At 64.7% G+C, this 55685-nt stretch carries 56 protein-coding genes, 1 tRNA gene and 1 pseudogene (1 of these 58 running past the window's edge); 35 read left to right on the top strand and 23 right to left on the bottom strand.

Annotated features, from left to right (window positions below):
- Positions 1-284 carry the start of an adenylate/guanylate cyclase domain-containing protein gene (locus tag CI41S_RS10595; RefSeq protein ID WP_139858915.1) on the bottom strand. Its footprint begins 1519 nt before the window's first position, so 284 of the gene's 1803 nt are visible here — the first part of the coding sequence; the start codon lies at positions 282-284; its stop codon lies beyond the left edge, outside the window.
- 254 nt (positions 285-538) lie between these two features.
- On the opposite strand from CI41S_RS10595, the gene CI41S_RS10590 reads away from it, so the two are divergent.
- On the top strand, positions 539-1174 hold the full coding sequence (locus tag CI41S_RS10590) for a LysE family translocator (protein ID WP_139858914.1): 636 nt from the start codon (positions 539-541) through the stop codon (positions 1172-1174).
- 145 nt (positions 1175-1319) lie between these two features.
- Here CI41S_RS10590 and CI41S_RS10585 read toward each other — a convergent pair whose 3' ends face one another.
- From CI41S_RS10585 to CI41S_RS10570, 4 genes are read right to left on the bottom strand one after another with little or no spacing between them, the layout of a single operon-like run.
- On the bottom strand, positions 1320-2549 hold the full coding sequence (locus tag CI41S_RS10585) for an ABC transporter substrate-binding protein (RefSeq protein ID WP_139858913.1): 1230 nt from the start codon (positions 2547-2549) through the stop codon (positions 1320-1322).
- Positions 2542-3774 carry a CaiB/BaiF CoA transferase family protein gene (locus CI41S_RS10580; RefSeq protein WP_139858912.1) on the bottom strand — a complete coding sequence of 411 codons (1233 nt, stop codon included), beginning with the start codon at positions 3772-3774 and terminating at the stop codon, positions 2542-2544. The genes CI41S_RS10585 and CI41S_RS10580 overlap by 8 nt, the downstream gene beginning before the upstream one ends.
- 1 nt (position 3775) lies before the next feature.
- Positions 3776-4927, bottom strand: coding sequence for an acyl-CoA dehydrogenase family protein (locus tag CI41S_RS10575; protein WP_139858910.1), 1152 nt, complete (start codon positions 4925-4927; stop codon positions 3776-3778).
- Positions 4920-5654, bottom strand: a complete 735-nt coding sequence (locus CI41S_RS10570) for a FadR/GntR family transcriptional regulator (protein WP_139858908.1) — start codon at positions 5652-5654, stop codon at positions 4920-4922. Before CI41S_RS10570 ends, CI41S_RS10575 begins: the two co-directional genes overlap by 8 nt.
- A gap of 191 nt (positions 5655-5845) precedes the next feature.
- Between CI41S_RS10570 and CI41S_RS10565 the strand changes: the two genes are divergently transcribed.
- The 3 genes from CI41S_RS10565 to CI41S_RS10555 all read left to right on the top strand — a co-directional run bounded on the left by CI41S_RS10565 (position 5846) and on the right by CI41S_RS10555 (position 8493).
- Positions 5846-6865 carry a GlxA family transcriptional regulator gene (locus CI41S_RS10565; protein ID WP_139480836.1) on the top strand — a complete coding sequence of 340 codons (1020 nt, stop codon included), beginning with the start codon at positions 5846-5848 and terminating at the stop codon, positions 6863-6865.
- A gap of 102 nt (positions 6866-6967) precedes the next feature.
- The gene (locus tag CI41S_RS10560) at positions 6968-7495 is read left to right on the top strand and encodes a tautomerase family protein (protein WP_139480834.1); all 528 of its coding nucleotides are present in this window, start codon (positions 6968-6970) and stop codon (positions 7493-7495) included.
- 14 nt (positions 7496-7509) lie between these two features.
- The gene (locus CI41S_RS10555; protein WP_139858906.1) at positions 7510-8493 is read left to right on the top strand and encodes a carbon-nitrogen hydrolase family protein; all 984 of its coding nucleotides are present in this window, start codon (positions 7510-7512) and stop codon (positions 8491-8493) included.
- Positions 8494-9353: 860 nt separating this feature from the next.
- Here CI41S_RS10555 and CI41S_RS10550 read toward each other — a convergent pair.
- Positions 9354-9596 (bottom strand): hypothetical protein, encoded by a 243-nt coding sequence (locus CI41S_RS10550; RefSeq protein ID WP_139480829.1) that lies wholly within the window; start codon positions 9594-9596, stop codon positions 9354-9356.
- A gap of 142 nt (positions 9597-9738) precedes the next feature.
- Positions 9739-10491 (bottom strand): sulfite exporter TauE/SafE family protein, encoded by a 753-nt coding sequence (locus CI41S_RS10545; protein WP_139858904.1) that lies wholly within the window; start codon positions 10489-10491, stop codon positions 9739-9741.
- Positions 10492-10588: 97 nt separating this feature from the next.
- Between CI41S_RS10545 and CI41S_RS10540 the strand changes: the two genes are divergently transcribed.
- Positions 10589-11482 carry a LysR family transcriptional regulator gene (locus CI41S_RS10540; RefSeq protein WP_139480825.1) on the top strand — a complete coding sequence of 298 codons (894 nt, stop codon included), beginning with the start codon at positions 10589-10591 and terminating at the stop codon, positions 11480-11482.
- Between the two features lie 18 nt (positions 11483-11500).
- On the opposite strand, the gene CI41S_RS10535 is transcribed toward CI41S_RS10540, so the two are convergent.
- A complete protein-coding gene (locus tag CI41S_RS10535; protein WP_139858902.1) occupies positions 11501-12346 on the bottom strand; it encodes a class I SAM-dependent methyltransferase in 846 nt (281 codons plus the stop codon).
- 312 nt (positions 12347-12658) lie between these two features.
- Between CI41S_RS10535 and CI41S_RS10530 the strand changes: the two genes are divergently transcribed.
- Positions 12659-13963 carry an adenylate/guanylate cyclase domain-containing protein gene (locus tag CI41S_RS10530; RefSeq protein ID WP_139480822.1) on the top strand — a complete coding sequence of 435 codons (1305 nt, stop codon included), beginning with the start codon at positions 12659-12661 and terminating at the stop codon, positions 13961-13963.
- Between the two features lie 380 nt (positions 13964-14343).
- On the opposite strand, the gene CI41S_RS10520 is transcribed toward CI41S_RS10530, so the two are convergent.
- The 3 genes from CI41S_RS10520 to CI41S_RS10510 all read right to left on the bottom strand — a co-directional run bounded on the left by CI41S_RS10520 (position 14344) and on the right by CI41S_RS10510 (position 17645).
- Positions 14344-15312: a Bug family tripartite tricarboxylate transporter substrate binding protein gene (locus CI41S_RS10520; protein WP_139858900.1), complete on the bottom strand. Its 969-nt coding sequence runs from the start codon at positions 15310-15312 to the stop codon at positions 14344-14346.
- A gap of 71 nt (positions 15313-15383) precedes the next feature.
- Positions 15384-16163 carry a histidinol-phosphatase gene (gene hisN / locus CI41S_RS10515; RefSeq protein WP_139858897.1) on the bottom strand — a complete coding sequence of 260 codons (780 nt, stop codon included), beginning with the start codon at positions 16161-16163 and terminating at the stop codon, positions 15384-15386.
- Positions 16164-16757: 594 nt separating this feature from the next.
- Positions 16758-17645, bottom strand: coding sequence for an N-formylglutamate amidohydrolase (locus CI41S_RS10510; protein WP_139858895.1), 888 nt, complete (start codon positions 17643-17645; stop codon positions 16758-16760).
- 306 nt (positions 17646-17951) lie between these two features.
- Here CI41S_RS10510 and cpdR point away from each other — a divergent pair, with 306 nt between their 5' ends.
- The 5 genes from cpdR (at position 17952) to CI41S_RS10480 (ending at position 21323) form a co-directional block, all read left to right on the top strand.
- Complete coding sequence (gene cpdR, locus CI41S_RS10505) at positions 17952-18311, top strand: cell cycle two-component system response regulator CpdR (protein WP_066502958.1); 360 nt, start codon at positions 17952-17954, stop codon at positions 18309-18311.
- 80 nt (positions 18312-18391) lie between these two features.
- Positions 18392-18466: transfer RNA gene (locus CI41S_RS10500), tRNA-Val, on the top strand.
- Positions 18467-19362: 896 nt separating this feature from the next.
- Positions 19363-19656, top strand: coding sequence for a hypothetical protein (locus CI41S_RS10490; RefSeq protein WP_139858893.1), 294 nt, complete (start codon positions 19363-19365; stop codon positions 19654-19656).
- A 25-nt stretch (positions 19657-19681) separates the two neighbouring features.
- Positions 19682-19915: a hypothetical protein gene (locus CI41S_RS10485; protein WP_139858891.1), complete on the top strand. Its 234-nt coding sequence runs from the start codon at positions 19682-19684 to the stop codon at positions 19913-19915.
- Positions 19916-20879: 964 nt separating this feature from the next.
- Positions 20880-21323 carry a hypothetical protein gene (locus CI41S_RS10480; protein ID WP_139480809.1) on the top strand — a complete coding sequence of 148 codons (444 nt, stop codon included), beginning with the start codon at positions 20880-20882 and terminating at the stop codon, positions 21321-21323.
- A gap of 120 nt (positions 21324-21443) precedes the next feature.
- On the opposite strand, the gene CI41S_RS10475 is transcribed toward CI41S_RS10480, so the two are convergent.
- Positions 21444-21878 carry a hypothetical protein gene (locus tag CI41S_RS10475; RefSeq protein WP_139858889.1) on the bottom strand — a complete coding sequence of 145 codons (435 nt, stop codon included), beginning with the start codon at positions 21876-21878 and terminating at the stop codon, positions 21444-21446.
- Between the two features lie 340 nt (positions 21879-22218).
- Between CI41S_RS10475 and CI41S_RS10470 the strand changes: the two genes are divergently transcribed.
- Both CI41S_RS10470 and CI41S_RS10465 read left to right on the top strand, forming a co-directional pair.
- Positions 22219-23961 (top strand): peptidoglycan-binding protein, encoded by a 1743-nt coding sequence (locus tag CI41S_RS10470; RefSeq protein WP_244626468.1) that lies wholly within the window; start codon positions 22219-22221, stop codon positions 23959-23961.
- Positions 23962-24217: 256 nt separating this feature from the next.
- Positions 24218-24553 (top strand): GYD domain-containing protein, encoded by a 336-nt coding sequence (locus CI41S_RS10465; RefSeq protein ID WP_139858887.1) that lies wholly within the window; start codon positions 24218-24220, stop codon positions 24551-24553.
- Between the two features lie 58 nt (positions 24554-24611).
- On the opposite strand, the gene CI41S_RS10460 is transcribed toward CI41S_RS10465, so the two are convergent.
- Positions 24612-25229 carry a GNAT family N-acetyltransferase gene (locus CI41S_RS10460; RefSeq protein WP_139858885.1) on the bottom strand — a complete coding sequence of 206 codons (618 nt, stop codon included), beginning with the start codon at positions 25227-25229 and terminating at the stop codon, positions 24612-24614.
- A gap of 68 nt (positions 25230-25297) precedes the next feature.
- Between CI41S_RS10460 and CI41S_RS10455 the strand changes: the two genes are divergently transcribed.
- From CI41S_RS10455 to CI41S_RS10445, 3 genes are all read left to right on the top strand, one after another.
- Positions 25298-26227: a LysR substrate-binding domain-containing protein gene (locus tag CI41S_RS10455; protein WP_139858883.1), complete on the top strand. Its 930-nt coding sequence runs from the start codon at positions 25298-25300 to the stop codon at positions 26225-26227.
- A gap of 177 nt (positions 26228-26404) precedes the next feature.
- Complete coding sequence (locus tag CI41S_RS10450) at positions 26405-27469, top strand: ketopantoate reductase family protein (protein WP_139858881.1); 1065 nt, start codon at positions 26405-26407, stop codon at positions 27467-27469.
- Between the two features lie 140 nt (positions 27470-27609).
- Positions 27610-27804, top strand: a complete 195-nt coding sequence (locus CI41S_RS10445) for a hypothetical protein (protein WP_139480799.1) — start codon at positions 27610-27612, stop codon at positions 27802-27804.
- An 8-nt stretch (positions 27805-27812) separates the two neighbouring features.
- Here the strand turns inward: CI41S_RS10445 and rnk are convergent, their stop codons facing one another.
- Entirely contained in the window at positions 27813-28235 is a 423-nt protein-coding gene (gene rnk, locus CI41S_RS10440; RefSeq protein ID WP_139480798.1) for a nucleoside diphosphate kinase regulator, read from the bottom strand.
- A 1095-nt stretch (positions 28236-29330) separates the two neighbouring features.
- On the opposite strand from rnk, the gene CI41S_RS10435 reads away from it, so the two are divergent.
- The 3 genes from CI41S_RS10435 to CI41S_RS10425 all read left to right on the top strand — a co-directional run bounded on the left by CI41S_RS10435 (position 29331) and on the right by CI41S_RS10425 (position 32365).
- Positions 29331-30395, top strand: coding sequence for an amidohydrolase family protein (locus CI41S_RS10435; RefSeq protein WP_139480796.1), 1065 nt, complete (start codon positions 29331-29333; stop codon positions 30393-30395).
- Between the two features lie 211 nt (positions 30396-30606).
- Entirely contained in the window at positions 30607-31719 is a 1113-nt protein-coding gene (locus CI41S_RS10430) for an amidohydrolase family protein (RefSeq protein ID WP_139858879.1), read from the top strand.
- A gap of 232 nt (positions 31720-31951) precedes the next feature.
- Positions 31952-32365: a Rieske (2Fe-2S) protein gene (locus CI41S_RS10425; protein ID WP_139480792.1), complete on the top strand. Its 414-nt coding sequence runs from the start codon at positions 31952-31954 to the stop codon at positions 32363-32365.
- A 137-nt stretch (positions 32366-32502) separates the two neighbouring features.
- Here CI41S_RS10425 and ocd read toward each other — a convergent pair whose 3' ends face one another.
- From ocd to CI41S_RS10405, 4 genes are all read right to left on the bottom strand, one after another.
- The gene (ocd, locus tag CI41S_RS10420) at positions 32503-33573 is read right to left on the bottom strand and encodes an ornithine cyclodeaminase (protein WP_139480791.1); all 1071 of its coding nucleotides are present in this window, start codon (positions 33571-33573) and stop codon (positions 32503-32505) included.
- A gap of 122 nt (positions 33574-33695) precedes the next feature.
- Positions 33696-34727: an SAM-dependent methyltransferase gene (locus CI41S_RS10415; RefSeq protein WP_139858877.1), complete on the bottom strand. Its 1032-nt coding sequence runs from the start codon at positions 34725-34727 to the stop codon at positions 33696-33698.
- Between the two features lie 230 nt (positions 34728-34957).
- Positions 34958-35332 carry a hypothetical protein gene (locus CI41S_RS10410; RefSeq protein ID WP_229175982.1) on the bottom strand — a complete coding sequence of 125 codons (375 nt, stop codon included), beginning with the start codon at positions 35330-35332 and terminating at the stop codon, positions 34958-34960.
- 154 nt (positions 35333-35486) lie between these two features.
- Positions 35487-36062, bottom strand: a complete 576-nt coding sequence (locus CI41S_RS10405; RefSeq protein WP_139858875.1) for a TetR/AcrR family transcriptional regulator — start codon at positions 36060-36062, stop codon at positions 35487-35489.
- A gap of 125 nt (positions 36063-36187) precedes the next feature.
- Here CI41S_RS10405 and CI41S_RS10400 point away from each other — a divergent pair, with 125 nt between their 5' ends.
- Positions 36188-37165 (top strand): zinc-dependent alcohol dehydrogenase family protein, encoded by a 978-nt coding sequence (locus CI41S_RS10400; protein WP_139858873.1) that lies wholly within the window; start codon positions 36188-36190, stop codon positions 37163-37165.
- Positions 37166-37176: 11 nt separating this feature from the next.
- Here CI41S_RS10400 and CI41S_RS10395 read toward each other — a convergent pair whose 3' ends face one another.
- Positions 37177-38307 (bottom strand): M15 family metallopeptidase domain-containing protein, encoded by a 1131-nt coding sequence (locus CI41S_RS10395; protein WP_139858871.1) that lies wholly within the window; start codon positions 38305-38307, stop codon positions 37177-37179.
- Between the two features lie 322 nt (positions 38308-38629).
- Between CI41S_RS10395 and CI41S_RS44205 the strand changes: the two are divergent.
- A pseudogene (locus tag CI41S_RS44205) lies at positions 38630-38737 on the top strand (molybdenum storage protein subunit alpha); the annotation flags it as partial.
- Between the two features lie 66 nt (positions 38738-38803).
- On the opposite strand, the gene CI41S_RS10385 reads toward CI41S_RS44205, so the two are convergent.
- Entirely contained in the window at positions 38804-39199 is a 396-nt protein-coding gene (locus CI41S_RS10385; RefSeq protein ID WP_229175986.1) for a hypothetical protein, read from the bottom strand.
- Positions 39200-39412: 213 nt separating this feature from the next.
- The gene (locus tag CI41S_RS10380) at positions 39413-40021 is read right to left on the bottom strand and encodes a TetR/AcrR family transcriptional regulator (RefSeq protein WP_139480784.1); all 609 of its coding nucleotides are present in this window, start codon (positions 40019-40021) and stop codon (positions 39413-39415) included.
- 112 nt (positions 40022-40133) lie between these two features.
- On the opposite strand from CI41S_RS10380, the gene CI41S_RS10375 reads away from it, so the two are divergent.
- From CI41S_RS10375 to CI41S_RS44200, 9 genes are all read left to right on the top strand, one after another.
- Complete coding sequence (locus CI41S_RS10375; protein ID WP_139858869.1) at positions 40134-40829, top strand: PspA/IM30 family protein; 696 nt, start codon at positions 40134-40136, stop codon at positions 40827-40829.
- A gap of 91 nt (positions 40830-40920) precedes the next feature.
- Complete coding sequence (locus tag CI41S_RS10370) at positions 40921-41196, top strand: YiaA/YiaB family inner membrane protein (protein WP_139858867.1); 276 nt, start codon at positions 40921-40923, stop codon at positions 41194-41196.
- Positions 41197-41525: 329 nt separating this feature from the next.
- Positions 41526-42593, top strand: a complete 1068-nt coding sequence (locus CI41S_RS10365; protein ID WP_172627983.1) for a hypothetical protein — start codon at positions 41526-41528, stop codon at positions 42591-42593.
- Positions 42590-43465, top strand: a complete 876-nt coding sequence (locus CI41S_RS10360; protein WP_139858865.1) for a HesA/MoeB/ThiF family protein — start codon at positions 42590-42592, stop codon at positions 43463-43465. Before CI41S_RS10365 ends, CI41S_RS10360 begins: the two co-directional genes overlap by 4 nt.
- The gene (locus tag CI41S_RS10355) at positions 43462-44661 is read left to right on the top strand and encodes a hypothetical protein (protein ID WP_139858863.1); all 1200 of its coding nucleotides are present in this window, start codon (positions 43462-43464) and stop codon (positions 44659-44661) included. Before CI41S_RS10360 ends, CI41S_RS10355 begins: the two co-directional genes overlap by 4 nt.
- Positions 44658-45779, top strand: coding sequence for a GNAT family N-acetyltransferase (locus tag CI41S_RS10350; protein WP_139858861.1), 1122 nt, complete (start codon positions 44658-44660; stop codon positions 45777-45779). The genes CI41S_RS10355 and CI41S_RS10350 overlap by 4 nt, the downstream gene beginning before the upstream one ends.
- On the top strand, positions 45776-46771 hold the full coding sequence (locus CI41S_RS10345; protein ID WP_139858860.1) for a hypothetical protein: 996 nt from the start codon (positions 45776-45778) through the stop codon (positions 46769-46771). The genes CI41S_RS10350 and CI41S_RS10345 overlap by 4 nt, the downstream gene beginning before the upstream one ends.
- Before the next feature lie 172 nt (positions 46772-46943).
- Complete coding sequence (locus CI41S_RS10340; protein WP_139480772.1) at positions 46944-47150, top strand: hypothetical protein; 207 nt, start codon at positions 46944-46946, stop codon at positions 47148-47150.
- A 631-nt stretch (positions 47151-47781) separates the two neighbouring features.
- On the top strand, positions 47782-47946 hold the full coding sequence (locus tag CI41S_RS44200) for a hypothetical protein (RefSeq protein ID WP_244626467.1): 165 nt from the start codon (positions 47782-47784) through the stop codon (positions 47944-47946).
- Between the two features lie 92 nt (positions 47947-48038).
- Here CI41S_RS44200 and CI41S_RS10330 read toward each other — a convergent pair whose 3' ends face one another.
- Entirely contained in the window at positions 48039-48890 is an 852-nt protein-coding gene (locus CI41S_RS10330; RefSeq protein WP_139858859.1) for an SDR family NAD(P)-dependent oxidoreductase, read from the bottom strand.
- Positions 48891-49092: 202 nt separating this feature from the next.
- Between CI41S_RS10330 and CI41S_RS10325 the strand changes: the two genes are divergently transcribed.
- On the top strand, positions 49093-50589 hold the full coding sequence (locus CI41S_RS10325; RefSeq protein WP_139858858.1) for an aldehyde dehydrogenase family protein: 1497 nt from the start codon (positions 49093-49095) through the stop codon (positions 50587-50589).
- A 298-nt stretch (positions 50590-50887) separates the two neighbouring features.
- Here CI41S_RS10325 and CI41S_RS10320 read toward each other — a convergent pair whose 3' ends face one another.
- Positions 50888-51271, bottom strand: a complete 384-nt coding sequence (locus CI41S_RS10320) for a winged helix-turn-helix domain-containing protein (RefSeq protein ID WP_139858857.1) — start codon at positions 51269-51271, stop codon at positions 50888-50890.
- A gap of 109 nt (positions 51272-51380) precedes the next feature.
- Here CI41S_RS10320 and CI41S_RS10315 point away from each other — a divergent pair, with 109 nt between their 5' ends.
- From CI41S_RS10315 to CI41S_RS10300, 4 genes are all read left to right on the top strand, one after another.
- On the top strand, positions 51381-52508 hold the full coding sequence (locus CI41S_RS10315) for an alkene reductase (RefSeq protein ID WP_139858856.1): 1128 nt from the start codon (positions 51381-51383) through the stop codon (positions 52506-52508).
- A gap of 231 nt (positions 52509-52739) precedes the next feature.
- Positions 52740-53258: a GFA family protein gene (locus CI41S_RS10310; protein WP_244626466.1), complete on the top strand. Its 519-nt coding sequence runs from the start codon at positions 52740-52742 to the stop codon at positions 53256-53258.
- A 145-nt stretch (positions 53259-53403) separates the two neighbouring features.
- A complete protein-coding gene (locus tag CI41S_RS10305) occupies positions 53404-55068 on the top strand; it encodes a thiamine pyrophosphate-binding protein (RefSeq protein ID WP_139858855.1) in 1665 nt (554 codons plus the stop codon).
- 235 nt (positions 55069-55303) lie between these two features.
- The coding region (locus CI41S_RS10300; protein ID WP_139858854.1) for a transposase at positions 55304-55685 on the top strand (382 nt) is incomplete at its 3' end.

Below are 55685 nucleotides of genomic sequence, written 5' to 3'. Positions count from 1 at the left end.
ATGCGGAAATGCATGGCCCGGTCGGCTGGCAAATGTTCGTTGCGTTCAGCCATCATGGTCTGCATGGCGACCGCGGCCTCGATCGCGCCGATGATGCTGGGAAACTCCAGCAGGAAGCCGTCGCCGGTGTTTTTGACGATTCGGCCGCCGTGGTTGAGGATAATCGGGTAGATCGCGCTGCGATGGGCCTTGAACGCGGCATGCGTGCCCGCCTCGTCCATCCCCATCATGCGGGAATAGCCGGCGATGTCAGCGCAAAGGATGGCAGCGAGCCGTCGTTCCATGTTTCTTGTGCCTTGGAATTGGCCACCCTAGCCGACGTGACCGAATCCGATACTTACAGGACAGGTTGGGTCCGGCGGAAGCTCGGTTTGTAGGCACCTATAATGCATTGTAGCAAGAATTGGCATGCGGCGAACGGACCGAACAATCCGTTTGTCTACTGAATTCGTATGTCGTTGGGATGGCACGCTAGTCTGCTCAATCGTCCTTTCGGCTTTATTACACGCGGTTACTCACATAGGTTAGTGTCCCTGACATGCTTGGAATTCACGAACTCTGGCTCTTTGTCCTGTCCGGCCTGCTGCTCAACATCACGCCGGGGCCGGACACCGCCTATATCATTGGGCGCACGATTCAGCTCGGCTGGCGCGGCGGGGCCGCCGCAGCGCTCGGAATCAGCGGCGGCTGCCTGGTTCATGTGCTGGGCGCGGCGATCGGGCTCTCGGCGCTGCTGATGGCGTCGTCGACCGCCTTCCTCGCCGTCAAGCTGGTCGGCGCGGCCTATCTGGTCTTGACCGGCCTGCAGATGCTGCTGTCGCGCGCCAAGCCGGTCACGGCAGCTGCCGAGGAGGGCGGCGAGACCACGGTCGCGCGGGTGTTCTGGCAGGGCGCGCTGACCAACATTCTCAATCCCAAGGTGGCGCTGTTCTTCCTGGCCTTCCTGCCGCAATTCGTGGCGGCCGATTCGCCGCACAAGACGCTGGCTTTCCTGACGCTCGGGCTGATCTTCATCACAACAGGCACGCTGTGGTGTTTCGGCATCGCCGCCTTCGCGGCGCGCGCCGCTAGCCGCATCCGGCAATCCACCGGCGTGATCACCTGGATCAATCGCTCGCTCGGCGGCCTGTTCGTCTATCTCGGCGTCCGCGTCGCGATGCTGGAGGCGCGCTAGGGCGGGAACGGCGCTGCGGATTGTTTGCACTCAGCAGCCGAATAACGCGGTGCCGTTACCCGCGCATGCGCATCCGCGGGTGATCCAGTATTCCAGAAACGGCGGTGCTCGGACCGAGAGGCGGTCCTAACAAGCGAGATCCGGGCTATTTGGTCTGCCGAACGAGCGGACATTCGCTTTCGCTCAATGGACGAAAGGCGTCTTTGCCAGGAATTGTGGCGGCGACCCTCATGAGATCCCACTCGCCCTTGGACTCGGAAGGGTCCTTGGTTGCCAATAGATACATGTCCCGGATTACGCGCCCGTCGTCACGGATGCTGCCGTTTTTTGTCATGAAGTCGTTGATGGGCATCTCTTTCATCTTTGCCATGACGGCCTTGGCCTCCTTGGTGCCCGCGGCCTTAACCGCTTTCAGGTAGTGCATGGCAGCGCTATAGGTGCCGGCCTGCACCTGCGTCGGCGGTTGTTTGTACTCCTGCCAGAAGCGCTTCGAGAAGGCGCGCGTCTCATCGTTCTGGTCCCAGTAGAAGGCTTCGATGAACTGAAGCCCCTTGGTTGCCTTGAGGCCGAGCGAGTGAATTTCGGTGACCTGCATCAAAAGACCGACCATTTTTTGGCCGCCCTCCTGAATGCCGAATTCGGCTCCTTGTTTGAGGGCGGTGATGGTGTCGTTGCCGGCATTCGCCACGCCAATAATCTGCGCCTTGGAATTCTGGGCCTGCAACAGGAATGAGCTAAAATCCGACGTATTGAGCGGATGTCTCACGGCGCCCAGCACCGTTCCGCCGAGCGCTTTGACGAAAGTCGCGGCGCTCGCTTCCAGCGCATGTCCGAAGGCGTAATCGGCAGTCACGAAATACCAGCTCTTCCCGCCTTGAGCGGCGACCGCGGTGGCCGCGCCTTTGCCGAGCGCATATGTGTCGTAAACCCAGTGGGCTCCAGTGGGCGAGCAGGATTTCCCGGTCAGTTCGGCGGTCGCGGCGGTTGTGGCGAGCGTGATCCTGTTCTTGTCGGCAGCGAGTTTCTGGACTGCGAGCGCCGCGGCCGAGCTACCCATCCCGAGGATCGCATCGACGCCTTCCACGTCGAACCATTTGCGCGCCATGCTCATGCCGACGTCGACCTTGTTCTGGAGATCGGCGGACGTCATTTCGATGGGCTCGCCGAGCAGTGAGCCGCCAAAATCTTTGATGGCCATTCGTACGGCAAGGACGTTGCCTTGCCCGGAATTCTCGGCATAAGGGCCACTCATGTCGTCGAGCACGGCCAGCTTGACGGGGCCGCTCACATCCTCCGCGATCGCGGCCCCGCCGAAAGGCGGCGTTGATGCAAGAACCGCTAACGCGGCGATGACGAACGCAACTCTCCTAGTCATGGTCTTCCTTCCCGACAAAACGATCCTTTGCGGATCTGACGACTTTTTTCTTCAACAGTTCGGTGATGGTCCGGGCGTCCAACCCGGCTTCGGCCAAAACCTCGACCGTATGTTCACCTAGCCTCGGCGCGTGCCGGGAGACTTCGGGCTGCGAAGTCGACCATTCGGTCGGAATGGCCATGTCCTTGATCGGGCCTTCCGACGGGTGCGCGAACGTCCGAAAGAAATCTATGGCGTGAAGATGCTCATCGCCGAGGATCTCGTCGATCGAGTTCATCCGCGCCACGGGAATGTCGGCTTCCGTGAGTGTTTCTATCCAGTTCGCAGTGGTGCGCGTGGCCAGGACATCAGCGAGATATCCGTAGACTTCGTTGATGTGTGTCAGGCGTTCGTTCTGGGAGGAGAACCGCGCGTCCTTCTCGAACATTTCAGGCTGCCCGATCGCCGCGAAGAAACTGCGCCAGTGCTTGTCGGTGTACACAAGCGTACAAACGTATCCATCGAGCGTTCGATGAGGACGCCGGTTATGCGCGAGGCTCCGCTGATACCCGGATTCGCCGATCGGCGGCTCGAAGAGCGAGCCAGCAAGATGTTCGCCAAGGACGATGGTCAACAGGTTCTCGAACATCGGCACATCGACGCGCTGTCCCTCATTGCTAATGTCGCGATGGCGTATCGCGGCCATTGTGGCAAAGGCAACCTGTAGGCCGACGATACGGTCGGCGAGGATGACGGGTGCATAGCGCGGCTCCGCCGCTCCTGCCTGGAGAGACAGCCAGGGAATCCCTGACATTCCCTGGATCAGATCATCATAGGCGGGACGTGCTCCATAGGGACCGCGCTGGCTAAATCCGAATGCGCCGACATAGACGAGCCTCGGGTTTGCGGCGCGAAGATCCTCATATCCCAGACCAAGGCGAGCCATCGCCTGTGGACGGATATTGTAGAGCAGGACATCCGCTTGCTTCGCGAGCCGAAGCAGCAGATCCCGCCCTTCGGCAGCCTTGAGGTCTATCACGACGGAGCGCTTGCTGCGATTGGTCGACATGAACAGGTGGCCCATGCCGGGACTCTTCATGGGGCCGGACAATCGCATCACGTCGCCGTCAGGCGACTCGACCTTGATGACCTCAGCGCCGTAGTCCCCCATCAACTGACAGGCGTAGGGGCCCATCACCACCGTCGTCAGGTCGAGAACGCGAATGCCTTGCAGAGGTCCGGCCACGCTATGCGGCCTTTTCCTTGAGCATCTCGCGCGCGATAATCAGTTGCTGGATTTGGCTTGTGCCTTCGTAGATGCGCAGCAAGCGCGCGTCTCGGAACAGCCGTTCAATCGGATATTCCTTGATATAGCCGTAACCGCCATGAATTTGCATGACGCGGTCGGCAATGCGGCCAAGGGCTTCCGTCGTGAAATATTTGCAGCAGGCGGTCTCCTTGGTGACGCCCCGTCCATCGTCGCGCATGCGTGCGACGCGTTCGACCATCGCGCGGGACGCAAGCGCCTCCGCTTCGCAATCTGCGAGCATGCCCTGGATGAGCTGGAAATTGGCGATCGGCTCGCCGAACTGGACGCGCTGCGAGGCGTAACGCACGCCCTCGTCGATGATGCGCTCGCTCAAGCCTGTCGCAACGGCCGACATGTGAAGTCGCGCATGGTCGAGCGACTTCATTGCGGTCTTGAAACCGACGCCTTCTCGCCCACCCAAGAGTGAGGTAGCCGGTACCCGGCAATCTTCGAAGATGACGTCGGCCGTGTGCGCGCCGCGAAATCCCATCTTCTTGTTGCGCGGCCCGATCGTGATCCCGGGCGTGCCTCGCTCGACAAGAAATGCGGAAATGCCTGATGTCTTCTGCTCCTTCGGACCGGTCCGCGCGAAGACGGTGAAGATTCCGGCATGGGGCGAATTGGTCGTGAACCGCTTCGTGCCGTTGATGACGTATCCGTCGCCATCCCGCGTTGCTCTTGTCGTCAGCGAGGCGGCATCAGAGCCTGCCCCAGGCTCGGTGAGGCAGAAGGAAGCGACGAGATCGCCGGCCGCGATACGCGGAAGATATTCTCTGCGCTGCTCCTCGGTTCCATCGATGATGATGCCCAGGGTGCCGACGCCGTTGCTGGTACCGAAATAGGAGCGAAACACGGGCGAAGCGTAGCCGATCTCGCAGACGACGCTGACCTCCTCGAACATCGACAGGCCGAGCCCTCCGTAATTTTCGGGAATCGTCATGCCGAAGTAGCCGAATTGCCTGAGGCGATCGACGATGTGACCAGGGATCTCGTCGTGTTCCTCGACCCATTCCTCTGCAGGGATCAGTTCTTCGCGCACCAGGCGCCTGGTTTGATCCACCATTGATCGAAGAGTTTCCGCGTCAGCCATTTAGCTTTCCTCTTGTCCTGGCCGCTTGCGCCGCCGCATCCAGATAGTGTTGATGCAGAATCTTCAGGTGCGACTCCATCTCGCCGGCGGCGCGCTCGGCGTTCCGGGCTCGCATATGCTTCATGAAGCGCCTGCGGGATCGAATGACATCGACGCCCATGACCGATCCGAACTCAGCGATGAAGTCGCTCAGGATGCTCATCAACGATCGCATCATCATGATGAGGATCGGATTGCCGGTCAGCTCCGCGACCAGGATGTGAAAGTGGACGTTGATCTGCGTCTTCAGCGTTGAGTGTCCAGCAAGCGTTTGACGCTCGGCTTCATCGATATTGGCATCGAGGGCGGCCAGTCCCGCTTCGTCAGCCGCGTCGCAGGCAGCTCGGATCACTGCCGTTTCGATCGCCAGGCGGGCTTCCGTCAATTGCTCCAAATCCACCCCGCCAACGGCCACCATGCCTTGCATGATTTTGGTCAAGGGTTGGGGACCGCCGTTTGCGACGAACGCGCCTCCTGCGGCGCCTTTGCGCAACTCGATCTGGCCGAGAGACTCGAGCGAACGCAGGGCCTCTCTCACGACGTGCCGACTGACAGCGAAGGTCGAGGCGAGGTCCCTTTCGTTGGGCAGTTTCTCGCCAGGCAATAGCCTGCCCGACTGAATTTGCTCGCCGATTTGGCGCGAGACCTCTTCGAAAAGGCGCATCGATTTGACGATTGTGAAGTTCATAAAGGTCCTATACCCCAATGGTTGGACCAATGCAAGCGATCAGCTTACCCCGGAAGCGGCGCCGTGAAAGGCGCCCGCCGTTGCGCAGCTATTTCTCCGTCGTCGTGGCCGCAGGGACGGCGGGGCGACCGCTTGCCCGGTCGCGCCGGCGATGGCAGAATCGAACCATATTGTGCAGGATCGGACACAACATGCCACTCATCCGAATTTGGGTCTACGACGGCATCCTTGCTTCGGGCGTAGCGGGCATCGTCGACGTGTTCACCGCCGCCAACGCGGTGGCGGCGAGGCGGCCGTTGCGCGACAACGTCAGGCCGCCAGTGCTGCGGTGGCGCATCGAGTCGCTGAATGGTCGGTCGGTTCAAACGGCGTCCGGCCAGATCGTCGACGTCGATGGCCGGATCAACGCACGGTCTGAGGCGGATGCGGTGATCATTCCCGGGCCGTTCGTCGGCGATATCGAGCGCTTCTTCACGCGGCTCGATACGGTCGAGCCCTTGCTCGCGGCGCTGCGGCGGCAGCATGAGCGCGGCACCCTGCTCGCGTCCTATTGCACGGGGAGCTTCATCCTCGCCGAGGCCGGCCTGCTCGACGGCCGGGTCGCAACCACCCATTGGGCGAAGGGGCGGACATTCGCGATGCGCTACCCGGCGGTGGATCTGCGCGTCGCCGAGATCCTCACCGAGCAGAACCGGATCGTCTGCTCGGGCGCGGTGACCACTTCGCTCAATCTTGCGCTGCGGCTGGTCGAGACCTTCGCCGACTCCGAACTGGCTGCGGAGACCGGCAAGCTGCTGCTGATCGACAGCAACCGCGTGTCGCAGGCGTCCTATGCCAGCCGGACCCACGACATCAGGCACTCCGACGCGCTGGTCGCGCGGGCGCAGAGCCTGATGGAAAAGTCGCTGCAACGGGGCTTCAGTCTCGCCAGACTTGCGCGCGATCTCTCCGTCAGTGAGCGTACCTTGAATCGCCGTTTCAAGCTGGCGGTCGGCGAAGCACCCCTGCAATATCTGCAGGCGCTGCGCGTCGATGTGGCCAAGCGCCTGATCGAATCCAGGCGGCTGAAGCTCGACGCCGTCAGCGCGCGCGTCGGCTACAGCGATCTGTCGACCTTTCGCCGCCTGTTCAAGCGTGAAACCGGACTTTCACCGCGCGAATATCAGCGCCGGTTTGCGCGTGCTACCGCGCACGCGGCACCGGCCGCCTGAAGATGCTCTGTCCGAATTTGCCCTGAGAATGGCGATCCTGCCACTGCTGTCGCGAGCGCCTCGCGCATAGACCTCGTGCAGGCAACAGCAGGAGGTCTCCCAATGCCGATGATCGACGTGACAATTCCCGAAGGCGCCCTCAACCCGGACGCGGAAGCGCGGCTGATCAGGGAGCTCGGCGACATCCTGATCGGTCACGAAGGATTCGACCCGGCGAACAAGGTCGCGCAGAGTGTGACCGTCGTATTCCTGCATCGACCGGCCGCGGTCTATGTGGCGGGCGCGCCGTCGCCGTCGCCGCGCTACCGCATCGTCCCTTCGGTGCCCGAGGGGCAGTACACCGAAGCCTCGCGGGCGGCCTTGGTCAAGGACGTGACCGACGCGGTGGTGCGCGCCGCCGGCGGCTCGTTCGAAGAGGTGGCGCCGCAGGTTTGGGTATTCCCGACCGAGGTCCCCGATGGCCAGTGGGGCAGCCGCGGCGTCATTCGTCCGCTGCCGGACATCCAGGCCTTCATCGCCGGCGAGCACGAGCGCAAGGTCGGCGAAGCGCGTCTTGCCCGGCGGCGGCGCGTCAAAGCGGTCGAACTGCTTGCGGGCGCGCTCGATGCGGCCCGCAAGGGCGTCGAGTGACGCGGCGGCAGGCCATGACAATCGATGCGAATTTCAGGCTCGCGGCGATCCAGGCCGCTGCGGTACCGTTCGATCGCGCGGCTTCGCTGGAGAAGGCCTGCCGCCTGATCGGCGAGGCCGGCGCCATGGGAGCGACGATCGCCGCATTCGGCGAGGCCTGGTTGCCCGGCTATCCGTTCTTCTGCCACGCGCCGACTGGCGCAAACACTTTTCGGGCGATGGCGGACTATCTCGACCACGCCGTCGACATTCCGTCGCCCGCGACCGATCGCCTGTGCGAGGCCGCCGCGGACGCGGGCATCGATGTCGTCATCGGCATCGCCGAACGGGACGCCGTGACGAAGGGCACGGTCTACTGCACGCTGCTGTTCGTCGGCCGTGAGGGCCGGATCATCGGCCGTCATCGCAAGCTCAAGCCGACCTTCAACGAGCGTTCGGTATGGGCTGACGGCGACGCGGTGGGCCTGCGCGTGCATGACAGGCCCTATGGCAGGATCAGCGGGCTCAATTGCTGGGAGCACAACACGATGCTGCCGGGCTATGCGCTGGCCGCGCAGGGCACGCAGATTCACGTCGCGGCGTGGCCCGGACGAGAGCCGGCCGTGGCGCCGCCGTCACCCACGCCGCTCTGGCCCCGTCAGCTTCTGCTGTCGCGCGCGTTCGCATCCCAGGCCGGCTGCTACGTCATTGCCGTCGGCGGCATGCGGTCGCACGCGGCGACGCCCGAACGCTATCGCGAGCTGTCGACGATCGAGTACGGCGGCGACAGCGTGATCATTGATCCGCGCGGCGAGATCATCGCCGGGCCTGCCCAGGGCGAGACCATCCTGATCGCCGAGGGATCGCGCGAAGTCGTGCTCGCCGCCAAGGCGCTGTGCGATATCGGTGGCCACTACTCGCGCCCCAACCTGCTGCGGCTGATCGTCGACCGCGATCCGCAGGATCGCGTCATCGACTGCGGCTTCGCCGCGCGTGTCGGCCCCGACATGTGGGAGTAAGCGTCGCCCGCATGGGTGAAGCGATATGCGGGTTTCACGAAGTCCCGCGTGCCGCGTCGCTCATGCGGGCGACTTGCTGCTTGCTACCGCCGATAATAACGGTACGGCGGTTCGAAGACGTAGGTCGAGCCGTAACGGTATGGCAGAGGATCATAGCCGATCAGATATGCCGTTCTCAGCCGGTAGTGCCTGTAGCTGATGATGCGGGCGTGTCTGTGCCATGTGCTGCCGCACACGCAGCGCTGACGCGAGCTGAAATCGGACGCCTGGCTGCCCGGCGGCTTCCACTGAGATGCGGATGCTGCGCCCGGCGGGATGCAGAGGGCGAGAAATGCGAGAACTGCCAGCGGCCGAGTCATGTGTTCAAACCTCTCGCAAAGCTGCAGACCCCAATAACTGTCCGGAAACAGGCGGGTTCCAAAGGCATGTGAGGGGGAGGGGCCTGGCGCTCCAAGGCTGACACCATCCGGCGCCATGGCCGCTTTGCGGCACCCCTTTGAAGGACAGGAAACCGCAGATCCCGCGGTCGGGGGTACCCCTACGGCGATTTATGTTGGCGAGGCCCAGATTCAAGGCGCGCAGCAGCGTTGCTGCCTTGCGCGTCCGACTATTTCCCGAAGCCTGTGAACGACTATATGGGGTTCGTGCGGCGGCGCTTTGCGCTGTCGCGGCCCTCCTTGAGGGCGTTTCCTCCCTAGACTTGGGCCGCTTGTTCGTTCGAGCGGCCCTTTTTCTTTGACCAAGCAGAGGTGCAAGCGTAGCCCGCATGAGCGCAGCGACATGCGGGTTTCACAAAGCCCCGCATATCGCTGCGCTCATGCGGGCTACTGGATTTGATCAAGGAGAGGCGTGCGGGACGATCAGTCGGGCTTCTTGTCGCGCGTCAGATTCATCCGCTCGACGCGTTCATCGATCAATCGATTAAGTTTCTGGTCGCGCAGCGTATCCTTCCTGAACAACCCGCCGTGCAGACGATAGGCAAGGAGGAGCAGGACAATCACGACGCCCACGAGATAATAGGACCAGTCCATGGCCAGAACCGCCCAGCGGCCTGCATGCCCGCAATGCGCGATACTTAAGGCCAGCTCGGCCGTCTTGTCCAACCCTATTCTCGGCGGTCGCGCCTGCTGGACGTGTTTCGCCGTAGCGTAGCCCGCATGAGCGAAGCGATGTGCGGGGATTAACGAAGTCCCGCATGTCGCTCCGCTCATGGGGGCTACTTGTTGTCACCGCTATTGCGCGCGCTCAGCCGTGCAGCTTGAGCAGCGCGCTGGCGGCGAGATAGAGGCCGAGCAGGATCATCGAAATCAAGAACCAGCGCCGGAACACATCCGGCTGCATCCGGGTGCGCACCGCCTGGCCGATCAACATGCCGGCGAACGAGGCCGCCATCGCGACCGCGCCCGGCAGCGCGGTGGCGGCCGTCAAGAGGCCGGATGCGGTGAGGTTGAAGGCCAGCGCCACCGTCGCGGTGGTGAAAAACACGCCGAGCGCCTGCACCAGCTCGTCGCGCTCCATGCCGATCGCCTGCATGAACGGCATCGACGGGATTACCTGAACGCCGGTCGCGGCCGAGATCACGCCGGTGATCAGGCCGACGATGCCGCCGACCCATTTCTCGTGGCGCCGTGCGACCTTGAAGCTGAACCGGCTGAGGCCCACGATGGCATAGATCACCAGCAAGAGCCCGAGCACGACGGTGCCGTAGGCCGCGTAAGGTCCGGTCAGCAGCCCCGCATTGAGCCAGATGCCGGCCACGGTGCCGAGCATCAGCGGCCACAGCCGGCGCAGGATGTCGCGCAGATAGGGGCCGACGAAGGTCTGCCAGATGTTGGTGACGATCGCCGGCACGATCACGATCGCGATCGCGCGGCCCGGCGACATCGTGGTGGCGAGCAGCCCCATCGCCACGGTCGGCAGGCCGAGGCCGAGCGTACCCTTGACGAAACCGGCGAGCAGGAAGGCGAAGGCGATCAAGATCAGCAGATGGTCGACCATGGCTGCACATTGACCGATCGCGGCAATCGGCACAATCTGGAGCTTACGGAGTTAGCCTTCGGCCATTGCGATGGCTGCGGGCGAGGGGGGAACCATCATGCGGTTTGACCTGGTCGATTTGCAGCTGTTCATCGCGGTGGCCGATGCACGCAGCATCACCCATGGCGCGGCGCGCGCCAATCTGGCGCTGGCCTCGGCCAGCGAGCGGATCAAGGGCCTCGAGGACGCGCTCGGCGTGGCGCTGCTCAAGCGCGGGCGCCGCGGCGTCGAGCTGACCGCGGCCGGCGAGAGCCTGCTCGGCCACGCCCGCATCGTGCTGCACAATGTCGAGGCGCTGCAGGGCGATCTCGCCGCCTATGCCTCCGGCGTCCGCGCCAACGTGCTGCTGCTCGCCAACACCTCGGGGCTGTCGGAGCATCTGCCGCGGGCGCTGGCCAATTTTCTGCACGAGCATCCCGACATCAGCGTCGACGTCGAGGAGCGCGAGAGCACCGACATCGCGGACGCCATCGCCAGCGGCGCCGCCGATCTCGGCTTCGCGGCGGAGCACGTGCTGCCCGACAGCGTCGAGCGCTTCCTGTTCAGCGAGGACAAGCTGATGCTGGTGGCATCGCGGCGCAGCGATCTCGGCGGCCGCCGCCAGATCGATTTTCAGGAGGTGGTCGGCCGCGATTTCGTCGGGCTGACCGCAACCTCGGCGCTGCAGGTCCATATCTCCCGGCATGCCGCCAAGCTCGGGGCCCGCCTGCGCTTCCGCGCCCGGCTGCGCGGCTTCGACGCGATCTGCCAGATGGTCGCCGCCGATGTCGGCATCGCCGTGATTCCGGAAACCGCGGCACGGCGCTGCGCGGCTTCGATGCCGATCGTGACGATCCGGATCCGCGACGCCTGGGCCAACCGCCGGCTGACGATTTGCGCCCGCAGCTTCAAGGCACTGCCGCGGCCGGCCAAGCAGCTCGTCGAGCATCTGCGGGCTGAAGCGCAGCGGTGACAGGCTGCCTCGGTCTCGCTACGCCAACGCCGACACGAGCCACAGACCAACATGCAGGCCGCGGCCATCCGCTCCGATGCCCGCGGCGAGCGCGTTGCGTACTGCTTCGATAGCGCGATGTCGCTGCTCATCGGAGGCATTTTCGAGCAGCGCAGGCAGGGGGCCCGCCTGCGTGATAAAGGCCATGCTTTGCGTAACGTCCTTGCCGTGGATCGGTACGTCGGTGGGCTTGATTGCAATCTCACGAAACCCTGCCGTGGTGAGGATGCCGCGAACGCGCTCCTCGTGCGCGAAGGAAAACATCCCCGGCGCCAATGGATCCGCGGGCGGCTGCGGCGGCAGATGCGGTCGTGCCGCCTCGATCGGTACGCAGAACCACGGGCTCTCGGGCATCGTCCGAAAGCAGACAAACACCAGCCGCCCGTCCGCTTTCATGCCGCTGCGGATATTGGCGAAGGCCTTGGCCGGGTCGCCGAAGAACATCAGGCCAAAACGCGAATAGACCAGATCCGCCCAGCGCGGTTCGAAAGGATAGGACGTTGCGTCGGCCAGCGCGCAGGTCACGTTGCCGAAGTCCGCCTCGGCGGCACGGTGCTTGGCGAGATCCAGCATCGGTGCCGAAATATCGACACCCAACGCAGCGCCTGACGGGCCAACGGCCTTGGCGAACGCCAACAGCGTGTCACCGGTGCCGCATCCGATGTCGACCACATGCTCGCCCCGCTTTGCCGACGCAGCATCCAGGCTGACGTTCGTGACCGACGTGAAGACGTCACTGATCACGGCCTGCTGCGAAACCCATGCGTGTCCCATGGTGCTGTTCCAAAACTCTGCTCCACGGGGATTGGGTGTAATCTCTGGCATTTGGCGAATATCCTGGTTCTGAAAAGGGCTGAGGAAATTATCGTCACGGGCCGCACAGTATTTCCAAAGCGGGCTGAAATGACCGCGAAAACCGCTTTTGCCGATCCGCGGAGATCATGACCCGCAAGTCCCGGAAGTGCTACGGGCCGCGCGGTGACATCATGCCGCGGCCGGCCAAGCAGGTCGTGGAGCATTTGCGCGCCGAGGCGCAGCGCTGAGCGCCGCGCCCAGAGACATTGAGTCGCTCCCTGCAATCGGCGCGGTTGCTATAAGCTCGGGCGGCCGGAAAGTCCCGGCAGGTGGGGGTGGTCAATGCAGCCAGACACCCGGTACGCCAAGAGCGGCGACGTTCACATCGCCTATCAAGTGTTCGGCGAGGGTCCGCTGAACGTTGTCTTCGCGCCGCCGGGCTTTACGAATGTCGAGCACTGGTGGGACGAACCGGAGGTGAGTCGCTGGCTGCTGCGCCTCGCGCGCTACGCCCGGGTGGTGATGTTCGACAAGCGCGGCACGGGCCTGTCGGATCGAGTTGCTGACTTCCCGGGCCTGGACCAGCGAATGGACGACCTGCGGGCGGTGATGGACGCCACCGGCATGGAGCAGGCGGCGCTTCTGGGTTTCTCCGAAGGCGGCACGATGTCGGCGCTGTTCGCCGCGACCTATCCCGATCGCTGCCGCGCGCTGGTGCTCTGCAACGCCTATCCGGCAACGACATTCACTCTGACGACGCTGGAGGAAAGTCTCGGGTATATCCAGCTTGGCTGGGGCAGCGGCGGCAGCGTGGTAAAATTTGCGCGCTCCCGCGTAAACGATACCGCGTTCAAGCGCTGGTGGAGCAAGAACGAGCGAGTGTCGATGAGCCCTGCCGGCGCCGCCGCGTACGCGCGCATGAACCATCTGATCGACATCAGCGACATCGTCTCGACGATCCGGGTCCCGACCCTCGTCATTCACCGGACCGACGACAAGACCGTCAGCCTGGAGGGCGGCCGGTTTTTCGCCGCGCATATTCCGGGCGCCCGCTATCTCGAGTTGCCTGGGGTCGACCACCTTCCATTCATCGGCGAAAATGCCGGCGAGATCGCCGATGCGATCGAGGAATTTCTGACCGGCTCACGAGCGCCGGTCGCGGTCGACCGCGTGCTTGCCACGGTGCTCTTCACCGACATCGTCGCCTCGACCGAAAAAGCCGCCGCGCTCGGCGATCACCGCTGGCGTGACCTCCTTGACACGCATCACGCCGCGATCCGGCGCATCCTCTCGCGCTTCCGCGGCCGCGAAATCAAGACGACCGGCGACGGCGTTCTGGCAACCTTTGACGGTCCGGCGCGCGGTGTGCGCTGCGCGTGCGCCATCGCCGACGAAACCAGGTCGTTGGGTATCGAAGTCCGCGCCGGCCTTCACACCGGCGAGTGCGAAATGATCGGCGATGATATCGGCGGCATTGCCGTCCACATCGGAGCGCGCGTGGCGGCGCTCGCCGGCGCCGGCGAGGTGCTGGTGTCGGGCACGGTCAAGGACCTGGTGGCGGGGTCGGGTTTGCGTTTTGGTGACCGCGGCAATCAATCGCTCAAGGGTGTCCCTGGAGACTGGCGCGTCTTTGCCGTCGAACGGTGATGCGCCGTTGTCATCTGATCAAGATCGGATTGATGCCGTCGGCCCCTCACGCATTCGCGCGCCGGAGCGCAGAGGTGCGGGACGTCAATGTAAGGAGGCCACCGGCGCGCGGGTTCCCTCTCCCCTTGCGGGAGAGGGTTAGGGAGAGGGGTGCCGCTGGCTCCGCTGCTTGTTGAACGCGAAGGACACTCAGCGGTGAGCGCGACGCTTGATTGATGTAGCATCGACCTGTTTCAGGCATCTTCGCTCGGGGCTACCCCTCTCCCCACCCTCTCCCGCAAGGGGAGAGGGAGCCTGACCGGCGTGCTCACCTCACGGCGCGCGATGACGGCAACGACCGCTTCGCGGGCTGCGGCGGACCTTGATGAAATCCGCTCTGACTACTTCGCCGTCACCACACCGGCGTCCTTAATCACCTTCGCCCACTTCTTGATGTCGGCGGCGATGAAGTCGCGAAAATGCTCCGGCGTGTCGGGGGCCATCGTCAGGCCCTGCTCGGCGAGCTTTTCCTTCACTGCAGCGTCCGCCATCGCCTCGGTGGCGATCCTGTTCAGTTTTGCGATGATCGCCGGCGGCGTCGCGGCCGGCGCGACCATGCCGTACCAGTTCTCGATAATCAGATCGGGCATGCCGACCTCCGCCGTGGTCGGCACGTCGGGCGCGGTCGGGGCGCGCACCCGGCCGCCGAGCGCGATCGGGCGCAGCGCGCCGGCCTTGATCTGCGGCAGGATCACCGGCAGGTCGAGGAAGGTCATCTGCACCTGCTGGCCCAGCAGATCGTTCATCGCCGGCGCGGCGCCGCGATAGGGCACGTGCACGATGTCGATCTTCGCCGTCAGGCGGAACAATTCGCCGGCGAGATGCGGCAGGCCGCCGGGACCGGTGGAGGCGAAGTTGAGCTTGCCCGGCTGCGCCTTGGCCAACGCGACCAGCTCGCTCATGTTCTTCGCCGGCACATTGCCGGCGACGACCAGCATCTCCGGGACGGTGGCCACCAGCGTCACCGGCGCGAGGTCTTTCAAGGTGTCGTAGGCGACCTTCTCCATGCTCGGGCTGATTGCGAGCGCGCCGACGCTGGTGATCGCGATGGTGTAGCCATCGGGCGCGGCCTTGGCGACCGCGTCGGTGCCGAGCACGCCGCCCTGGCCGCCGCGGTTGTCTACGATGATGGTTTGCTTGAAGAGTTCCGACATCTTCTGCCCGACCACCCGCGCAATGATGTCGTTCGGCCCGCCGGCCGGGAACGGCACGATCAGGCGGATCGGCTTGGCAGGGTAGTCCTGGGCTGATGCGGTGATGGGCGCGAGAAGCAGGAGCAGTCCTGCCAGCAGTCTGCCGCAACTCGTCATGTGCGCCCGTCCCTGACTTTTGTGGTTGCCGCCAGAATGAGCGCGGATCGATTGCGCGGCAACCGGCAAAATCAGGCGTTGAGCAGCTTCATCGCCGCTTCGTGGACCCTCGGATCGCCGGCCGCGATGATGCGGCCGCCGCGCTGCGCCGGCTTGCCGTCCCAGGTGGTGACGATGCCGCCGGCGCCGGTGATGATCGGGATCAGGCCGGCAATATCGTAGGGTTTCAACTCGGTCTCGACCACGAGGTCGAGATGGCCGGCCGCGAGCATGCAATAGGAGTAGCAGTCGCCGCCATAGCGGGTCAGCTTTGCGACATGCTCGATGCGGGTGAAGCAGGCGCGGTCGGCCACATTCATCAACAGCGGGCTCGTGGTGTAGGCGGTCGCTTCCTTCAGCGTGGCGCAGCGCCGCACCTGCAGCCGCCGCTCGCCCGACGGGCCGGAATAATGCGCCGAGCCGTTGTCGCCGGAGAAGCGCTCGCCGATGTAGGGCTGGTGCATCATGCCGAATACCGGCGTACCTTTGTGCAGCAGTGCGATCAGCGTGCCCCAGATCGGAAAGCCGGCGATGAAGGACTTTGTGCCGTCGATTGGATCGAGCACCCAGACATAATCGGCGTCCTCGCGCTCGTTGCCGAATTCCTCGCCGACGATGCCGTGCTGGGGGAAGCTCGACTTGATCAGCCGCCGCATCACCGCCTCGGCGGCGCGGTCGGCCTCGGTGACCGGATCGAAATCGCTGGAACTCTTGTTTTCGATCGAAAGCGAGGTCCGGAAGAACGGCAGGATGGTTTCGCCGGATGCGGTCGCGAGGCGGCCGATGAAGGCTTTGAAGTCGATGACCGTCACGGCGGATCCTTCACGACAGGTCTTTGGCAATGCGCGACGCGCAGTGGAAACAGCACTCTTGCCTAGCTCAATCCGGCGTGCTGCGCACGATTAACGGAGCGTTATCCCATTCTGATGACGGTTCCGGACTTTCGAATCGGGTTCGTTTCGAACGTTCGCAACCGTCCCGGTACCGTTCACGAAGTTGCGAATTCTGGTATACAAGCTATGCGCCAAGCGCTGATCATTTGTGTACGATCAAATATCTAATTGAAAAATAATGGGAAAATTGCATTTAACCGGCCTGTTGCAGAATCGTCAGCCGGGCCAACATTGCAGAGGAAATGTTTCGAAAGTTCTTGCGTTTTGTGCAGCGCGGTCGCATATTGTTGCGGTGCGGTAGCGCCTCGCGCTATCGCTGCCCTCCTTGGGCGTTTCCTCCCTAGACTTGGGCCGCTTGTTCATTCAAGCGGCCCTTTTTTCTTGTCCGCGCCACTGCGCGTGTGAATGCAGATTTCATTTTCGCCATCGGCGAAGCCGCCAAATGGATTCCCGGTTCACGACTTCGTCGTGCCCTCAGGTGCGCAATTGCGCACCGGGGGGCGATCGAGGAGCTTACTCCGCTGCGGCCTGGAACGGGCCGAGATCGCCGAACGGTATTTTGGCGAGCGCATCGGCCAGCGTCGCGAAGTCGGCGGCCATCTGGGCGAAGCGCGGCCCGCGCTCGCGGCGGCGCTCATCCATATAGACCGCGCGGTTGAGCTCGATCTGCACGGTGTGCAGGCCGCTCGCCGGGTTGCCGTAATGCTCGGTGATGAAGCCGCCGGCATAGGGCTTGTTGCGGCCGATCGAATAGCCGAGCGAGCTCAAGACCTCCTCGACGAGGTCGGGGAGCAGCGCCGCGCAGCTCGTGCCGTAGCGGTCGCCGATCACGATGTCGGGCCGGCGCGGCTCGTCGCGCGACACGCCGACCGACGGCATCGAGTGGCAGTCGACCACGACCACGGCGCCGAACGCCTGGTGCGCCTTGTTGATCAGCCGGCGCAGCGCGCGGTGATACGGCTTGTAGAGCACCTCGATCCGCCGCAGCGCCTCGTCGACCTCGAGCCGCTCGCGATAGATCTCCTGGCCGTCGCCGACCACGCGCGGGATGGTGCCGAGGCCGCCGGCCACCCGCATCGAGCGGGTGTTGGCGAAGCTCGGCAGCCGTCCGGTGAACATCCGCGGGTCGAGCTCGTAGGGCTCGCGGTTGACGTCGACATAGGAGCGCGGAAAGTTGACCCGCACCGTCGGAAAGCCGCGATCGCTGAGATCAGCGATCAACTCGTCCATGAAGGAATCTTCGGAGCGGCGCAGCGCGGCGAGATCGATCCGCGACGCATCGAGGAATTCGGCCGGATAGGCCGAGCCCGAATGCGGGGAATTGAAGATGATCGGGGCGCGCCAGACCTGCGGCTCGACGATCTCGAACGGGGGCGACAACTCGCCAGCAAATTCGGTCATTCCCTTGGCGCCGTCCCTTGCGTCCGCCTGTCCGGAAAGAATTTGATTCGGCCGGAAAAGCGGAGATTTATGGGCAGGCATTGTCGGTAATCGCGGCCATTCTGCCAAGTGAAAAGAGCGTGGCCAGCTGCTGGAACGCGTCTTAAGAGCGGAAAATGCGCCAGGCGGTTGATTCGATGCACCGTTCGGTCCACAACTAGCTTCCGCTCCGCGGCCATCGCCCGGCGCAAATTTCACCCGAAATTTACCGTCTGTCGGGCTTAGTGTTCGGACAGATTCTCAAAGCCGGATTCGACGATTCCTGCCATGCCGAAAATCCTTCTCGCCGAAGACGACAACGATATGCGCCGCTTCCTGGTCAAGGCGCTGGAAAACGCCGGATTCAAGGTGTCGCCGCACGACAACGGCATGTCGGCCTATCAGCGGCTGCGCGAGGAGCCGTTCGAGATGCTGCTCACCGACATCGTGATGCCCGAGATGGACGGCATCGAGCTGGCGCGCCGTGCTTCGGAACTCGACCCCGACATCAAGATCATGTTCATCACCGGCTTTGCCGCGGTGGCGCTGAATTCCGACTCGGAAGCGCCGAAGAACGCCAAGGTGCTGGCCAAGCCGGTGCACCTGCGGGAGCTGGTCAGCGAAGTGAATAAGCTGCTGGCGGCCTGATTCGGCCCCGATTTAACGACTTTGCGTCCTTGCCTGCCCCGTCCGGGTCCGTTATAGGGACCCGATCCAAACATCGCTTTGGGTGCGTAGCTCAGCGGGAGAGCACTACCTTGACATGGTAGGGGTCACAGGTTCGATCCCTGTCGCACCCACCATCCTTCGCTCGCGCAGCGTGCGAAGGATGCCGCGCCGAAGCCCAACGGGCGCAGGCGGGCTTGCGGCCGCGAGCTTTGGCTCGGCAAGCCAGGCCGACTGATCCCCGTGGCGCAGCCGACTTCTCAGATTCTCCGGCCGTCTGATCTTCAGGCGATTTTTCGTCTGCCGTCTGCCGGGACGATCGAGGTCGGGCGGCGCAAAATTCCACTGAACCTGATTGCATCGAAAGAAACGGCCCCAGCACCCTTGGAGGTTGATGCCGGGGCCGAGAATTCCTGCGCCGCAAAATGGCGGCCCCGAGGGCTGTAAGAATTCGAGATGAAAATAACCTGCCCGGTTGTCGGATCATCCGAGCGGATGCATGTTCCCGAAATAACCGGTGTGAATCTCTCCCGGTTAATTTTGCTGCTTTCCGAGCCGTATCCCGCTTCCGCATCGCCGCCAAGTCGCAAGCTGACCGAAGCCTCCGTGCGTACAAGGTTCTGAGCAATCTCGCGCTGCGTGACTGGCGGGCGACGCGAGAGCCGGCGCTCCCGTTTATTTGGGCGATTGTAAAGCTGGTGAAGTGGCCCACCTCCTCATCCGGAGTATCGCCTCGGCCTGCTTCACCTGGCGAAGCAGTCCATCACGATGCACTCCAGGCGGGGTGCCGCGAGCCTCTCTTCGGAGGCGCTCGATGTCTTCCACGAGGTTCCGGTCGACGGAATCTATCCGTTCACGCTTCATAGCTCTGTTCCTCTTGTCAGAGCCCTGCCGTGGTGAATCTCAACGGTTCGAAGCCCCCTGACGTTCCTGCGGACGATCAATTGACGCCGCCCGCGGAACAACGATCCGCCCGAGAAATTTGCGGAACGAAATCGCTCGTCAGTCTTTCTCTGGCCTTCGGGAGGTGCCCATGAAATCTCACGCCATAGAAGGCGCATGTGCGTTCGCTTGGCGGACCTACATGCTGCACCACAGCGGCGTCAGCGAGATCGATAATCGGCGCTCCGCCCTGCATCGCTATCTCAGCAATCTTTGCGATGCCGGCGAACATGATTTCGGTCACTTGCAAATCGCGGCCGTCGCTTACTTGAGAAAGCTGGACGAATTGCACGACGACCGAGATGCAAGAGCTGCGGCAGATCAGGCTCTGGCCGAGCGCTTGGCGTCACCAGTTCGCAACTCGACAGGCAGCTTTTGGCCATAGCACCAGAGCAGAAGGAGCGAAAAGCATGGCAGCGGACAATGCCTCCAACGCGAACCATTTTGCACGCGACGCACAAAGTCGAATGACCGCAGCGACGGCGATCGGCCTGAATGCCTTCAGGCCAATCATGCAGCTTCAAGTCTCATTTCTGAGGATGTGGGCCGACAGCATCGAGCGGTTCGCGGGCAATTATCAAAAGGGCATGGAAGAAACCGCGACCACTGTCGAGGAGCAGTCCAACCGGGAACGCGCTGCTTGAGGGACACCGTTCAGTTCCTCCGGTTCCGGATTTGAGCTCCACCAGCAGAAAGAAAGTCGGTCGAGAGACTCGAGAAACTCGATCGACGAATCCGGTCGGCCAACTGCGTGCACTGAGAAACTCCAGTCGGTGCTCGACGTTCTTCCGGAGGGAGGGCTTTTGCCGGCGTAAGGAGTCACAATGAGAGCAAACCCGGAAGAGCTTGTTGAACTCACAAATCATGGCTCCATGAAGTTGCGGCATGCAGTCGCCCGAGCGATGTTGCTGCCTCCAGTCGAGCGCCGCAAGGCTACGATCGTTCGGCAGAACGAGCCTTCGGTTCTCAGGTTCAAGACCATCAAGGATCTATTGAATACCTTCGAGCGGGTGCGGCGCGCGAAGTCGCGAAAACGCAGTGCGTCGAAGCGCTCGAAGTCGCATCGCCTGTCCCGATCGCAAGGTCGCAAATCCTCCTTGCGGTCGGGAGCCGCCTAGCCGAGACGAATCCGGGCGGGTGATTGCATGGCTGCGCACACGCGGCGGAAAGCCCGCAGCCGGGACCAGGACAAATCGCCCCCTGAAAAAGCTACGCCGTCGGGCTCGAAATATCGTGTCCCGGCGGCGCCCTGCTGCTGGGCCCCTGAAATCCCCCAGCGCGTAATGCTCTAGCAGCCATTTCACTGCATTTTTGTGAACCAGTTCACATCCGGCATCCGGTAGAAGACGGCTTGGCGGCATCCCAATCCGCACATCGGGCGCGTCCGCGTCTCTCGGACTTCCGTGGAAGCCGTTCGTCGATCCAGCATCCAACAGGGAGTCCGGGCCTGCCGCGTCGTGGGGCGCCCGGTCCCGTCTGCACCAAGGCTTGGGAGTCAACCGGCGCTCCGCGTCTCGACAATCGGGGCGTGCCTGCGGCATTGAGTCGGGCGGCCCGGGACGCGCACAATGTCTCGTGCGGTCTGGCGATGGGGAAGGAGGCCTTGCGGTGCTCGATCATATTCTCAAGTTCATGACGCTCGGGACCATCATGGTCGGCATCACGGCGATCTACATGGCGCTGTACACCAACAACCGGCGGCTGGGCGCCGACATCTTTCTCCGCTACTCCGACCGCATTTCCGATCTGCGGCGCAAATTGCCGATGGCGGCATTCCTGGATGCCGGCGTTCCGGCCGAGACGGAGATGACGCTGGACGAACGCCGAACCGTGCATGAGGTGATCTACTCGATCTTCGAGCTCTATGAGCTCAAGGTCCATGGCTTCATTCCGCCTGCGATTTGGCGGATCAGGGAGCCCGACATCGAACGCGTGCTGTTGCTGCCGGTCTTCCAGCAGGAATTGGCGACGCTGGAAGGCAGATTTGCGAAACATCCCCGCTTCGCCGCATGGCTCGAGCAAATCAGGCAACGCGCCCTCTCGATCGGGTGAAGCGGGCCGCGCGAGATTTGTGCCGGCGGGCAAGGCAGCGATCCGCGGGCCGATACTGAGGGCGATGCCGAACTCGTTGAGCAGAAGCCCGCATGCGCTTCGGCGGGCTTCTGCCCGATCTTACCAGTAACGATGCCAGCGATGGTGCCAACGCGGGTAGCCGCCGTAATAGGCGTATGCCGGGCGAACCACGCGGCGATAGCCGTAACCGTAATAGGCCGGGCTGTATCCACTATCGTACGTCGTGGTGTATCCGCCCCAACGATATGGCGCGACGTCGTAGACGTCATCGTAGGCATAGGCGCCGTAGGCTCCGGGTGCATCATAGTACACGGGTCCGTAGCCGTCGTAGCCGCCGTAGCCGGGACCGGAGTAGCCACCGTACCCGGGACCCCAGGCGTAGGCTGACGAGGCGAGCCCGCCGACGACGGCGCCGGCGATTAATCCACCCGCGAGCGCACGACCGAATCCGCCGCGCGCTTCAGCGGGTGCCGGGGCAGCCACTGCGCCAAGACTGAGCGCGCCGGCTGTCGCTAGAACAAGTGCTGTCTTCATAAAGTCCTCCTTAGCGGGCGATTGTCGCAACGCGTCAACGGGACAATGCGGCGTTGGTGCCTATTGCGGCGTTCCGACTTTTGGAGCGTGGGGAACACGCGCATGTTCCCACGTGACGGTTCCGGTTCTCCGGCAATTGCATCGACTCGCGCGCGCGTCGTTAGGAACGGCCGCCGAGGCACCGTTGTTTTCCTCACAGGGCAGGTTCACCGGGTGACTCGCGCGCACACCTTGCCGCGACAATGATCGGGGTTTGTGGAGCGCGGCTCCGGCTGAAGCAGCGCCAGTCTGTGGCGTCTGCTTTTGCAGGCGGATCGCGAGATAGAGGAGGGAATCAGTAATGCAGAGCAAGATGATGAAAAACAGATTTCTGTTGACGACAGCGGTGTTGCTGGCCGGCGTCGGTCTCGCATCGGCACAAGGCATGCGGGAAGGCGGCGGCGGTGGTGCTGGCGCCGGTGGCGGCGCAAGCATCGGCGCCGGAGCGGGAGCCGGCGGCGGCGAGCGCGGATCGTCAGGAGGCCCGTCTGCAGGCCGCTCCGGCGGCGAAATGCATGGAGGTCCGTCCGGTGCGGCGCGCGGCGGCGGCATGACGGAGGGACGTGGCCACGGCGCGAGCGAAGGCGCCCGGGTCCAGGGTCCAGCCCAAGGCCAGGCACAAGGTCAGGCCCAAGGTCGCGTTCAGGGCCAGACCGAGCGGATGGGGCGCGGTGGCGCGGCCGAGCGCAGCGAGGGCATGCGCGGCCAGACCACCGGACAGGCCCGCGAACGCAGCCGCGTCGAGCAGAGCGGCCGCGCGGAGCAGAGCGGCGAGCGGCAGAGCCAGCGTGATCGCGCGCGACAGGATCAGACCGTTGGACAGAGCCGACGCGAGCGCGAGCAGACCGGCCAGACCGAATCCCGCGAACGCGGTAGCGCCGCTTCGCGGCAAACCCAGCAGCAGCAGCAGCCGCAGAACCGCAGCGGCGCCGCAAGGCTGAACGAGAGCACCACGACGGGGCAGGGCAAGGGCGGCGCGAGCACGACGACCGGTCAGAACACCAGACCCGGCCAGACGACGGGCGCGGCCGCACCGCAGTCCGGCACCGCGCAAGGCCGCACGGAGCCCGGGCAGACCACCGGTCAGGCGCAGAGCCAGTCTGGCGCCACTGCTCAGACCCAGTCGAACACGACGGTGCAGAGCGAAGCCGGGCGCACCGTGACGGCGCAACAGCAGAGCACGATCCAGCGCTCGGTGCTGTCGGCGCGCAACGCGCCGCGCGTCAACGTCAGCTCGATCAACTTCGCGGTTAACCGCGGCGTGGTGGTGCCGAGGAATTTCCATGTCGTGTCGGTCGCCGCTTTCCCGGCGCTGATCGAGGCGTTCCCGTATTATCGCGACGACAGCTTCTTCATCGTCGAGGATGAGGTCGTGTTCCTCGACCGCAGCCGCCGGGTTGTCGACGTGGTCCCGGTTGGACCGCGTACGCACTACAGCCATCGCCGCGGCGGCAGTGGTAGCTACGCGATGGACCTGAGCCCGGAGCAGATCCGTGAGGTGCAGGAGGTGCTGATCGATCGCGGCCTGCTGGTCGGCGAGGTTACCGGTGTGTTCGATTCCCGGACCCGCGAGGCATTGATCACGTTCCAGCGCCGGGAGGGCATCGCGACAAGCGGCAGCGTCGATACGCGCACCGTGACCGCGCTGGGTCTGTCGGATCGGATCGGTGGCGGCGCGTCGCAGGGACAGTCGACGGTCGGCCGCAGCGGCAGCCAGCAGCAGAACACGACTGGACAGAGCACGACGGGACAAACGAATGATCGGGCGAACCCGCCGCAGAACCAGTCAACCACCGGTCAGGCCGGACCCCAGCCATCCGCTCGGGATAACGCGCCGCAGTCGAATACGACCGGACAGTCTGCTCCGCAGAACCAGTCCACCGTCGGCCGGAGCGGCAACCAGCCGAATGCGGATCGGAATACGCAGTCCGGACACGGCCAGAGCAGCGGTCCGTCATCGTCAAGCTCGGGCCACAACGCACAACAAGGTGCACAGACGCCGGCGCAAAACTCCGGTCAGGGTGCAAGCGACAGAAAATACTAACCCATGCAAGAGCCCCGCTACCAAGCGGGGCTCTCTTCTTTGAGCGAGACGATCGTGAAGTCCTCTTCCGCCTCATCGCCGGCTGATGTATCGTGCAAGCGAGCCGCCACCGGGATGTGCCGAGATTCCCGGGAGTCATAGGCGGCCTTTATGCCCACGGCGGGCAACTTTCTTGTGACATTTCAGACGCGGCGCCCGTGACGACTGGTTCGGAACGGCACGTGAAAGTTATTTCAAACCTCAGATGGAGGCATTCATGCATTTCTGTATGACTGGACAATACACGCCACGTGCTCTCAACGCGATCCTGGAAAACCCGACGACGAACCGCCAGGAGGCGGCAAGAAAACTCATCGAGAGCGCGGGCGGCAAGCTCGTCTCGATGTACAGCACGGCGACCGACGGCCCGGGCGTCCTGGTGATTTTCGACGTGCCTGATCCGAGTGCGGCTCCGGCGATTTCCGGCCTCACCGTCGCCGCCGGCACCATGCAGAACGTCAAGCTGATGAGACTGTTCACGCAGGACGAGATCAAGCAGGTCCGCCAGAACGCAGCCAAGATGCGTCCAAGCTACAGCCCGCCTGGAAGCTGATCTCATCTGAACTCATGCGCGAGGCCGCCGCTCGGATCATTGAGCGGCGGCCTTTCAGCTATGGCGGACGGTCGGACGGAAGCCGGCCGCGCCAATCTTCGCTGGCGAGCACCCTGCGCTGCCGGTCGGCGATCGCGGGCCATTCGGAGCTGATCACGCTGAGAACGGCCGCATCGGCGGATGCGCCCTCGTCGGCCGCGAACCAGGCGCGAAGCCGGCCTTCGCAGCGGAAGCCGAGGCTGGTGTAGAGATCGAGGCTACGCCGCAGCCGCCAGTCCAGATGCACCTCCGCCCGCTCGACGGCGAGTACCTCGAACGCATAGCGCGTCATGAGATGCGCGACATGGCTGACCAGCAGCGCCTCGTCCAATTGTCCGATGCACCAGATCGGCGCCAGCGTCGCGCGCTTCTCCTCCGGCTCGACGGTCGCGAACGCGGTGAGGCCGAGCAACTCGCCCGATCTAACGTCCTCGAGCGCGAACGCGGCCGTCGTTGCCGCCCGGCTCAGCGTCGCTGCGAGGCGCGCGGCCACTGCCCGGCCGGAGCCGCCGCGATCGAGCTGCCGAAGACGGTCGGTCTCGCCGAGCAGCTTCGCGCGCGCAGGCGCCGCGCCGGTGATCTTGGCGAGCAGGATGCGGTCGGTGGCGAAGTTGGTTTCGCGGTTCGAGGTCTGCATGCCGTATTGACGCATCCTGTGTGCATGCCGTCAAATGACCGGATCGGCAGTTCATATGCAGATTGGTCATGTCCCTGAACCCAAGATCCCTGAATCCAAGGCACGTCGACCTGTTTCGCGAGGTCGTGCGCCACAACGGAATCACCAAGGCCGCGCTGAGCCTGCGGATCGGCCAGCCCTTCGTCAGCCGTGCGATCGCGCGGCTGGAGCGCGAGATCGGTTTCGCGCTGTTCGAGCGCGGCCGGGGCGGCGTTACGCTGACGGTCGAGGGCGAGATCTTCCTGCAGGAGGTCGAGCGCAACCAGGTCGGGCTCGACTATCTGGCGCGTGCCGCGCGCGGCATTCGCGAGCGCGGCAGCGGCACGCTGCGGATCGCCTGCCTTCCGGCGTTCACCTATTCGCTGATGCCGCGGATCGTCAGCAGTTTCTCGCGCAAGAATCCCGGCATCATGCTGTCGGTCGCCGTGCACAGTCCGGAACGGGTGTGGAGCCTGGTCGCGTCCGGCCAATGCGATGTCGGGCTGGCGCGGCCGCAGGCCGGCTTCACCGCCGTCGACGACGAACTGCTGATGACGACGGATGCGGTCTGCGTGCTGCCGCGTCAGCACCGCCTGCGCGCCAAGCGATCGATCGCGCCGAAGGATCTGCATGGCGAGACCATGATTGCGCCCGCGCCCGGCGCGCCGCACCGGCTGCGCCTCGAACGCGCCTTGGAAGATGCCAATGTCGAGGTGCGAACGGTCGCCGAGATCCAGTACAGTATGCAGCGCTGCGCCCTGGTCGCGCAGGGGCTGGGTTTCTCGATCGTCGATCCGGTGGTGGCGCGGGATTTTGCCAGCGCCCGGATCGTGCTGAAGCCGTTCACGCCGCGGCTCGAGATCACCACCGTGCTGCTGTTTCCGTCGCAGCGGCCGCGCAGCCGCCTGGCGCTGCAATTCTGCGAGCTGCTGCGCGCCGAAACCGCCGAATACAGGAAGACCGCCCGCGCAACGGCTTGATTCCAATTGTAAAATCAGGCTCGCGGCCGATCGGGGAGGGCCTTGTCCGCGCGATTGTCGGGCCTGCCGAACTGCGATAGACACTGGTATACCACGGCCGGGGCCTCCGGCGTTTCCCGCGGACCTCCGGCCCGGGACGGGCGTTGGACATTCAAGCAGGGTTTTGAAAGAGAGAGCATGGCGCGCAATATTCTGATCCTTGGGGCCTCGTACGGCTCGTTGCTGGGGACGAAGCTGCTGATGGCGGGGCACAACGTCTCCCTGGTCTGCCGCAAGAACACCGCGGAGCTGATCAACCGCGACGGCACCGAGGTGCGCATCAAGCTGCGCGACGAGCCGAACCATCGCTCGATCTTCTCGCGCGACCTGCCGGGCAAGCTCGACGCCGTGACCCCCGCCGATGTCGACGTGTCGCGCTACGACATGGTCGGCCTTGCGATGCAGGAGCCGCAATACACCAACCACACGGTGCGCGTGCTGATGGTCAAGATCGCGGCGGCGAAGCTGCCGTGCCTGTCGATCATGAACATGCCGCCGCTGCCCTACCTGAAGCGGATCCCCGCGCTCGCCGGCATGGACCTCGAGGAGGCTTACACCAACGCGCAAGTGTGGGAGCGTTTCGAGCCGGGCCTCGTCACGCTGTGCTCGCCCGATCCGCAGGCGTTCCGTCCGCCGGAGGAGAAGGCCAACGTGCTGCATGTCGGCCTGCCGACCAACTTCAAGGCCTCCGCCTTCGCCGACGACAAGCACAACAAGGTGCTGCGCGAGCTCGAGGCCGATATCGACGCGGTGACGCTGGACGGCCAGGACGTTCCGGTGAAGCTGAAAGTGTTCTCTTCGCTGTTCGTGCCGCTGGCGAAATGGTCGATGCTGCTGACCGGCAACTACCGCTGCATCACGCCATCAGAGCCGCAGTCGATCCGCGACGCCGTGCACGGCGACCTCAAGCGCTCGCAGGCGATCTACGACCATGTCGACGCGCTGGCGCGGCAGCTCGGCGCCGATCCCGCCGACCAGGTGCCGTTCGCGAAATACGCCAAGGCGGCGGAAAGCTTGCTGAAGCCGTCATCGGCCGCCCGCGCGGTCGCCGCCGGCGCGCCCTTCATCGAGCGCGTCGACCTGCTGGTCAAACTGATCTCGCATCAGCTCGGCAAGCCCAGCGCCGAGATCGACCGCACGGTCGAGACCGTCGACCTGAAGCTGAACGAGAAAATCGTGCAGGGCGGCTCCGGCGCGGAGTGACGCGGGCGTTGGTGGCGAGGGCAGGCGCCCTCGCCATGCGTCGGCGGACGGCGCGACGTGAAAATGCGGCAGCCGAATGCATGGCTCGGCCGATCCGAGTGGGATAGGCTTGCGCAGATGTGCGATCGGGAGCCACGACCATGCCGATCAGACCGCTGCCTCCTCTGGGAATCTATGGCGACCTCGAACGCGCGCGCGACATCATGCGCGCGTGGCAACCGCTCGACCAGCTTCCCCCCGACACCGCCGAAATCGTCGCCAAAGCGATCGCCGAGGGCATCGCACGCGGCCGCCAGCACGGCCTGGAAATGGGCCAGTGCCACCGCGCGGCGTGAGCGCGGGGTTACGCGCCGTCAGGTGAGACCGCCAGAACCTTGATCGCACGCGTCTGGTGGCTTGGCGTCTGAAATTCGATGGTCTGGCCGACCGACAATCCGATCAGCGCGGCGCCGACCGGCGTCAGGACCGAGATGCGCTTCAAGGCGATGTCGGCTTCGTGCGGATACACCAGCACGACCTCGCGGATGTCGCCGGTCTCGTCGTCGCAGTAGCGCACCCGCGATCCCATGCGGACCAAGTCATGCAGATCGGCGTCGTCGGCCACGATCTGCGCCCGCTCGGTCTCGCGCGCGAGGAACTGAGCCACGCGCGGAAACAGGGTCATGCTGCAATCGGCCAGCGCGCCGAGACGCAGCGCTTCGCTCGCCGCGATCATGATCGGAGGTAATGCGGGAGTGAATGTGCCGTGGTGCTTGCTCTGGGTCATGTCCGTTACCGTGTTGTTGCCGCTGCTGGCTCGTGTCGGAGGCTCGGCCGGCGGGGGCCGCAGCCCCGCGCCCTTTCAGGAGCAGGAACTCAACGTCCCGCTCTCGAAGCCGCGAACCGATTGATGTTGCGATGATTGAGAGCCGGACAGCGCGCGTGCTCGCTGCCCGGCTAATTGCCTGCGTGCAGACGTCCGGCGCGCAACGCCAGTCGCGCAATATGCGTGTCGATGCTCATGGCATAAATCATGACAAGGCGAACATAGCCGCTGCCGCCGTCATCGCCATTGCGGCGAAACCGCGCATGACAGCGCGGGAGAGGGATAGTGCGGAGGGATGGATTTGACTGTCAATCGCGAGTCGATGGAGAAATGAGTCTGCTCTTCCTCTTTGCAAGCGAACAACCCAAACCCGTCATCCCCGCGCAAAGGCTTCGCCTTTGTCGCTGGAGGAGCGGCCTCTTGGCCGCGTCTCGAAGGATGAATCGGCCCGGCTGTTGCCGTGCGGAGGGAGGCGGGCCGTCGACCCTTCGAGACGCGCGCAAGCGCGCGCTCCTCCAGCGACAAAGGCGAGCCTTTGCGCGGGGGTGACGGTGTGGTTTGCTCAGCTTGCTCGGTGTCATCACCCGGCTTGACCGGGTGATCCAGTATTCCAGAGACGCCGGTGATAGAAGCGAGAGGCCGCGGCGTACTGGATCGCCCGGTCCATGTGCGCAATTGCGCACAGGCCGGGCGATGACAACGGTAGATGACGAAGCTTCACAAGCTCTCAGGGTGACGGGTTGGGTGTTGCGCTTGTGCTTTGTGAGATCAGCAACGGAGGTCGCCACCAATTCCTCGGCTCGAAGCTGCAATTGGCGCCGCGCCCTTTCCGTGACGCGGAAGCGCTAACACTGCGCACAGCCCGACATCGTGACATCATTCACATGCAATCCCGCAAGATCGCGTGAAGCCGGCGATGTGCTCCCAGGGCAGGGCGGACCCGCGCTGGGCGGCTTGCATGATCGCGCCATCGGCGTCACAGTCCGTGTCGCGGCGGCAACGCCGCCAACAAGCAACAAGACTTGAGCGACCAAGGCTTAGAGTTCGAGGAACGCCATGGCGGCCACGCGCATCGACTGCGATATCCATCCCGCGGTGGGGGGAACGCGCACCACGCTGCTGCCCTATCTGAGCGATCACTGGAAGGAGCAGGTGGTGAGCCGCGCCATCGACGGGCTCGACCTCAATTCCTATCCGCCGTCGATGCCGCTGTCGGGCCGCGCCGACTGGCGGCCTGCCGATGGCCGCAAGCCCGGCAGCGATCTCGCCATGGTGCAGCGCGGCGCGTTCGACCAGCTCGGCGCCAGCCATGCGATCTGCAACGTCGTCTATGGCGCGCAGGCGGTGTTCGATTCCTACATGGCGGCGGATTTTTGCAAGGCGATCAACGACTGGATCGCGGCGGAATGGCTGGCCAAAGACAAGCGGCTGCGCGCCTCGATCGTGGTGCCGATCCAGGCGCCGGACCTCGCGGTCGAGGAGATCGAGCGCCGCGCCGGCGACAACCGTTTCGTCTCGGTGCTGGTGCCCTCGCAAGGCGAGACGCTGCTCGGGCGGCGGCACTTCTGGCCGATCTATCAAGCCGCGGAAAAATACCAGCTGCCGCTCGCGATCCACGCCGGCAGCGCCTACCGCGGCGCGCCGAGCTCGATCGGCTGGCCGTCCTATCGCTACGAATATTATCTCGCCGAGGCGCAGGCGTTTCAGGCGCAGATATTGAGCCTGATCTATGAAGGCGTGTTCGGAAAATATCCGGGCCTCACGGTGGTGCTGATGGAGTCGGGCGTCAGCTGGCTGCCCGCCTTCATGTGGCGCGCCAACAAGACCTGGCGCGGCGTGCGCGTCGAGGTGCCCTGGGTCGAGCGCGAGCCGGCCGCGATCATCCGCGATCATTTCCGCGTCACCATGCAGCCGTTCGACGCGCCGCAGGATGCGACCAGCGTCGCCGACATCATCGACCAGATCGGCTCGGAAAAAATGTTCCTGTTCGCGTCGGACTATCCGCACTGGCAGTTCGACGGCGACGATCCGATTCCGCCTCACCTGCCTGACAGTCTGGTCAGGCGGATGTGCGAGGATAATCCGTTAGAGACATTTCCGCGTCTGAAGCTGGATTCGTGAGACATGATACTCACTGATCGAATTGTTGCCGCATCGGCGGTGCTCCACCTCTCCCCAGCGGGGAGAGGTCGGCGCGCAGCGCCGGGTGAGGGGGCACAGGTCTCACGAGGGACCGCAAGGCCCTCACCCGGATTGCATCTGGCGATGCAATCCGACCTCTCCCCGATGGGGAGAGGTGACGGCCGCACCGATTCTATTCAAGGAGAATCGCATGAGTGACGTCATCGACCGCCCGATGCTCGACCAAGAGAAGACCGCCGCGACGCGGCTGCGCATCATCGACTGCGACATTCATCCGAGCATCTACTCGCACAGCGACCTCAACGAGTTCTTGCCAAAGCGCTGGCAGCAGCATCTGAAGGACTACGGCAGCCATCTGCGCACGCCCTATATCGGCACCACGCCGTATCCGCGCTCCTCGCCGCTGATCGCGCGGCGCGATGCCTGGCCGCCGACCGGCGGCGTGCCGGGCTCCGATCTCGATTTCATGCGCAAGCAGCATCTCGATCCGTTCGACGTCGAGTTCGGCATTCTGCAGGTGCTCGACCTCTTCATCTTCTCGCAGCAGAATCTGGAATTCGGCGCCGCGATCCAGCGCGCCATCAACGACTGGCAGTTGGCATTCTGGGCGCATCGCGATCCGCGCCTGAAGGCCTCGATCCTGGTCGGGCAGGATGGTTCGGACCTCGGACTTGCCGAGATCGAGCGCTGCGCCAGGACCGGCGAGTACATCCAGATCAACGTCTCGCCGCGCGCCAACGAGCCGCTCGGCCGCCGCCGCTACTGGCCGATCTACGAACGCGCGCAGGCGCTCGATTTGCCGCTCGGCATCCATGTCGGCGGCTACGGCGGCCACGCGCCGACCGGTGGCGGCTGGCCGTCCTATTACTGCGAGGAGCATCAGTCCAACGCGCACACGGTGGCCTCGAACCTCACCAGCCTGGTGCTGGAAGGCGTGCCGGAGCGCTTTCCAAAACTGAAGATCGTGTTCATCGAGGGCGGTTTTGGCTGGATCCCCGCGACGATGTGGCGAATGGACCAGCACTTCGAGCGCTTCCGCAGCGAGGTGCCGCATCTCAAGCACAAGCCGAGCGAATATGTGAAGCAGCATTTCTGGTTCACGACCCAGCCGATCGACGAGCCCGACGAAGCAAAGCATCTGCGCCAGCTGATCGAATGGGTCGGCATCGACCGTTTGCTGTTCTCCTCGGACTATCCGCACTGGGACTACGACGACGCGCGCTACGCCTTCAAGACGCCGCTGACCGAAGCCGAGCGGCGCAAGATTTTCAACAGCAACGCCCGCGCGGTTTACAAGTTCTAGGACAAGATGACGCTACTTCGACTCGAGCAGACCCTTCACCTCTCCCCGCCTGCGGGGAGAGGCCGGAATGCATCGCCAGATGCATTCCGGGTGAGGGGGAACCTCCGCGAATCCATCTCTCACAATCTTTGCGGCAAGAGCCCCTCACCCCAACCCTCTCCCCCTAAGAAGGGGGAGAGGGAGCGCAGTCCCGTCGCCGCCCGACCTCATCTCACTTCGCTCTAGGATTCCAATGGCCCGTCACATCGTCGCGCGCACCAGTGAGATCCCGGCCGGCGGCAACAAGGTGTTCGGCCTCGAGGGCCGCGACATCGTCGTGTTCCACGTCAATGGCGAGTTCTTCGCGCTGCTCAATCGCTGTCCGCATGAGGGCGCGCCGCTGGAGAAGGCGGCTTGCGTGGCGCGCCTGACTTCGCCGGAGCCCGGCATCTACCAGCGCGACCGGGTCGGCGAGATGCTGCGCTGTCCGTGGCACGGCTGGGAGTTCGACATCCGCAACGGCCAGTCCTGGTTCGATCCGAACCGGTTCAGGATCCGCTCCTATCCGGTCGCGGTCGAAAGCGGCGCCGAGCTGCAAAAGGGCCCCTATGTGGCCGAGACCTTCCCGGTGCACATCGAGGACAATTACGTCATCGTCGAGGTGTAAAGCATGATCCGGAAAAGTGTGAAGCGATTTTCCCTCGCGACAAACGCGAAGCGTTTGCGCGGAGATTATGCTCAAACAAAAGAGCTAAAGCGCGATGATGATTCAACCCAATCTCATCGCGCTTTAGGCGCGAACCTCTACTCCGCAGCGCCGGCGGTCTGGGCCGCGCGCCGCAGCATGCCAAAGAGATCGCGCGGATCATCGGGATCGGCAAGCAGATCGAGCTTGCTCGGCTGTCCGATGCGGGCGAGCTGATCGCGGACGCAGCGCAGGGCGGAAAAGTCCTCGATGGCGAACCCCACGCTGTCGAAGATCGTGATTTGTCCGGCATCGCGCCGGCCGGCGGCCTGACCCGCGATCACCTGCCAGAGCTCGGTGACGGCATGGCCAGGATCGAGCTGCTGGATTTCGCCCTCGCCGCGGGTCTGCGGCTCGTATTCGACAAAGATATCGGAGCGCAGCAGGATATCGCGATGCAGTTCGGTCTTGCCCGGACAGTCGCCGCCGATGGCGTTGATGTGAACGCCTGACCCGATCATGTTGTCGGTCAGAATGGTGGCATTGCGTTTGTCCGCGGTGCAGGTGGTGATGATGTCGGCCTGCTCGACGGCCTCCTGGCTGGAGGCGCAGGCGACGACGGAAATTCCGCTGCCGGCGAGATTGTGCGCCGCCTTCTCTGTTGCGCGCGCGTCGATGTCGTAGAGGCGGACGGTGTCGATGCCGCACAGCGCGCGAATGGCGAGCACCTGGAATTCGCATTGCGCGCCGTTGCCGATCACGGCCATGGTCCGGCTGCCCTTCGGCGCGAGGTATTTTGCCGCCAGCGCCGAGGTCGCAGCGGTGCGCAGCGCGGTCAGGATGGTCATCTCCGACAGCAGCACCGGATAGCCGTCGCGGACATTGGCCAGCATGCCGAACGCCGTCACGGTCTGGCGGCCGTCGCGGGTGTTGAGCGGATGGCCGTTGACGAACTTGAAGCCGAACTCGACGCCGTCGCTGGTCGGCATCAGCTCGATCACGCCCTCCTTCGAATGCGTCGCAAGGCGCGGCGTCTTCTCGAACATGTGCCAGCGGCGGAAGTCGGCCTCGATATAGGCGGCCAGTTCGACCAGGAAGCGCTCCGCGCCGATCCCGTTCACCAGCGCCATCATGTCGGCGACGCTGACGAACGGCACGAGGCTCAATGGACCTGGACCAGGCGACGGCATTTCACCCTCCCGCGGGAAGCTGATTTGTCAGCGTAGACCAGATTCGGCCGGCAGTAGAGTCCGCTTGTGGCCGCGCAATCGCTTCGGTGGCGGCGCGCAACAATACCGTGACCGTCGCGGTGTCAGGGCGCGCCGGGAGGCTGATGGGCGTGCGAGGATGCTTCGTTGAGCCGTGCCGGCTCGCGTCTTGTCTTGGGCTTGGTGGCCAGCACCGTGCTGTAGGGATTGCCGAACACGAAGGTCTTCGAGGTGCGCCAGATGATCCGTTCCAGCTCCACGAAGGTGCGCATCTTCAGCCGGAACTTCCACAGCAGAAGGTGTTGAATGAAATTCCAGGTCAGGCCCCAGGCCCAGAATGGCAAACGCCGGTAACGGATCGGGCTGAAGCCGAGCGGGCGCAGCTTGTGGACCAGAAGGTTGGCGCCGACGAAATTGTAGCGCCAGTTGTCGAAGAACGCGGTGACGCTCTGATAGTCCTCCTTGCGGCGGCAATGATCCAGCGCGCCCGGGGTGCGGATCAGCAGCCGGCCGCCCGGCTTGAGCATTCGCCAGCAGCGCGCCAGCCAGGCGTCGAGATCCTTGCTGTACCCGATCGACTCGAACGAATAGATGGCATCGAAACTTTCGTTCGGCAGATCGAGGCTGTCGAAGTCCGTGACGATCACCTCGCCGCGTCCGCCAAGCCTGGCAAATTTCCGCCGGCAGATCTCGGCCTGCACCGGCGAATTGGTCACGCAGGTGACTTCGATATTGCGCCGGCTGGCGAGATATGCCGCCGCCGCACCGGACCCGCAGCCGAGATCCAGGAACCGCATCCCGTCCTTCGGCTTCAGCAGAACGTATTCGGCCTCGTAGGGGTGCGAGAATGGCGTCCGGGGAAACACACAGGTGCTGTAGTTCGCCTCCTCGTCGCGATAGGTGCCGAACACGTCGTCATAGGTGCGTCGCTCGTCATCGTGCTTGAGAAAATCGTTCGGCTGCGGCGCCCACTCGACCAGTTGCTGCTGCTCGAACTGGTTCAGCTGATGGCCGATCCCGCTCGCGTCTCGCGGACGGGTGACCAGGAAGAAAAGCACGTAATGAAGAAGGATGTAGGCCACGAACAACGCAAGGATGATGGCCGCTGCCAATTGAAATACCAGAACCAAGTCCAAGGCCGCTCCTGACCGATGAAAAGCTCTCGACGCGATGGGCATTCTCACGGCAATCTGGAGCCGTGTTCAAGGATACTACGTGCTGCAATTGTACGATTTTATGTCTGGTCGGGCGAAGCGCATAGCGCCGCGGCCGTGAGGATCGCCGAGGTCTCGTGCGGTTCGGCGCGCGCTCGCGCGCGGCGATGGTGTCCAGCGCCGGCCGGCATGTCGCCGACACGGCGGATCGTTCAGCCCATGCTGCCCGGCATGAAGCAGCGCGGCTTCGGATGACCGTCCAGATAATAGGGCCAGACCATGGTGCGGCCGGCGCGGTTCGGTCCTGCCACGACGGCATCGTCGGGAACGTCGACCCATTCGCCCTCGAGGCGCACGCGATAGTGGCCGTCCTTGGTGTCCCAATCGGCATCGTCGATGTGCTTGGCATCGCTGCCGTCGCAGCACGGCCCCTTGCCGCTGTGCAGGCTCTCATACCAGGCGTTCAGCTCCGGACGCTGGTGATCATGGGCGCGCGCCGGTTCGATCGCGGAGATCGGTAGTGCCGCCAAGAACGCAGCCATGACCGCGAACGCAGCCAAGGCCGCGCGCCAACCATCATTCGTCATGTCATACCTATCCTGTCCGTGCTGTCTCATGCTGTCCGGACATGGTTATGAGCTGCCCTGCTTCAATTGGATGATATTTATCATACAATCACGTTCACGCGAGAAAACGCGGGAGTATCAAAAGCAAGAACCGTGCCGATTGGTGTTTGGGTGGTCAGGCGAGCAACTGCATCACCTGGTCGATGACGGCTTTCACCCGCTTCGAATCCGGCGTCTGATGCGCGAGTGCCATCAGCCCGGCATGCACCACCATGATGGTGTGCGCGGTGATGTCGGGGTCAAAACCCCTGCTGAATTCGGCGCGATCGGCGCGCAGCCGCGCGCGCAGCAAATCCTCGAGCCGCCTGTTGTAGCGCTCGATGCTCTTGCGCACGGCGGCCTGATCGAGCGAGCCGTCGGTGAGGGAATTGACCGACAGGCAGCCGCGCTGGCCCTTTTCGCCCGAGCAATACGGGATGAAGCCGATGAGCCACTGCCGGATGGCGTCGCGGGCTGATCCTGGCTGCACCAGCACGCGCTCCGCCCAGCCCAGGATGCCGTCGTGATAGCGGTCCAGCACCTTGAGGAACAGCGCGTTCTTGTCGCCGAACGCGGCATAGAGGCTGGGCTTTGCGACGCCGCTCGCTGCCGTAATCTCGTCGAGGGAGGTTGCCTGGAAACCCTTCTGCCAGAACACCTGGCGGGCGATTTCCAGCACGTCATCGGGATCGAAGCTGCGCGGCCGTGCCATCACAGCGTTTTATGTACTGCCGGGTCGGATGTGAAGCCCTCAACTCGCTGTGAAAGGCGGTCCTGCTCGTTGACGGTCGCTCCATTCTATACTATCAAGTACAGAATAAACCGGGGAGACGTGTCATGAAGGCGGTTCAGGTCGTTGCGTTCGGACGTGCTGCGGAGGTGGTCAAGCTGAACGAGGTGCCTGATGTGGGCAGTCCCGGGCCCGACGAAGTCGTCGTCGCGGTCGAGGCGGCGCCGATCAACAACTCGGATTTCATGATCATCGCGGGGCGCTATGGCTATCTGCCGCCGCTGCCGGCGACGCTCGGAATCGAGGGCGTCGGACGGGTCGTCGCCCGGGGCGCGCAGGTGAAGCACCTGAAGGAAGGCGACCGCACCCTGGTTCCGACCATGCACCCGACCTGGACCGAGCGCGTCAAGTTCAAGGCGTCCTGGCAGCGGCCGCTGCCTGACAATGCCGATGTCCGGCAGCTCTCCATGGTCGGGGTCAATCCGGCGACCGCTTATCTGCTGCTGACCGATTTTGTCAAAGTGCCGCGCGATGGCTGGGTGATCCAGAACGGCGCCAATTCGGCGACGGCGCGCGCCGTGATCGCGATCGCAAAGTCGCTGGGAATCAAGACGGTCAATGTGGTGCGGCGCGAGGAGGTGGTGGCGGAGGTCAAGGCGCTGGGCGCCGATGTCGTCCTGCTCGACGGCCCCGATCTCGCCAAGCGCGTCGCCAAGGAAACCGGCAAGGCGCCGATCCGGCTGGCGCTCGACGTCGTCGGCGGCGCGTCGACCCTGAACCTGATGACGTGCCTGGCGCCGCACGGCGTCGTGGTGATCTACAGCGGGATGAGCGGACAGCCGTTCACCGGCTCGCCGCTCAGCGTGATCTTCAACGAGGTCTCGGTGCGCGGCTTCTGGCTCGGCCATTGGTACAAGACCGCGACGGATGACGCGATGGCGACGATGTATGGCCATCTCGTCCCGATGGTCGCATCGGGTGCGATCAGCGCGCCAGTCGTGGGAAGCTACGGCCTCGAGGGATTCTCGGAAGCGATCGCCAAAGCCTCAGCGTTCAAGGGCAAGGTGATCTTTACGCCGAACTAGGCTTGGCGCGATCAGGTCCGGCGCGCGGTCCGAATCGTTCTCGGCTTGACTGGCTTTGCAATGTCCGGGCGCTTCGCTTTGCCATGGTCCCGGCCGTGCTTCTTCGCGGCGAGTGCGACGCGAGTCTTGGTCCCACCGGAGCCGCGGCGCGCGGTGTATTCCTTGCCGTCCATCGGCGCGAAGTGCGCCGGATCCCTGCCGAGATAGGGGCGTCCGATGCCGAACTCCCGGCCGTGGGCATCGATCCATCGCCAGAGTTTCGCCGAGGAGGCCCATCGATCGTCGCGCGTCGCGCCATCGACGCTGACCACGTCGGCCGCGAGCCCATGGCCATAGCCGCCGCGCAGGCTGCCGCCGTGAAAGGATCTGTTGCTCGCCGCCGCGAGGCCGCTTGCGATCGACTGGCGGTAGTCGTCGCGGAACGCGCTGGTGATGCCCGGTGACAGTCCGGCCTGCTCGGCGGCGAGCAGCGCGCGAAACAGCTTTAGCTTGAAGCTGCGATCCATGCCGCCGATCACATAGTCCGCCATGGGCATGCCGATGCGTTTGGCGGCCTTCGGATCCTTCCATCCGAAATCCTCGTCGACCAGCCTGGTGAAGGTCCGCATCACGGTCACGGTCTTGCGTTTCTTCTTGATCGTCACCGCCCGCCGTTCCGGCACCTTGATGGTGTCCTCCTTGGGCGCGCGTTGATAGAGCGCCCACAGATAGCGGTCGACGCAGGCTTCCACGACCCAGCATTCGTCGAGAACTTCGACAGTGTCGACCGCCGGCACGGAGCTGCGCGGCGCGGTTGCGGCCGGATCCCGGACCGGCGATGTGTCAGCCGGCAACACCTCCGCCGGATCGCCAAGTGCCGCCTCGACGATCGCTTCGGCCCGGTCCGCCGTCGTCGTGACGGTGATGGTCACAGGCGCCGGGCTGCTGGCGTCTCCTGTGTCGGCTTGCGCTGCGTTGCCGATCTCGGTCGCAGCTGCCGCATCAGGCGCGGTGGCGGCGACGGTCACGGGTGCGGGGTGGTCGGCGAGAGGCGCGCCGGCGAGCGCGACGCCGGCGGAACCGGATGCGAGCCACGCCGCGATCCAGGCCGGGAGAACCATCGTTCGGCACAACGCCGCCGTTCCCATTCGCCGCGAGTTCATCAAGCCAGCCTCCAAGGGCTCCCCCCGGAGCCCGACTGCACAGCCAAGCATGCGACACTGCCGATTGTCGGTTCAGGATATGGACGGACAAGGGCGAAAAACGCGAACTGTCCTATGTTTTCCAAAGATGTTGCCCGAAAGCAACCCGCGGCCATTGCGTCTTGAGATCCGTCCGGCTTATCGCCAGCACGGAACTTCGGATGCGGGCCTCCGCGAACCGTCGTGGAGACCGGGTTTCTACGGGCAGGCGCGGTGATATAGCAAACACGGCGAGCGGAGCTCGAGGTGCTTGTGATGGCGGGCCAGCTCGCGATCCATCTCTCTACCACGCATGCAGGTGGTGAGCGGGCCAATTCCCGGCCGGCTCACCGCGGCGCTGCGCGGGCAGCACGTCGGGTCGATCATTCACACCGGCGCGCGCGCCGCCTGAGCGCGCGGTGGTGGACGGGCGCGCGCCGCGTTGGTCCGGCGCGCGACAGAGCCGTGACGAAATCGATTACTTGATCGTCGCGCGCACGGTGATGACCGAAGTGCCGGACGCCTTCGGCCCCTGCCCCGTCGCCTTGATGGCAAACGTATCGTTGCCCTTGTACTTGGCCTTCGCCCTGTACTCGAACGTCGACGCGTTGATCTTTTTCAGCTTGCCGTAGGACGGCTTCTGCGCGATCGCCGAGTCGGTGACCTTGCCGCGGATCTGAATCGGGATCTGGCAACTCTCGCCCGATGCGACGTCGATATCACCGCTCGAATTCTCGCCCCAATCCGCCAGCGTGACCGACATCGAGCATTGCGGCGCGGCCGGCGCCGAAGACGCCGGCACGATGCCCGCGGCGGTCGCGGCAAGCACCAGAGCGGTGACGTTGAGCAGCCGCGTCGTCATCTTCTTGTTCATGCAGGACTCACTGACCGAGATGCGTTCGTCAGGAAAATCTTGCAACGCATGCGCAGCGCAGGCAAGGGCTTCGATCCGCGCACAGCCGCAGCGGACGCGATGTTACAGCGTCAGCTTGTAGCCAGCAGATGTTCGAATGGGCGATCGCGCAATGCCGGGCGAGAGGCTGCGATCTGGCTTGTATGCAATGTAGGCGGCAAGGCGAGGGCGGACTTACTCCTTCTTCGCCGTGAGCCCGTCGACCATTGCGCGGGTCAGGGTCGCGATCTCGCTGCGCAGCGCGCCGAGCGGCACCGCGATCAGCTTCTGCTCCAGCCCGAGCGCGACCATGCCGTGCACGGCGGAGAACAGGCTGCGCGCGGTGACGCCCAGCTGGGTCGGCGAGCGCTGCGGAAACAGCACGGCGAGCGGTTTGTAGATGTGACGGAACAATTCCATCTGCTCGGATATCGCCCATTCCGGCACCGGCTTGCCCGGCTGCATGCGGTGCTCGAACAGGGCGCGCCACAGTTCGAGATTGTCGGCGGCGAAGTCGCAATAGGCGACCGCGATCCGCACCAGCATCTCGCGCGGCGCGGCCGCGGCGCCGATCTCGGCCAGCGACAGCGAGGCATCCAGCCGCGCCAGCGTGCGCGAGCCGACGCGCAGGATCAGCTCGTCGACGTCCTCGACCAGATTGTAGACGCCGCCATTGGCGACGCCGATTTCCTGGGCCAGTTCGCGGGTCTTCAGCCCGCCGAGACCCTTTGTCGCAATCGCCCGTTCCGCCGCCTCGATCAGCGCTTCGCGGAGTTTTGCTCGTCGTTCCAATGCTTTGGACATTGTTTACCCATCGTTAACCACAACCGTGAGCGTCGCTCAAATAATTCTTGAGCAATGCTCATTATGTGGTACAAGTGAATCATGAGCGATGCTCATAACAGGGAGAGACCAAATGTTCAAAACCGTTTTGACACTTTTCCGCGGCAGCGTGGCGGCGGCGGGCGAGGAACTGGAAGACCGGACAGCCCTGGTCATCCTCGACCAGCAGATGCGCGACGCCGCGGCGGCCGTCGACCGCTCCAAGCGGACGCTGGCCCTGGCGATCGCCAGCGACCAGCAGGAAGGCCGCCGGCTCGAGACCACCAACGCCCGGATCGCCGATCTCGAAGTCCGCGCCACCGCGGCGATCGAGGGCGGCCGCGAAGACCTCGCCCGCGAAGCCGCGCAGGCGATCGCCAATCTCGAAGCCGAGCGCGACGCCGCGATGACCGCGCGCACGCTGTTCGCCTCGGAGATCACCCGCCTGAAGCGCCATGTCGCCAGCGCCGAGGCGCGGATCGCCGAGCTCGATCGTGGCCGGCGCCTCGCTCGCGCCTCCGAGGCGGTGCGCTCGCTGCGCCGCAGCGGCATCGAGGCGGCGCGTCCCTACGAATCGACGCTGCCGGAAGCCGAAGCGACGCTGAAGCGGCTGCGCGACCGGCAGATCGAAGCCCAGGCCGCCGACGAGGCGCTGATCGAGATCGACGCCGCGTCGGGCCCGCTCGCCACCGCCGAAAAGCTCGCCGAGCAGGGCTTTGGCCCGCGGATGAAATCCACCGCCGACGACGTGCTGGCGCGGCTGAAAGCCAAGCGCCCGCCCGCTGCCTGAACTCCAAGCCTGAAGCCAAAGCTGAAACCAAGTCTGAAACCAAGCCTGAACCTTAGCCAATTGCAAACCTCGTCACATCAAGGAGAGTACCATGAACCAGACCATCCAACCCCACAGCGGCGCCTGGGTCACCTTCACCTACGCGTCCTTCGCAGCGTCCGCCTTCCTCGTCGGCATCGGCGTGTTCTTCCTGCCGATCGATCTCTGGATGAAGGGCTACCTCACCATGGGCATCGTGATGCTGGTCCAGACCTGCGTCACCATGACCAAGACCGTCCGCGACAACCACGAGAGCAGCAAGTTCGTGAACCGCATCGAGGACGCCAAGGCCGAGCGCCTGCTGATGGAAGTCTCCAAGGCGGCCTGAGCCGGAGCAAGCGCGAAGCGGCGGGTGATTTGCACCCGCCGCTTTCACCAGTTGGAAGCAGGACGCGACCCCGGCGTCATTGCGAGCGAAGCGAAGCAATCCATTGCCACCCAGTATGCGGAACGATGGATTGCTTCGCGGAGCCTGTCATCGGGCGCGTTCGCGCGACCCGTTGGCTCGCAATGACGCGGTGGATAGACCGCGAACGCTCCAGGGCAACTTATCCCGTTTCCAGAACGGATCGTTTACCCTGCGGCGAACAGCGTCAGGTTGCGCTCATCGCTCCTTAACAGGCGGCAGTGCAGAAATCGCGCCCGAGGGACAAAGACATGGCGTCCACGGACAACGGCAATCCGGCTCCGCGCGGCGGCAACGGGGCTGGCAAGGGACTTGCGAAAGCGCGCGCGGCGTTTGACCGGCTGCGCGGCCATGCCGGCTTCTGGCTCAAGGCGCTGTCGCAGCCGACCATCGATCTCACCCTGCGCACCGACGCCGGCCAACTCACCCGCATCATCGAATCGCCGGGCCTCTCGCTGCCGCAAGCCGAGCTCGACGCGCTGGTCGCGCAGCTGCGCACCGTCGCCGCCAAGACGTTGCCGCAGGAAAGCCTGACCTACGGCATCTTCTCCGGCGAGCCCGAGCGGCTGGCGCGCGCCGTCGTCACCGTGATCTCCGAGGAGGAGACGGGACGGCCGATCGCCTTCAATGCGCTGTCGGTGATGGCGGTGCCGCTCGACGGCGAGCCCGCCGAGGTCACCCATCTCGGCCTTGTCATGGTCGACCTTGATGTGCGCGGGCAGGGGCTGTCCTGGGTGCTCTACGGCCTCACCGCGCTGGTGCTGTTCGCCCGCGACGGACTGCGGCCGAAATGGATCTCCAACGTCACGCAGGTGCCGGCCGTGGTCGGCATGGTCAGCGACACCTTCTCCGACGTGTATCCGTCGCCGCTGCCGGGCACGCGGCAGAGCTTTGCGCATCTGCAGCTGGCGCGCGGCATCATGGCAAGACACCGCGCGGTGTTCGGTGTCGGCGAGGACGCCGGTTTCGACGAGGCGCGCTCGGTGATCACCAATGCCTATACCGGCGGCTCGGACGCGCTGAAGAAAACCTTTGAGATCGCGCCCAAGCATCGCAACGCTGTCTACAACGAATTCTGCGAGCGCGAGCTCGACTACGCGCGCGGCGACGACGTGCTGCAGCTCGGCCGCATCGATCTCGCCGGCGCCCGCCGCTACGTCATGCGCGAGGTGCCGTCGGGCTCGCTGCCGGCGCTGCTCGCGGCGTCCGCGATCCTGGCGCTGCAGCGGCTGGTGCTGCCGGTGGTGTATTGGCTCGACGACAGCCGCGCCTTCGGCACGTTGCGGCCGCGCAAGCAGGACGCCGAGGCTGTCAGATGAATTTCGACTATTACTCCTTCACCGGCCGCAATATCGGCTTCATCGACGAGCGCGAGCAGCAATTGCTGCGGCAGGCGCGGGTGTTCGTCTGCGGCGTCGGCGGCATGGGCGGCGCCGCCTTCATGGCCCTGGCGCGCGCCGGCGTCGGCAAGTTCGTGATCGCCGATATCGATCGCTTCGAGGTCTCCAACCTCAACCGCCAGGTGTTCGCCTTTGCCGACGAGGTCGGCCGCGAGAAGGCGGAGGTCGCCGCCGAAGCCGCCAAACGCATCAACCCGACCATCGAGGTCGAGGTGTTGGCTGCGAACTGGACCAGCGAACTGCCCGGCATTGCGGCGCGCTGTCCCGTGATCGTCAACGGCATGGACGACATCGCCGCCGGCGTGCATCTGTATAGGACCGCGAAGCGCGCCGACGCCACCGTGATCGACGCCTATATGTCGCCGCTGCCCTCGGTGATCGTGGTGCGGCCGGACGATCCGCGGCCGGAGGAACGGCTCGGCTTCCCGACCATGGCCAAGGACTGGACAGAGATCACCGACGACGATCGCCGCGCCGCGATGCGCGCCGAGATCGAGCACGTCATGCTGCACTCCTCGTCGCGCAACTATGTCGACCTCGCGATCGCCGGCGAGGTCGCGGCCGGCCGCCGCAGCCGGATGTCGTTCGCGCCGATGGTGATCTCGACCGGCATGCTGATGGCCTATGAGGCGATCGCGCTGATCCTGGGCCGCACCTCCGGCACCGATTGCCGCGGCTGGTTTCTCAACCCGCACCGGCCCGCGATCGAGAAGCCGCGCAATGCGCTGGTCGCCGCCTTGCTGCGGCCGCTGGTGCGCCGCGCCATCGATCAATTGACGGGCGGCAAATGACCGCGGGGGTGATCGCCGATTCCATCGTCAATCTCTGCGGCGCCATCGGGCTCGCGGTGGCGATGGCGACGTTCTACCGGCGCGACCCCAAGAGCCCGCTGACCCGCCGCCTGCTCTTCGCGCTCGGCGTGATCGCGATCCTGTTCCTCGACCGCGGCCTCGCCTGGTGGACCGGCAGCGTGCTGCTCGACCGCCTGTCGGTGATCCCGGCCGCGCTGATCCCGCTCGGCGCGCTGATCGTCACCGAAGGCATCTTGCGCCGGCACGCGCCGCGCGCGGTGAAGATGATCGCGCTCGGCGGCGGCATCCTGCTCGGTCTGGGCGGCAGCTTCGGGCTACAGCGCTTTGTCATGCCGTATGCGATCACGCTGGCGCTGTTCCAGCTCTTGGCCTTCGCCACCTGCGCGTTCCTGCTGGCGACCCGCGAGCGCGCGGGGCTGATGGCCTCGGAAAACCGCAGCATCGGCCGCATGGCGGTCGGCGCGCTGGTGGTGATCCCGTTCATCCTGACCGACTTCCGCACCCTGTTTCCCGACATTCCGGTGCGGCTCGGCGCACTGGGCGCGCTGCTCACCGTCACGGTGATGCTGATCGCCGGCGGCGGCGCCGAGACCCGCCGCCATGGCCTTGCGATGATGGCGCTGCGGCTGATCTCGTCGGGCCTGCTCGGCTTTGCCGCGGCCTTCATGGCGGCCGATGTCGACGGCGCGCAGATCGTCCGCTTCGTCGCGGTCGCGATATCCGGCGTGCTGACCATCGGCCTGATGACCGACGCGCTGCGCGCGCTGTTCGAATCGCAGGAGCCCGGCGTGCTCAATTCGGTCGCGGCGTCGCCGGCACAGACCCGCGACCAGCTGATCGCCGAGCTGGCGCGGCACCCGATCTTCGAGAGCGCAAGACGTTTCCGCGAGAGCGAGCTGTCGCTCTACGATCCGCCGCTGCTGCGCGATTTCCTGTCCACGCGGCGCGTGCTGCGCCGGCCCGATGCGCCCTGGGGGCTGTCGCCGACGGAGCCCGCGGCCGAGCGCATGGTCTCGCTGATGACCGCCAACAGCGCCACCCATGTCATCGTGCTGGCGCATGATCCGCTCGACCTCATCGTGCTCGCGGTGCCCGTCACCGCGGCCGATCCCGCCACCGAAACCGCGCTCGCGCTGGTGCGGCGGCTGCTCGCGCTGACCCCGGAGGCGAAATGACGCTCGAGATCCGAGAGGGCGACCGCAGGAGCGCGTTCGATGCGGCGCTCAACGCCTATGGCCCGGACAGTCTCTATGTGCCGCCGTTGTGGAGCGATTTCGACCGGATGTTCGATCCGGCGAAAAATCCCTTCATCACCGAGGGCCATGGCCGCTACGCGCTGTTGTCGGCGCACCGCGACGGAAAGCCGGTCGGCCGCATCGCCGCCTCGATCCACGATGCGTCGAATCGCAAGCACGGCACCCGCCACGGCGCTTTCGGCTTCTTCGATTGCATCGACGATGCTGAGGTCGCCGATGCGCTGCTGCGCGCCGCCGAGCAATGGCTCGCCGCGCGCGGCATGAGCCGCATCACCGGCAATTTCAATCTGACGGCGATGCAGCAGATCGGCGTGATGACCGACGGTTTCGACCACGCGCCGTTCACCGACATGATGTGGTCGCCGCCGCACATCGCGCAGCAGCTCGAACGCGCCGGCTATGCCGCGACCTTCCCGATGACCAGCTTCGAGATCGCGCTCGACGGCGGCAAGCCCGAGCAGCTGCTCGGCGACAAGCAGCGCGCGGTGCTGAAGGACCCCGATTTCGTTTGGCAGCCGATCAAGCGCTCCGCCTTCAAGGCGCGGCTGGAGGACGCCCGGCTGATCCTCAACGACGGCTTTGCCGACAACCCGATGTTCGTGCCGCCGACTGCGGCCGAATATCTGTTCCAGGCCGGCGACATGATGTGGATCATCGACAAGCGGATTTCGACCGTGGTGTATTACCGCGGCCGCCCTGCGGGGGCGATCATCGCGATCCCCGACCTCAACCCGCTGGTCAAGACGATCGGCGGCCGCGTTGGGCTATCGGCGCCGTTCAAATTCATGCAGCACCGCATGATGAACACCCGCGCCGTGCTGATCTATCAGTCGGTGTGCCGGGAGCTGCACAATCGCGGTCTCAACGGCGCGATGCTGTACCGCACCGCGCTGGCGCTGCAGCAGGCCGGCTACCGCACCCTCGGCGGCACCTGGATTGCCGATATCAACGGCCCGTCGCTGCGCCAGGCCGAGAAGGTCGGCGCCCAGCCGCTGCACCGGCTGCATCTGTTCAGCAAGCGGCTGGCCGGCGCATGAGCGCGCTGACACCGGACTTGCTGCGCGAGCTGGTCGCCGAAGCGCGGCTGGCGCCGAGCGTCCACAACATCCAGCCGACGCGCTGGCGCCTGCTCGACGACGTCAGGCTGGCGCTGGTCGACGACACCAGCGTGCGCGCGCCGGTGGCCGACCCCGCGGGCCATGATGTCCTGATCTCGCACGGCGCGGCCCTGGAGGGCATGAGCCTTGCGCTCAACCGCCGCGGCCTTTCGATCTGCGGTCTCACGACGATCGAGCAGCCGCTGTCGGCGCAGTTCTCGGCGCTCTGCAACTTTGCGGTCAAGCCGTGCGCCACGCCTGATCCATTGGCCGACCGCGTGGCGCATCGGATGTCCTGGCGCGGCAAATTCGTGGCATCGCCTGGCGACGCGACGGCACTGGCCCAGCTTGCCGCCGCGTGCGGCGACGTGATCTGCGTCAGTGACCGGCAGGCGATCAGCAATGTCGCCGGCTGGGCCGACCAGGCCGAGTTCTCCTTTGTCCGCGGCGACGATTACCGGCAGGAATTGCTGGGCTGGATGCGGCTGTCGCCGGGCCATCCGCACTATCTGCAGGACGGGCTGAACCGCGACGCGCTCGCGATGAACGCACTGCAGGCCACCGCCGCCCGCTTCGTGCTGGGCGGCCTGTTCAAGCCGCTCGACCGGCTCGGCCTTGCCGCATCGCTGCTCGCCGACGGCGCCAAGACCGCGTCAGCCGCCGCCATCGTGCTGTTCTGCCGCCCGGTCGGCGAGGATCCGCTGATGACCGGACGGTATTTTTATCGCGCCTGGCTTGAGATCGATCGCGCCGGGCTTGCGGCCTGTCCGATCTCGGCGCTTGCCGACGATCCGGATTGCAACGAGCGGCTGCGCAAGCTCGGCAACGTCGCCGCCGATTTGCGCCTCGTCAACGTGTTCCGCGTCGGTCGGCCGCCAGCAGCACAGAAACCGCGGCATTTCCGGCTGTCGGTCGAGCGGCTCGTTGTGTAAGCGGTGCTGACGCGCCGGCATCTTAACGCTGTCAAAGCTTCACGCGATCATGCTATGACGCCGCCCGCGAACCCGAGGCGCGACGCGCGCCTTGGAATCCTTCTTTGAGCATGATCGCTTCGGAACGCCGCTGCACGCTGTTCCGGATCATGCGAGCGACCGGTGGGGCACGATGTCGAAGCAATCGCAGCGCGAGGAGGCCGAGCGCCTGATCCGCGAGACCATGGAAAAGCGGAACCTGGTCATCAAGCAGGGCATGACCCGGATCGAGGCCGTCTGCGGCAAGTGCGGCGCGCCGAACAGGGTGCAGGCGGAAAAGGGCCAGGCCCGCGTCAAGTTCGCCTGCAAGAATTGCGGGCAGAAGCAGGAAACGTTGTGAGCTCTCTTCTTCCCGTCATTGCGAGAAGCGTAGTCACAAAATTGCAAAGCAATTTTGCGGCGAAGCGACGAAGCAATCCATCTTTCCGCGTGTGCGGAGGGATGGATTGCTTCGCGGAGCCTGTCATCCGGCGGCGCTTCGCGCCGACCGGGTGCCTCGCAATGACGGCGTCGAAGCGCTACTTCGACACCTCACACACCGTGGTGTGATCCGGCGCGACGAAGAAAAACCGGCGTGATCGTCTTCGATCACTATTGGTGGCGGCCGATCCGGCGTCAACCTTGTGTGCGCACCCTTCAAGCGATTCTAACGCCGGGGCGGCTGCATTGGGCGGGCTGCCGCACTAGTTTGGGGGCTGGACGCTGGTCGTCCTCTCGATATATTGCGTAGAATATAACGACGATCCGGAGTGCCGGTATGGAGATCGAAACCCAGGAGCTCACCACCTGCGAGGTCGCGGCCGACGGCTGCGCGATTTCGCTCGGTTTCGTCGACGGCAGGGGCGAGCCGGCGACGATCCGGCTGTCGGTCAGCTAGGTCGGCGCGCTGGTGATGACCTTGCCCGGGCAAGGCGCTGCAGGCCCGGTTCGGCGACCAGACCCTGCGCTATGCCTATCCGCTGGATTCCTGGGTGATCGAGCAGTCGACCGATCCGAGCCATGGCATGATGACGCTGAAAGCCACCGACGGCTTCAGCGTCTGCTTCTCGATCCCGCGCGCCCAGCAGAGCGAGCTCGGCGAAGCCCTGCGGCGCAGCCGATGGCGCCGGTGCGTGTGCGGGCGAATTGAGAGGTGAGCTTCGTAGGGTGGGTTAGCGAAGCGTAACCCACCAACTTTGTGTCCTGCAATGGTAGGTTACGCTTCGCTAACCCACCCTACGAAGAGGCACTACTTCCCCTTCACGAACGCCGCGAACGCATCGCCGTAATCCTTGTGCCAGCGCGATAGCGGCGGGCGGTTCTCGACGATATCGCCGGCGGCCCACAGGATGCGGCGTTCGTCGAGCGCGCGCGGCACGTCGTTGTCGGGGCAGAGGATGTAGAAATCGCCGGCGTCGAGCCGCTCAATCATGAAGTCGACGGTCTGCTCCGACGTCCAGGCGCCCGCCGGCTTCTCGGTGCGGCCGCGCGCGGTCAGCCCGGTGAAGACAAAGCCCGGGATCAGCAGATGCGCCGTGATCTTGCAGCCGTCGGTGTTGCGCAGCTCATGCTGCAGCGCCTCGGTGAACGCCTTCACGCCGGCCTTGGAGACGTTGTAGGCGGGATCGCCGGGCGGCGTGGTGATGCCCTGCTTGGAGCCGGTGTTGATGATCAGCCCCGACCGTCCGCGCTTGATCATGTTGGGTGCGAAGGCCTGCGTACCGTTGATGACGCCCCACAGATTGACGGCGAGGATGCGCTGCCAGTTGTCAGCGGGACCGAACATCGTGCTGCCGGGCTGGATGCCGGCATTGTTCATCAAAATGTCGGTGCCGCCGAATTTTTTCGCGACGCTGGCCTCGAGGTCCGCAACTTGATCGGCGCGGCTGACGTCGACCGCCGCCGTCATGATGTCGGCTGCGCCGCTCGGCGCCACGGATGACAGTTTTGCCGCAGCCTGCTTCAGCCTGTCGTCGCCGAGATCGGCGATGCAGACCTTCATGCCGGCCGTAGCGAACCGCATCGCGGCGGCAAGCCCGATGCCGGACGCGCCGCCGGTGATCACGGCAACATGATTGGGTGACATCGCAGGATGGGGCATCGGTGGTCTCCGGACACAATTGTGGCTGACGCTAGCAGGCTTAGCATATCGCGCGTAGCACGCACGCGGGCGCATAGGAGAGTTTCGTGCGCGCTGCTCTCCTCAACGCCCGCTCGGCTTTACGGTTTCGCATCTGCGCTGTAGAATTAGCAATATAACGCTTCCAGAAGACCTCAGCCGACATTTTACAGGGAGTGCAAACATGGCTGTTTCACAGGCTATTCCGCTCACGCGCCATCCTTATGCCGATGGCTCCTACAAGAAGATGCTGATCGACGGCAAATGGGTCGACGCCGCCTCCGGCAAGAAATTCGAAACGCACAATCCCGCGACCGGCGAGCTGCTTGCGACCGTCGCGGAGGGCGACGCCGAGGATATCAATCGCGCCGTTGCCGCCGCGCGCCGCGCGTTCGAGGGGCCGTGGAGCAAAGTAAAACCGTTCGAGCGGCAGAACATGCTGCTCAAGCTCGCCGAGCTGGTCGAGGCCAATTTCGAGGAATTGTCGCAGCTCGACACGCTCGACATGGGCGCGCCGATCAGCCGCACTCGCGGCAACCGGCTGCGTTCGCTCGGCATGCTGCGCTATTACGCGGGGCAGGCGACCGCGATCCATGGCGAGACAATCGAGAACTCGCTGCCCGGCGAGATCTTCTCCTACACGCTGAAGGAGCCGATCGGCGTGGTCGGCGCCATCATCCCGTGGAACGGGCCGCTGACCGCCTCGATCTGGAAGATCGGACCTGCGATCGCGACCGGTTGCACCGTGGTGCTGAAGCCGGCTGAGGAGTCGCCGCTGACTTCGCTGCGCATCGGCGAGCTCTGCGTGGAGGCCGGCATTCCGCCCGGCGTCGTCAACGTGGTGCCAGGTTATGGCGAGACCGCAGGCGCCGCGCTGGCCTCGCATCCCGACGTCGACAAGGTCGCCTTCACCGGCTCGCATGTCACGGGCCAATCGATCATCCGCGCCTCGGCCGGCAATCTGAAGCGCGTCTCGCTCGAGCTCGGCGGCAAGTCGCCGGACATCGTGTTCGCCGATGCCGATCTCGATGCGGCGGTGCCGGGTGCTGCGATGGCGGTGTTCGCCAATTCAGGCCAGATCTGCAGCGCCGGCACGCGGCTGTTCGTCGAGCAGAAGGTCTATGACGAATTCGTCGGCCGCGTCGCCGAGTTCGGAAAGAAGCTGCAGGTCGGCAACGGCCTCGATCCCAACACCCAGATCGGTCCGTTGGTGTCGCAGCAGCAGATGGACCGCGTGTCGGGCTATCTCGACATCGGCACCAAGGAAGGCGCGAAGGCGGTGGCCGGCGGCGGCCGCCTCACCGAGGGCGCGCTGTCGAAGGGCTTTTTCGTGCAGCCGACGGTGTTCGCCAATGTGCAGGACAACATGCGCATCGCGCAGGAAGAGATCTTCGGCCCAGTGATCTCGGCGATCTCGTTCAAGGATCCGGACGAACTGATCAAGCGCGCCAACGCCACCACTTTCGGCCTCGGCTCCGGCGTCTGGACCACCAATGTCAGCAAGGCACACCAGGTCGCCAAGGCGCTGCGCGCCGGCTCGGTCTGGGTCAATTGCTACCAGGCGATGGACCCGGCAGTGCCGTTCGGCGGCTACAAGATGAGCGGCTACGGCCGCGAGTCCGGCAAGCAGCACGTGGAAGAATATCTCAACGTCAAGGCTGTCTGGATCAAGACCGGCTAGCAAGAAGCGCGCTGCTGCAGCCTTCACCTCTCCCCGCCCCTGTCCGCCGAAGCCTTGGCGAAGGCGGATGCGGGGAGAGGTCGCCGCGCCCTTGCGCGGCGGGTGAGGGGGTACAGGTCTCAACATTCGGCGCACTCGTGGAGAGAAGCCCCACGCCTACGCCTCACAATTTCGGAATATTGGAAGAATACCCCTGACTTGCCCGACGTGTCAAGCGGTCTTGTCGAGCGCCGGCCGGCTACTTTGCATGGGGTTGTTTTCGCCATATTGGCAATGCGCCCCCTGCGCCGGCCGCAATTTACCGCCCCGCCGCCTTCTTCGGCTTGCCGATGTCGCTGCGCAGCGCCTCGAGGTCCTTGCGCACGGCGCTCGCGGCGTCGCGCTCGATCTTGCGATAGCGCGCCACCAGCGACAGGCCGAATGGGGTCAGCACCGCGCCGCCGCCGTTCTTGCCGCCGGTCTGCCGTTCCACCGCGGCCTGGCGGCAGATCCGGTTGATCTCGTCGACCAGGTCCCAGGCGCGCTTGTAGCTCATGTCCATGGCGCGGCCGGCGGCGGAGATCGAGCCGCATTCCCGGATGTTTTCCAAGAGCAGGATCTTGCCCGGCCCGATCCGGTCCTCGGCATCGAGATCGATGCGGACGCTGAGGGAGGGGAGCGATCTGACGCCCGGTTTCGGCATGGAAGATGTGCTCTCGCGCAACTGGTGACGAGATTGCCACTAACCGCTTTTGCGAACAAGATGAAGCCACTAGATAACGCAAAGTCACACAACAATATCCGGGGCAGGCATGAATCCTCCGTCGCTGTTCTCTCCGCTCAAGGTCGGGCCGTACGAGCTCAAGCATCGCGTCGTGATGGCGCCGCTGACGCGGCTGCGCGCGGCGCGGCCATCTCTCGCACCGCGGCCGCTGAATGCGGAATATTACGCGCAGCGCGCGACGCCCGGCGGGCTCCTGATCGCGGAGGCGTCGCCGGTGGTCGCGACCGGGTTCGGCAATCCCGGTGTTCCCGGCATCTACAGCGAAGCCCAGGTCGCGGGCTGGCGCGAAGTCGTGAATGCCGTGCATGCCAAGGGCGGCCTGATCTTCCTGCAGCTCTGGCACGTCGGCCGCGTCTCGCATTCCTCGTTCCAGCCCGGCGGCGCGTTGCCGGTGGCGCCCTCCGCGGTGGCGATCTCGCCCGAGTTCAGGTGCCTCACGGCCGACGGCAAGGTGGTCGACTACGAGACGCCGCGCGCGCTCGAAACCCATGAGATCCCGCAGATGATCGACGCCTACCGGCAGGGCGCCAAGAATGCGCTCGCCGCCGGCTTCGACGGTGTCGAGATTCACGGCGCCAACGGCTATCTGATCGAGCAGTTCCTGCAGTCGCGCAGCAATCTGCGCACCGATCAGTATGGCGGTTCGATCGAGAACCGCGTCCGCTTCCTGATGGAGGTGACGCAGGCGGTGACCGAGGTCTGGGGTGCGAATCGCGTCGGCGTGCGGCTGTCGCCCTACGGCATCGCCAATGGCAGCGGCGAGGCTGACCCGATGCCGCTCTACAGCCACGCCATCACCTCGCTCGACAAGCTCGGGCTCGCCTATCTGCATTTCATCGAGCCGCGCGCCTCCGGCACCGGCCGTGCCGACGTCGACTGGAAGGACGTGCCGTCGGCGATGGTGCTGTATCGCCCGATGTGGAGCGGCGTGCTGGTGACCGCCGGCAATTTCACCGGCGACAGCGCGCAGCGCGCGCTGGCGGAAGGCCATGCCGATGCGATCGCCTTCGGCCGCTACTTCATCTCCAACCCGGACCTGCCGCGCCGCCTGCAGCACGGCCACAAGCTGACACCCTACAACCGCGCGACGTTCTATGGCGGCGAGGAGAAGGGATACACGGACTATCCCGTGCACGACGAGCTGGAGCAGGCCTGATCTCGTAGCTTCGTAGGAGCTTCGTAGCCCGGATGAAGCGTAGCGTAATCCGGGACCTCTGCATCCGCGGATCGACCGCCCCCCGGATTTCGCTTCGCTGCATCCGGGCTACAATGACTGCATCCTCGTCATTGCGAGGAGCGAAGCGACGAAGCAATCCATCGTTCCGCATACGCCGGTCGATGGATTGCTTCGCTTCGCTCGCAATGACGGTGGGAAATGGAGCGACCGATGTTTCCGGAAGACGAAGATCTCTCACCCGCCAAAAAGCCAAAACCCGTGGCCCTCGCAAAGCCGGCGGCGGGCCAGTGCCTGTGCGGAAAAATCCGCTTCGAGATCGACGTGCCGGCGCGCTGGGCCTGGCATGACCACACCGCCGCCAGCCGCCGCGCGCATGGCGCCGCCTACGCCACCTATGTCGGCAGCTGGCGCAAGCGGTTCCGCATCACGCAAGGTGAGAGCGAGCTGTCGCGCTACGAGGATCCCAAAACCAAGACCGCGCGCAGCTTCTGCGCCAATTGCGGCACGCCGATCGCTTATGAACGTGCGCGCTCGCCGCACATGGTCAACATCCCCCGTGCGCTGTTCTCGGGCCGCACCGGCCGCCAGCCGCTCTACCACATCGCGATCGAGGAGCTGCAGGAATGGGCCTACACCGGCGAGCCGCTGGTGCCGCTGAAAGGCTATCCCGGCGTGGTCTGGCAGCGCTCGAAAAAGAAGAAGCGCGGCGATCGCGAGGGAATGTTCTAGGACGTTTTCTGATTTGATCAAAAGCCAAGCGTCAGACGCGCGCCTGCGGAATGCAGCCATGACCGCGCGCTCGATTGCTCCCGCTGCGCAAGTTTGGTCATCTGCCGCGTCCCGTCGGCCAAGCGCTGACCGGCCCGGAGGAAACATGAAGAACCGCATTACCGGACGCTCGGCATTCCTGGCGCTGCTGAAGGACGAGGGCGTCACCCATCTGTTCGGCAATCCCGGCACCACCGAGCTGCCGATCATGCACGCGCTGAAGGATCATCCCGACCTCACCTATGTGATGGCGATGCAGGAGAGTCTGGTGGTCGCGATGGCCGACGGTTTCAGCCGTGCCTCCGGCAGACTGGTCGCCTGCAACGTTCACGTCGCGCCGGGCCTCGGCAATGCGATGGGCTCGCTCTACAATGCAAGCTTCACCGGCACGCCGCTGATCCTCACCGCCGGCCAGCAGGAGCAGGGCCACGGCCTGACCGAGCCGGTGCTGTTCGGCCCGCTGCTGCAGATGGCGGCACCGCTGGTGAAATGGGCGGTCGAGGTCACGCGCCTCGAAGATCTGCCGCGGATCGTGCGCCGCGCCGCCAAGATCGCGACCACGCCGCCGACCGGGCCTGTGTTCATTTCGCTGCCCGGCGACGTCCTCAACGCCGAAGCCGGCATCGAGCTCGGCCGCTCCACCCGCATCGATACCCGCGTCAAGCCCTCAGACGATTCGCTGAAGGCGCTGGCCGCGCGCATCCTGAAGGCCGAGCGTCCGGTGATCGTCGTCGGCGACGAGATCGTCAAGAGCGACGCGCTGCGCGAGGCGGCCGATCTCGCGGAGACGCTGGGCTGCCCGGCCTGGCAATCATCGACGCCCTACGGCGCGCATTTTCTCTCGGAAAGCCCGAGCTTCATGGGCGCGATCGCGCGGCTGCAGAAGGTCGCGCGCGACGTGCTGGCGCCGCATGATTTGCTGATCGCGATCGGCGGCGACCCGCTGCGGATGTCGGTCTATAGCGAGGTCGATCCGCTGCCGGAGGGCGTGTCGATCGTACAGGTCGGCCTCGTCGACAACGATCTCGCCCGCAACTACGGCGCCGAGATCGCGGTCAAGGCCGACGTCAAGGAAACGCTGCGCGCGCTGGTGCCTGCGCTGAAGGAGGCGGGCGGTGCGGCGCTGGAGACGCGCGCGAAGCAGAGCTTAGCTGCGCTGTCGACGAAGAACTGGGCGGCGAAGCGCAAAGCGCTTGTCGAGCACATCTCGAAGTCCAGCCACACATCGCCGATCGATCCGGACTGGCTGGCGCTGCAGGTCGTCGAGGCGATGCCCGACAACGCGATCCTGGTCGACGAAGGCCTGACCTCGTCGCGCCAGATCATCGGCCTGCGGCCGCACCGCGACCGCTACGGCTATCACGCGCTCGCCTCCGGCGGCATCGGCTGGGGCCTGCCGGCCGCGGTCGGCGTCAGCCTCGCCAATCCCACGCGTCCGGTGGTGTGCTATTCCGGCGACGGCTCCTCGATGTATTCGATCCAATCGCTGTGGACCGCGGCCAACCACAAGCTGCCGCTCAGTTTCGTCATCGTCAACAATGGCGGCTACCGCATCATCAAGCAGCGCCTGCTCGCCTTCCACGGCGACGACAATTATGTCGGCATGGATTTCATCGATCCGCCGGTCGATTTCACCGGCATGGCGCGCGCGCTCGGGCTCGAGGCGATCAAGGTCACCGATCCGCAGGAGCTGAAGGGCGTGATGCAGTCCGCGTTCAGTCGCCCGGGCGCGAAGCTGATCGAGGTGGTGGTAAGCAATGCGGTGAATTGAGTTCGCGCCGCGCACTCACTCTTTCACCGTCACCCTGACTTTTGCACCGTCACCCTGAGGTGGCCGCTTCTTCAGCGGCCCTAAGGGTCGACGGCCACCAGCGGGGCCGATTCATCCTTCGAGGCTCGCAAGAGCTCGCACCTCAGAGGCTGTGAATCTATGTGATTTGGCGGGTTTCTGTTTGCGTAAGCGTGAGTCGGATGATTCCCTGCTTTCAAGGTCGATGGAGGCACGGATGTCACGCGAAACACTGTTTGGTGATCTACCTGAAGCAGAGGCGGTTGCGCGGGACTGGCCGGGAAGCGCCCGGCTTCGCGAGCCTGTCCGCGATCAAGTTGAGCTGCGGGCGGTCGATCTTGAGGCGTTGCTGCCGGCTGAGCATCCGGCACGCGTGATCTGGGCCTATGTCGAGAGGCTCGATCTGAGCGCGCTTGAAGGGACCGTTCGGGCGCGTGCCCATGGTCCGGGTCAAGCGCCGGTCAGCCCACGCCTGCAACTGGCGTTGTGGTTGTTTGCCACGAGCCAGGGTGTCGGCAGTGCCCGGGCGCTGGCACGGCTGTGCGAAAGCCATGATGCGTATCGCTGGCTGTGCGGTGGGGTCAGCGTGAACTACCATA

It is taken from the genome of Bradyrhizobium ivorense, assembly GCF_900696085.1.
Classification (GTDB): Bacteria; Pseudomonadota; Alphaproteobacteria; order Rhizobiales; family Xanthobacteraceae; genus Bradyrhizobium; species Bradyrhizobium ivorense.
The sequence above is the reverse complement of the archived record's forward strand: the minus strand, read 5'-3'. Positions and strand labels throughout refer to the sequence as shown.

Excerpts from the sequence above, each read along its gene's own strand:
- CI41S_RS10590 (WP_139858914.1), top strand. The coding sequence starts at position 539 with ATGCTTGGAATTCACGAACTCTGGCTCTTTGTCCTGTCCGGCCTGCTG.
- CI41S_RS10585 (WP_139858913.1), bottom strand. The coding sequence starts at position 2,549 with ATGACTAGGAGAGTTGCGTTCGTCATCGCCGCGTTAGCGGTTCTTGCA.
- CI41S_RS10575 (WP_139858910.1), bottom strand. The coding sequence starts at position 4,927 with ATGGCTGACGCGGAAACTCTTCGATCAATGGTGGATCAAACCAGGCGC.
- CI41S_RS10570 (WP_139858908.1), bottom strand. The coding sequence starts at position 5,654 with ATGAACTTCACAATCGTCAAATCGATGCGCCTTTTCGAAGAGGTCTCG.
- CI41S_RS10565 (WP_139480836.1), top strand. The coding sequence starts at position 5,846 with ATGCCACTCATCCGAATTTGGGTCTACGACGGCATCCTTGCTTCGGGC.
- CI41S_RS10560 (WP_139480834.1), top strand. The coding sequence starts at position 6,968 with ATGCCGATGATCGACGTGACAATTCCCGAAGGCGCCCTCAACCCGGAC.
- CI41S_RS10555 (WP_139858906.1), top strand. The coding sequence starts at position 7,510 with ATGACAATCGATGCGAATTTCAGGCTCGCGGCGATCCAGGCCGCTGCG.
- CI41S_RS10545 (WP_139858904.1), bottom strand. The coding sequence starts at position 10,491 with ATGGTCGACCATCTGCTGATCTTGATCGCCTTCGCCTTCCTGCTCGCC.
- CI41S_RS10540 (WP_139480825.1), top strand. The coding sequence starts at position 10,589 with ATGCGGTTTGACCTGGTCGATTTGCAGCTGTTCATCGCGGTGGCCGAT.
- CI41S_RS10535 (WP_139858902.1), bottom strand. The coding sequence starts at position 12,346 with ATGCCAGAGATTACACCCAATCCCCGTGGAGCAGAGTTTTGGAACAGC.
- CI41S_RS10530 (WP_139480822.1), top strand. The coding sequence starts at position 12,659 with ATGCAGCCAGACACCCGGTACGCCAAGAGCGGCGACGTTCACATCGCC.
- CI41S_RS10520 (WP_139858900.1), bottom strand. The coding sequence starts at position 15,312 with ATGACGAGTTGCGGCAGACTGCTGGCAGGACTGCTCCTGCTTCTCGCG.
- CI41S_RS10510 (WP_139858895.1), bottom strand. The coding sequence starts at position 17,645 with ATGACCGAATTTGCTGGCGAGTTGTCGCCCCCGTTCGAGATCGTCGAG.
- cpdR (WP_066502958.1), top strand. The coding sequence starts at position 17,952 with ATGCCGAAAATCCTTCTCGCCGAAGACGACAACGATATGCGCCGCTTC.
- CI41S_RS10490 (WP_139858893.1), top strand. The coding sequence starts at position 19,363 with ATGAAATCTCACGCCATAGAAGGCGCATGTGCGTTCGCTTGGCGGACC.
- CI41S_RS10485 (WP_139858891.1), top strand. The coding sequence starts at position 19,682 with ATGGCAGCGGACAATGCCTCCAACGCGAACCATTTTGCACGCGACGCA.
- CI41S_RS10475 (WP_139858889.1), bottom strand. The coding sequence starts at position 21,878 with ATGAAGACAGCACTTGTTCTAGCGACAGCCGGCGCGCTCAGTCTTGGC.
- CI41S_RS10470 (WP_244626468.1), top strand. The coding sequence starts at position 22,219 with ATGCAGAGCAAGATGATGAAAAACAGATTTCTGTTGACGACAGCGGTG.
- CI41S_RS10465 (WP_139858887.1), top strand. The coding sequence starts at position 24,218 with ATGCATTTCTGTATGACTGGACAATACACGCCACGTGCTCTCAACGCG.
- CI41S_RS10460 (WP_139858885.1), bottom strand. The coding sequence starts at position 25,229 with ATGCAGACCTCGAACCGCGAAACCAACTTCGCCACCGACCGCATCCTG.
- CI41S_RS10455 (WP_139858883.1), top strand. The coding sequence starts at position 25,298 with ATGTCCCTGAACCCAAGATCCCTGAATCCAAGGCACGTCGACCTGTTT.
- CI41S_RS10450 (WP_139858881.1), top strand. The coding sequence starts at position 26,405 with ATGGCGCGCAATATTCTGATCCTTGGGGCCTCGTACGGCTCGTTGCTG.
- CI41S_RS10445 (WP_139480799.1), top strand. The coding sequence starts at position 27,610 with ATGCCGATCAGACCGCTGCCTCCTCTGGGAATCTATGGCGACCTCGAA.
- rnk (WP_139480798.1), bottom strand. The coding sequence starts at position 28,235 with ATGACCCAGAGCAAGCACCACGGCACATTCACTCCCGCATTACCTCCG.
- CI41S_RS10435 (WP_139480796.1), top strand. The coding sequence starts at position 29,331 with ATGGCGGCCACGCGCATCGACTGCGATATCCATCCCGCGGTGGGGGGA.
- CI41S_RS10430 (WP_139858879.1), top strand. The coding sequence starts at position 30,607 with ATGAGTGACGTCATCGACCGCCCGATGCTCGACCAAGAGAAGACCGCC.
- CI41S_RS10425 (WP_139480792.1), top strand. The coding sequence starts at position 31,952 with ATGGCCCGTCACATCGTCGCGCGCACCAGTGAGATCCCGGCCGGCGGC.
- ocd (WP_139480791.1), bottom strand. The coding sequence starts at position 33,573 with ATGCCGTCGCCTGGTCCAGGTCCATTGAGCCTCGTGCCGTTCGTCAGC.
- CI41S_RS10410 (WP_229175982.1), bottom strand. The coding sequence starts at position 35,332 with ATGACGAATGATGGTTGGCGCGCGGCCTTGGCTGCGTTCGCGGTCATG.
- CI41S_RS10405 (WP_139858875.1), bottom strand. The coding sequence starts at position 36,062 with ATGGCACGGCCGCGCAGCTTCGATCCCGATGACGTGCTGGAAATCGCC.
- CI41S_RS10400 (WP_139858873.1), top strand. The coding sequence starts at position 36,188 with ATGAAGGCGGTTCAGGTCGTTGCGTTCGGACGTGCTGCGGAGGTGGTC.
- CI41S_RS10395 (WP_139858871.1), bottom strand. The coding sequence starts at position 38,307 with ATGAACTCGCGGCGAATGGGAACGGCGGCGTTGTGCCGAACGATGGTT.
- CI41S_RS10385 (WP_229175986.1), bottom strand. The coding sequence starts at position 39,199 with ATGAACAAGAAGATGACGACGCGGCTGCTCAACGTCACCGCTCTGGTG.
- CI41S_RS10380 (WP_139480784.1), bottom strand. The coding sequence starts at position 40,021 with ATGTCCAAAGCATTGGAACGACGAGCAAAACTCCGCGAAGCGCTGATC.
- CI41S_RS10375 (WP_139858869.1), top strand. The coding sequence starts at position 40,134 with ATGTTCAAAACCGTTTTGACACTTTTCCGCGGCAGCGTGGCGGCGGCG.
- CI41S_RS10370 (WP_139858867.1), top strand. The coding sequence starts at position 40,921 with ATGAACCAGACCATCCAACCCCACAGCGGCGCCTGGGTCACCTTCACC.
- CI41S_RS10365 (WP_172627983.1), top strand. The coding sequence starts at position 41,526 with ATGGCGTCCACGGACAACGGCAATCCGGCTCCGCGCGGCGGCAACGGG.
- CI41S_RS10360 (WP_139858865.1), top strand. The coding sequence starts at position 42,590 with ATGAATTTCGACTATTACTCCTTCACCGGCCGCAATATCGGCTTCATC.
- CI41S_RS10355 (WP_139858863.1), top strand. The coding sequence starts at position 43,462 with ATGACCGCGGGGGTGATCGCCGATTCCATCGTCAATCTCTGCGGCGCC.
- CI41S_RS10350 (WP_139858861.1), top strand. The coding sequence starts at position 44,658 with ATGACGCTCGAGATCCGAGAGGGCGACCGCAGGAGCGCGTTCGATGCG.
- CI41S_RS10345 (WP_139858860.1), top strand. The coding sequence starts at position 45,776 with ATGAGCGCGCTGACACCGGACTTGCTGCGCGAGCTGGTCGCCGAAGCG.
- CI41S_RS10340 (WP_139480772.1), top strand. The coding sequence starts at position 46,944 with ATGTCGAAGCAATCGCAGCGCGAGGAGGCCGAGCGCCTGATCCGCGAG.
- CI41S_RS10330 (WP_139858859.1), bottom strand. The coding sequence starts at position 48,890 with ATGCCCCATCCTGCGATGTCACCCAATCATGTTGCCGTGATCACCGGC.
- CI41S_RS10325 (WP_139858858.1), top strand. The coding sequence starts at position 49,093 with ATGGCTGTTTCACAGGCTATTCCGCTCACGCGCCATCCTTATGCCGAT.
- CI41S_RS10320 (WP_139858857.1), bottom strand. The coding sequence starts at position 51,271 with ATGCCGAAACCGGGCGTCAGATCGCTCCCCTCCCTCAGCGTCCGCATC.
- CI41S_RS10315 (WP_139858856.1), top strand. The coding sequence starts at position 51,381 with ATGAATCCTCCGTCGCTGTTCTCTCCGCTCAAGGTCGGGCCGTACGAG.
- CI41S_RS10310 (WP_244626466.1), top strand. The coding sequence starts at position 52,740 with ATGTTTCCGGAAGACGAAGATCTCTCACCCGCCAAAAAGCCAAAACCC.
- CI41S_RS10305 (WP_139858855.1), top strand. The coding sequence starts at position 53,404 with ATGAAGAACCGCATTACCGGACGCTCGGCATTCCTGGCGCTGCTGAAG.